Here is a 57,671-nt window from a genome sequence, read left to right as displayed (position 1 = left end):
CACCGAATGCAGCATTTGCCCGCCACTCTTATAACAGTTCAACCGTAAGACCAGTTACCGAATGGATGAACTTTACTACGGGTAATCCTTTCACAATGGATGGCAGCATTACCACACAACTATCAAAGCAAGAAGCGCCCAAAAACAAAGTTGAGTTTTTTAAAGTAACTACTGAAGATGGTGTGGAATTAGATGGTTGGATGAAAAAACCAGATAATTTTAATCCAGATAAAAAATATCCTGTTGTATTTTATGTATATGGCGAGCCGGCCTCTCCAACAGCTTCTGATACTTATGGAGCCGGCAGAAACTTTTTATACGCAGGCGATATGGCTAAAGATGGATACATCTATATTTCGATGGATAATCGTGGTGCTCCTGTTCCAAAAGGTGCTGCCTGGCGTAAAGGTATTTACAAAAACATTGGTGTAATTAATATCCGCGACCAGGCAATGGCGGCGAAAAAATTATTGGCAACAAACTCATTTATGGATAAAGATCGTGTTGCTGTTTGGGGCTGGAGTGGCGGTGGTTCATCAACTTTAAACTTGATGTTTCAATACCCGGAGATTTATAAAACAGGAATTTCAATTGCTGCAGTAGGCAATCAACTAACTTACGATAACATCTATCAGGAACGTTATATGGGCACTCCTTTTCCAAGTAAAGAAGCTTACGTTAAGGGTTCGCCAATTACTTATGTCAAAAACCTGAAAGGAAATTTACTTTACATTCATGGTACCGGAGATGATAATGTTCATTATCAAAATGCCGAAATGTTAATTAACGAATTGATTAAAAACAAAAAGGTTTTCCAGCTGATGAGCTATCCAAATCGCACCCACAGTATTTCTGAAGGTGAGGGAACCAGCGAGCATTTATCACTTACTTACACTAAATTCTTGAAAGATAATTGTCCTCCGGGAGCGAGATAAATTTTTAAAATATTTGAAAAGCAATTACAGCGGGGAATCGGTTTCGATAGCCCCGCTTTTCATTTTAATATTTTTATGTAAAGTTACTAACGCTCCACAAGCCTTTGCTAATTAGAGTTAGTAACTTTCAAAACATAAAAAGTATTATCATTTCAATCGGGTTTAAAATGCAGTTGCTGCGCTCCTATTAAAGTTTGCTTAGCATAAAGCCACAGATAAATTTACTTAACCAAACCTAAAATCATTAACGAAATTACAATCGCAATTCCGAAACTTAACAAAGTGCCAATCAATACATACTCTGTTAATTTCAAGTCGTGCGCCTCTTTTAAATCGCCAAAACGAAAAATTGATTTGGCTGCCAACAAAAACCCAACAGCTTCAAAATGATTGGTGAGTATAAAAACAAAAATTAATACACGTTCTAAAATTCCAATGTATTTTCCTGCATTTTGCAACGATTTCGGACTTTCATCATCACTTTCAGGCAACCACTTTGCAATAATTACTTTCATAATAATGGAGGTTGGCATTGTTAAAAACAAAGCACCTGATATTAAAATCCATGTTTTCGTTTCGTTTATAAAACTAATATCTAAATAACCTTTGTAGAAAATATGCCAAACCAATATAATCGAGCTGAAGTGAAAAGCTTGGTCTACAAAAAACAAAATTCTGGCATTTTTCTTAGTTTGAAATATCGATTTCAACGCATCGATTATTAAGTGCAATACACCAATTGATAAGGCTACTTTCCAAACATCAAAACTTAAGAAAATCACAAATATCAAAACCACATGAACCAAAACATGAAGGTATAATTTGCCTGATTTTAACTTCTTTCTTTCCTTATCCTTAACCCACGAAGTAGGTTGAAGAAAAAAATCTCCTATTAAATGAGCTATGATGATTTTGATTAAAAAGATTTCCATTATTTAGAAAGTATTTGGTTCAGTTTTTTACGGTATAGCTTATCCATTTCCATCAATTCAGAATAATGAGCCCGTTTTAAAGCTTCACTTACAGATGATTGCGTTCTACCGGAAATGGCCGCTAGTTCACTTTGCAATATATTTTCATTTTCTAATGCCAGTTTAACCATTTCTGCAGCCACTATTCCCCAGCTATCCATTGCAATTAAAGATAACTTTATTAAAACATTAATTTCTTCATCAAAATCAGGAAAATCAGTTTTGAGCGCTAAATTCACTTTAGCTTGTTTCAGGCTATCAAAAGCGGCTCCAGAGTTAATAAAGGCATCTCCACTCGATTCTGAAAGCTTTTTACGCTTACTTTTTACATCTCCGATTCCAATCCCCATCCGTACATCGGCAGGTTTATTTATTCTGATACAGGCTTTTAAGTAAGCAGCAGTTTTAATTGCATCTTCGGATTCTACCTCTACCTGAAAACTATCGCCGCGATAAATCTCCCATTTGCTGTTTTGCCCTGAAACTACTTTTAAAGCATTTTTTAAGCTTAGCAACCAACTATCTTTTATCTTTCTTGAGCCTACAATATCGCCTGTTATAATGCAAATCATAATACAATATCGTACTAATAAATTACATTTCAAAAATTATCGGGTAATTAGCCGATATTTCAATTTATCGGGTAATTAGCCGATATTTCAATTTATCGGGTAATTAGCCGATATTACTTTAAAACTTATGCCAAGATTTATTGTTTAGTAGTCATGGCATTAATCGAATTTACCAAAAGAGGCATCTATTGCAAGCAGGGCGATTTTTATGTAGACCCATGGTGGCCTGTAGATTATGCCGTAACCACCCATGGCCATAGCGACCATGTGCGTTTTGGCAACAAGCATTACCTCTGCCATACGCTCACAAAACCGATAATAAAAAGAAGGATAAGCGAAGATTTAGATGTAGAAACGCTTAATTATGGCGAAAGTATTGTTCGTAACGGCGTTAATATTTCCTTTTATCCAGCAGGCCATATCATTGGTTCGGCACAGGTTAGGTTAGAATATAAAGGAGAAATTTGCGTAATATCAGGCGATTATAAAACTGAAGATGATGGCATCAGCGATGTTTTTGAACCTGTAAAATGCCATTCATTTGTTTCGGAAAGCACTTTTGGTTTACCTGTTTACAAATGGCAAAAGCAAGATATCGTTTTTGATAAAATTAAAAATTGGGTAAATGATAATATTCCACAACAGAAAACAAGTGTATTGATTGCTTATAGTTTGGGTAAGGCACAACGCTTAATTAAAAATCTTGCAGGCAACGTTCCGATTTACGTTCACAATAGTATTGCAAACTTAAATGAAGTGATTATTAATGCAGGTGTCAACTTGCCTGAAACCATCCGAATTACACCCGAAACTACCAAAGATGAATTGCAAAAAGGAATTGTAATTGTGCCACCAGCCATGCGTGATAGCCGATGGATTAAAAATTTATCTCACCCTGTTACTGGGATTTGTTCTGGTTGGATGCAGGTTCGTGCACACCGCCGCTGGCAAAGTGCCGATGCTGGTTTTGCCTTGAGCGACCATGCCGATTGGACTGGTTTAATGGATGCCATTACCACAACTGGCGCAGAAAAAGTTTACGTTACACATGGCTTTACAGCAGCTTTTAGTCGGTTTTTAAATGATGAAGGCATTGAATCAGAAGAAGTAATGACCAAGTTCGGCCAAGAAGATGATGAGGAAAATAAAGTTGATTTGGCTGATGCTGAAAATACCAATACTGAAACCGAAAATCAAAAATCAGTATGAAACGATTTGCCAAGCTAATTCAACAGCTCGAATTGAGCAATAAAACCAACGATAAAATCGCGGCATTGGTTGATTATTTTAACTATGCCGATGACAAAGATAAAATTTGGGTAATCGCTTTATTTACAGGCAAAAAACCAAGGCGACCAATTAAATCGGCATTATTAAAATATTGGGCGATAGAAATTACACAAACGCCAGAATGGTTGTTTTCTGAAAGTTACTCGAATGTTGGCGATTTAAGCGAAACCATAGCCTTACTCCTGCCGCCTGCCGAACAAACATCTGACTTTCAATTACATAAATGGATTGAAAACTTGCACGATTTAGAGGGAAAAGATGACGAAACAAAAAAGAATTTCATTTTAAATGCCTGGAATACACTTGAAACACAAGAACGTTTTATTTTCAATAAACTCATTTCTGGGAATTTTAGAATTGGGGTTTCAAATAAAATGTTGGTAAATGCCTTGGCCAAGCAAAGCAGTTTGGATAGCGCTCAAATTATGCACAGCATTATGGGTAAATGGAATCCTTATGAAATTACATTTACAGAACTGATTAATGGCCTCCATGTAAATACTGATAATTCTTGGCCATATCCTTTTTGCCTGGCTTATGCTTTAGAACAAGAAACTGAAAAACTGGGCGATATTTCTGAATGGCAGGCAGAATGGAAATGGGATGGCATTCGCGGACAAATTGTAAAGCGAAACGGCGAATTGTTTATTTGGAGCCGAGGCGAAGAATTGGTAACAGAACAGTTTCCCGAACTTCATTTTTTAATTGATATTTTGCCTGACGGTGTGGTTATAGATGGCGAAATACTAGCAGTGCAAGATAAACAGGTTTTGTCTTTCAGTACTTTGCAACAACGCTTAAACCGTAAAACCATCAGTAAAAAACAGCTGGAAGATGCGCCTATTGGTTTCTTTGTTTACGATATTTTAGAATTTGAGGAGAACGATTTCCGTGAGCAACCCCTAAACGAAAGAAGAAAAGTATTAGAACGATTAATTGGCGGCTTGGATGAAAGTGCAGTCATTCTTTCGCCAGTAATACATTGCAATACCTGGGAAGAACTGGCAGAGTTAAGGCAAACTTCACGCTCTATCAATAGTGAGGGCATTATGCTCAAAAAATTAAGTTCTCATTACCATAGTGGCCGTAAACGTGGCGATTGGTGGAAATGGAAAATCAATCCTTACACAGTAGATGCGGTTATGATTTATGCTCAAAAAGGTAGCGGCCGAAGGGCAAATTTTTTTACCGATTATACTTTTGCTGTTCGCGACGGCGAAAACCTGGTTACAATTGCAAAAGCATATTCTGGCTTAACCGACAAAGAAATTAAAGAGGTAAATTCTTTTGTAACTAAAAATGCCATCGAAAAATTCGGACCTGTAAGAACGGTTAAACCAGAACTTGTTTTCGAAATTGCGTTTGAAGGTATAGCAGAAAGCAAACGACATAAAGCAGGTTTAGCGCTCCGTTTTCCACGAATTTTACGTTGGAGAAAAGATAAAAAAGCAGCAGAAATTAATACATTGGAAGATTTGCGGCAGTTGCTTGCATCGACAATGTAAGGCACTAATTTGAAAAGTTTATTTTACTTAGGTTTACCTTACTATTTTAAACCCGACAGACGCGGAAATACTTTTTTGGTGCAATATTAGTCATCCGATTAATATCTATAATGGCGTGAGTATTCACCTGATGACCTAAATACTGCTTAAAAAGATTGCAGCAAATGGCGGGACTGATGCAGCCGAAGAATTACTGAAATTGCTTTTCAAATTTAAAATATAGAAATTACAATTATACATGGACCAAACAAAAACCAAAGGCTACAAAAAAATTAAGCAATGGCTTAAAGCCAATGGTCGCAAGCCGTTTAAATTTCAGGAAGACGCCTGGCAAAATTACCTGAATGGATACAGTGGTTTGGTAAATGCACCAACTGGTTTCGGAAAAACGTTCTCTTTATTTTTGGCTGTTGCTATCGAAGCCTTAAACGCATCAGAGGCAAGCAACAAAAAAGCCAAAGACCGTTTGCAGTTAATTTGGATTACTCCACTCCGCTCATTGGCGAAAGATATTGCCCGAGCCATGCGGGAAACCTTACTGGAACTCGAATTGGATTGGCATGTTGGCGTAAGAAATGGTGATACTTCGCAAGCAGAGAAAGTACAGCAGAAAAAATCAATGCCAGAAATCTTGCTGATCACACCCGAAAGTTTGCATTTATTATTGGCACAAAAAGGGTCATCAACATTATTTAAAAACCTGAAATGTATTGTTGCAGATGAGTGGCACGAGCTTTTAGGAAGTAAACGGGGCGTACTGGTTGAACTTGCTGTTTCTCGGATAAAAGGGTTGCAGAAACTGGAGAAAAATCAGTTTTTAAGAGTTTGGGGTATTTCGGCAACCATTGGAAATATAGAAGAGGCTTTAGATGTTCTGGAACCCAATGAGGAGGCCAAAAGAATCATTATCAAAGCTGATTTAGAGAAGAAAATAATTATAAAATCCATCATTCCTGATGATATTGAAACCTTGCCTTGGGCAGGGCATTTGGGATTGAAACTGGCTTACAAATTACTTCCAATTATAGAGAAGAGTAAAACCACTTTGATTTTTATTAATACCCGAGGACAATCGGAAATGTGGTATCAGCATTTATTAAATATCGAACCTGAGTTGGCAGGAAGAATTGCGATACACCATGGTTCGATAGATTTCGAACTTAGAAATTGGATTGAAGATGCATTGCACACTGGTCAGTTAAAAGCCGTTATTGCCACTTCTTCGTTAGATTTAGGCGTTGATTTTAAACCTGTAGATACCGTTGTACAGGTTGGTTCGCCAAAGGGAGTGGCCAGATTTTTACAGCGTGCGGGTCGCTCGGGACATTCACCTCGCGAGGTTTCGAAAATATACTTTTTGCCAACACATGCCTTGGAATTAGTTGAAGCTGCTGCCATTAAAGAAGCCGCTAAAACCAATAATATAGAAAGCAGAGAACCTTTCATTATGGTTTTCGACACATTGGTTCAGTATCTGGTTACGCTTGCCATTGGCGATGGTTTTGATGATAAAGTTATTTATGAGGAGATCAAAAATACACATGCTTTTAAAATGATTTTACCCGAAGAATGGACTTGGGTAATGCAATTTATCACATCTGGTGGAGATAGTTTGGGCGCCTACAATGAATTTAAAAAGGTTACCAAAGATGAAGATGGATTGTGGAAAGTTAAAAGCCGGCAACTGGCTATGCGGCATCGCTTACACATTGGTACCATTGTGAGTGATGCCATGCTAAAAGTAAAATTCCTTTCTGGCGGTTATATCGGAATGGTTGAAGAATATTTCGTTACCCGCTTAAAAGCCGGTGATAATTTTAGGCTGGCTGGCAGGGTACTTGAATTTGTGCATGTTAAAGATATGACCGTAATTGTTCGGGTGAGCAAACAGAAAAATGCAATCTCGCCAAGTTGGAATGGTGGTCGGTTGCCATTATCTTCAAACTTGGGTTCCGTTCTGCGTAAAAAATACAATGAGGCACTAAATAAAACCCATCAGGATGAAGAACTGGATTCTGTTTATCCTCTATTTTTATTACAACAACACCGTTCTCACGTGCCAAGAAACGATGAATTATTAATTGAACTTATTAATAATAAAGAAGGTTTTCATCTTTTCGCTTATCCATTTGAAGGACGTTTGGTTCACGAAGTTTTGGCGGCTTTGGTAGCATACCGATTAAGTAAGCTTTTACCAATAAGTTTTTCGATAGCAATGAACGATTATGGTTTTGAACTATTGAGTGAAACTGAAATTCCAATGGATGAATCTATCGCTTACGAAGTTTTTTCTCCAAAAAACCTTACTGAAGATATTACGCTGAGTATTAATTCTACTGAAATGGCAAGAAGAAAATTCCGTGATATTGCCTGTATAGCAGGTTTGGTTTTTCAGGGTTATCCAGGGAAATATGTTGCCAATAAACATCTCCAGTCATCTGCAGGTTTATTTTTTAATGTTTTTAGTGATTACGATAAACATAATTTACTTTTGCGCCAAGCTTACGATGAAGTATTTTATCAGCAGCTCGAAGAACCAAGATTGGCCGCTGCATTGGAGCGTATTCAAAATAGTACCGTAATCATTACCAATCCGAAAAGTTTTACACCCTTATCGTTTCCGATAAAGGTTGATAGTTTGAGGGAAAATATGAGTTCGGAAGAGTTGGAACAGAGAATTGCAAGAATGAAAGCGGAATCGGAGAAGTTTAAATAGTAACTTTTTACTTTTTCGTCATTGCGAGGCACGAAGCAATCTCTTAATAAGATTGCTTCGTGCCTCGCAATGACGGACTATATTAGATAATAATTAATGACGATTACGAGCCACGGAGAAGAACTGATTTTAGATAAAGAGAGGGCTTTATATTTACCACAACACCAACTTTTAGCCATCAGCGATTTGCATTTAGGTAAATCTGCACACTTTCGTTCGGCAGGTGTTCAGGTGCCATCAAGCATTGCACAAAATGATTTGCAAAGATTGGGAGCATTAATTGAAAAATACAATCCTAAAACATTATTAATTAATGGCGATATGTTTCATCATGGTTTGAACACCGATATTGATGAATTTGCAGCATGGAAAAAGCAATTTAGTGCATTAACATTTTTGCTGGTAAAAGGAAATCATGATAGATTGGCAAATGCAGATTATTCATCCATGCAGATTGAAATACATGAGCCTAGTTTTTGTTTAGGTCCTTTTTGCTTTATTCATGATGCACCAAAATGTACGGAGGAAGAGTTGTATCCAATCAGTGGTCATATCCATCCAGGTATAACCATTAAAGGTAAAGCGAAACAACGGTTAAAATTTCCCTGCTTTTATTTTGGAAAAGAATATGCAGTTTTACCTGCCTTCAGTACATTTACGGGATTATACAATATCTACCCAAAAACCAATGAACAAATATTTGCGGTTACGCCAAATAAAGTAGTAGAAGTTTAATTAAGAATGAGAATCGATTATCTGCTTTAACTGTGAAGCCTGCAACACACCACTTTGACGCCAAACTTGTTTACCTTGTTTAAACAGCATCAATGTTGGAACACTTTGCACAGAATATGCTGACGCAGCTGCTTGATTCTTATCGATATCCACTTTTATGATTGAAACTGAATCTCCAACCTGTGATTTCAACTGTTCCAAAATCGGCTTCATCATTTTACAAGGACCGCACCATTCAGCAAAAAAATCTACCAATACAGGTTTATCGCCATTTATTAATTCTGAAAACTTTGCCATAATTTTAGTCGTTAGTCGTTAGTCGTTAGTCGTTAGTCGTTAGTCGTTAGTCGTTAGTCAAAAAACAGAATTGATGTGATTTGGTTTTAAATGAAAGAAGCCAAGTTTTAAAACTCGACTTCCTTATATTATTTAAATTTCTCTGTTAAAATCCCAGTTTTCGAGATAATCAGCCACTCTCCGAACAAACATCCCTCCTAACGAACCATCTACAACTCTGTGATCGTAAGATAAAGATAGGAACATCATGTGGCGAATAGCAATTACATCACCGTGTTCGGTCTCTAAAACTGCAGGCTTCTTTTTAATGGCTCCAACTGCTAAAATAGCAACTTGTGGTTGATTTATAATTGGTGTTCCCATCACGTTTCCAAACGAACCCACATTTGTTAAAGTGAAAGTTCCGCCTTGTGTTTCATCTGGCTTAAGTTTAGAAATCCTTGCTCTTGCTGCTAAATCATTAACTGCTTTCGTTAATCCCACTAAATTTAGCTGATCTGCATTTTTAATAACAGGAACAATGAGGTTTCCGCTTGGTAAAGCAGCGGCCATGCCAATATTTATATCGCGTTTTTTGATGATTTGAGTTCCATTAACTGAAACATTAATCAATGGGAAATCTTTAATAGCTTTTGCTACAGCTTCAACAAAAATCGGTGTAAAAGTGATTTTTTCATTTTCACGCTTTTCGAAGCTGTTTTTTACCTTATTGCGCCATAAAACCAAATTCGTTACATCGGCCTCAACAAAAGAAGTTACATGCGGAGAAGTCGTTTTACTCATCACCATGTGGTCGGCAATTAGTTTACGCATTCTATCCATTTCAATAATCTCATCACCACCAGAAACTGATGTTGTAGAGGTTTTATTTGCTGTTGGAGTTTGCGCAGGAACTGGCGCTGATTTAACGTCCGCTACAATTTCTGCTTTTTCTTGCGGCGTATTAATTGTTTGTCCGCTGTTTTTACTCGAAATGTAATTCAATAAATCATCTTTATTTAAGCGACCATCAGCACCTGAACCTTTAATAGCATCAAGTTCTTCAATTGAAATATTTTCCTGTGAAGCGATACTTTTTACCAATGGCGAATAAAAACGCTCTGACGTAGCAAAATCTGATTGAGCAGCAGTTGTTTTGTCTTCAGAAAGTTGTTCTATACCTGGAATGGTTTCTGGTTTTTCGTTAACAACTGGAGCAGATTGAACCACTTCTTCAGTTTTAACATCATTTCCACCTTCAGTTTCGATAATTGCAATTACATCACCAACCTGGGCAACTTCATCTGCGGCAAATAATTGCTTTACCAATTTACCGGCAACAGGAGATGGAACTTCAGAATCAACCTTATCAGTTGCGATTTCCAAAATTGTATCATCCAGATCGATAGAGTCGCCAATTTGCTTTACCCATTTAATTACGGTTGCTTCCGCAACACTCTCACCCATTTTTGGTAACAATAGTTCGTATTGAGCCATATTAAATTACAGTATTATATATTGGTATTGCGACAAAAATACAGTTTTTATTCGTTGTGTAGGTCTTCTCTAAGTAGATTTAATAACATCATTAAAGCTGATGCAGCCGAACGTTCGATGTTTTGAATACGTTTGTTACTGAAATTAAACACTTTAGCTACAGTTTTATTTTTCGATGAAATTGCAATCCAAACTGTTCCAACAGGTTTATCTTCTGTGCCCCCATCTGGTCCTGCAATTCCGCTAACGGCAATAGAATAATCTGTTTTAAATTGTTTTATCGCACCTTCGGCCATTTCAGTAACAGTTTCTTCACTTACTGCACCATACTTTTTTAACGTAGTTTCCTTTACTCCTAAGATAGATTCTTTTAACTCGTAAGCATAAGCAACTGCACCTCCATAATATACAGATGAACAGCCAGGGTGTTGGGTAATCAGGTGTGCAATATAGCCACCCGTGCAACTTTCTGCCGTAGATAAAGTTAAACCCTTTCCTTTCATGAGATTGAGAATAGCCTGTTCTAATGGAATATCTTCATCAATTACAACAAACTTTTTAACTTTCAAGATAATCCGTTGAGCATAAACTTCCACTTCTTCTCTTAATAAACTCTCATTTTCGCCTTTGGCGGATAAGCGCAACCGCACCTGACCTAATTTTGGTAAATACGCCAATTTAACATTTGAAGGCAAACTATCTTCGATCTCTTCAATCTCCTTGGCTAGAAATGATTCTCCGATGTTTGCAGTAAGAATGGTTTTATGAACGATTGATGGAAGTTTAAATCTCGATTTAATCCTTGGTAGAATTTCATCATCCATTAAATACATCATTTCGTAAGGAACTCCTGGCATTGATACAAAAATCTTATCATGCTGTTCAAACCACATGCAGGGAGCAGTTCCATTTCTATTTACAATAACTTCACAACCATCAGGAACATCGGCCTGCTGTATATTTACATCCAATAAAGGGCGTTTAAATTTTTCGAATATCTGACGAACCATTTCCAATGCACCTGCATCATTTCGAAAACCCATATTAAAGTATTTCGCTAATGTTTTTTTGGTAATATCATCTTTTGTCGGACCTAAACCTCCTGTAATCAAAATAATATCAGCACGGGTTTCGGCATCCGCTAAGGCCGATAAAATATGTTGTTCATCATCAGAAACCGAAGTAATTTGTTTCACTGAAATGCCAATTAAATTTAATTGTTTAGCCATCCAGGCGGAATTTGTATCAACAATTTGACCTATTAGAATTTCATCGCCAATGGTTATAATTTCAGCTAGCATAATTTACTGGTATGTATTGTAGAAACCTTGTCTTTTGCTCAATTTTAAATCCTGAAGAATTGATGCCTTAACTTTTAGTGTTACCGAATAACTTTTATACGCTCCATAAGGCACCCAATTTACACTCATATCCCAACAATGTAAATCTCGGTAGATACCGATATTCATAGGCGTTAATCCGTTATTTTGAAAATCGTAACCTGAATTAAATGTGAATTTCCATTTTGGGGTCAGGTTAAAATCTCCGTTAAAATTTAAGGTATTGCTTGTTGTACTTACGCCAAAATCATTGCTGTATTGAAAACTATAAGAGAATGAAAAATTCCATGGAATATTGAAATCGACAAATGCATTGGGATCTCTACTGATGGCTGCCAATTGCTCTGATTGCAGTGGAGATAAACCTTTTTCTTTAGCAGTTTCACTTAACTTATCATTAGCCTCATTTTTCTTTTTTAACGCCTCAGGATTTAAGCTATAATCAAATGAGAAACCAATATTTGTTAACCTTGCCAACCGCCCGCCTCTACGGAGCGTAAAATTGTTGCTTCTTGTAAATGTTTTTTGCCCTGTAACAGGATCGGTAGCTTCATCCAAATCATAAGGATCGAACGTACCATTGTAGTTTATTCCTAATTTATCGGTGAATTGAGATCGACCATTAAAACTCAAGGTTGATAGTTTATTTCTTGGAGCAAGAAAATTATAAGAACCTGAAATACTTAAGCCCTGAATAATCGGAATTTTTCTTTCGCCAGTTCCAGTAGTGTCTTTACTGGATTTCACTTTTAATTCGACTGTGTTATCTACACCAAAACCTATTGCAGCAGACTTTCCTGGAAATGATCCTTGGTAAGCCATCCCCTGAAAAATAGAATACGTTAATGGATTCCCAAACTGATCAATAATAGGTTTCTTAATTGTTCGTTGCGCATCAACAAACTCATTTTCAGATACTGCAGCCAAAAACGGCCCACTGCCTGCTTTAGTAAAATCTGGTGAATAGTTAAATGAAACGTTTGGCGTTATTACATGGCGCATGGCCATGATGTTCCCTAAATTTTTAAACTTCTTTTGTCCGTAAATTTTAGTCGACATACTGGTAGAAAGGCTATAACTCCCAGCCCTTTTAAAGCCGCTTAAAGTATCAATTCTTTCAGTGTAAGTTCCGTCATCGAAAGTGGTAAACTTTTTTTGTATGTGTTGAAAATTCCAAACTTCATTATAACTACCTCCTAATGAGAAGTTTAAATATTTCAATGCCGTAAACGACATGTTAATTGGAATGGTATGGCTAAATCCAGATCTTAACCTTTTTAAGCCATCATTTTGGAACAGTAAACTATCCTTGGTATCGATAGCGTTTGTACCTTGTAAAGCATATCCAACAGTAATTTTCTGATACCATTTTTGTTCGCCCAAACGTGTTTTAGAATCAAAAGGACTAAAAGTAGGCACATTAAAAGTTGCATCTGGCAATCTGATGGATACATCTCGTGTACGTAATGTTTGATTACTCGTCATTGATAACGAATAATTCATGTTGTTGGAAAAAGTTTTGGAATAACTAATACTACTGTTGGTGGTATTGTTTGCAATCGCATTCAAATCATAGTTAAGATTTGCAGGGCTATTGGTGTAATAACTGCTCGAGGTAATATTAACGCTGGCACTAAAAGTAGTTCCAGGATTGGCATTAGCGTTTTGAGAGTGCGACCACCTGATGCTAAAATCTTTATTCGGGTTTTCGAAAGCTTCAGTTCCTTCCAAACCATTTTTAACGCTATTATAGCTTATACCAATGTTACCACTAAATTTATATCGTTTAATATAATTACTGGTTACATTGGTTTCGTAAGAACCATTTGTATAAATACTTCCCAGTAATTTAGCATCCCAGTAATCATTTAATCCTAAGTAATAACCACCATTTTGTAGAAAGAAACCACGTGTGGCATCTTCGCCTGGGCTTGGTAAAATAATCCCCGAAGTTCGTTTATTTGGTTTAGGGAAAAATGCAAAAGGTAAACCGATTGGCGTGGGTACACCTTCAAAAACCATATACATTGGACCACTGATAATCTGCTTTTCTGTAGCAATACCTTTGGTTATTAAAATGCCAAAATGTGGGTGAGGCAAATTACAAGTACTGTACATCACATTTTTAATGTGTAGCTCGTCGTCAATTTGTTTTTTACTTTGTCCGCCAGAAAAATAACCACCCTCTTGTTCGGAGAACACACCGTATACTTTTGCTTTGGTCGTTTCAGAATTATAATAAAGTGAATCGGCTATTGCAGAACCGTCTGTACCCGACTTAAAAATAGGTTTCCCAATATATCTGTTTGTTTTAGGATCTGTTCGTCCGCTGGCAAAAATGAGCTTGTTTTGCGAATCGTAACGGATATAATCAGCATCAAGTTCAAAATCGCCGTAATTTACCCTGGCGTTTCCGAACATGTAAACAATACTTTTGTTTTTACTGAAGCGAACCGAATCTGCCCGGTACTCTACTTTTTGATCTAATCCACCATTATTTGGAGTCACTTTCCTTGTTGTATCTCTTTTTGAAGTGTCTTGCTGAATGATTTGTTGCAATGAAAAAGAAGAAAATGCGTTAGCTTTACCAACACCATGTGTTAATAAAATGACAGAAATTAGTAAAATAGAGCTAGTAAGAAGTTTCAAATTCGTATTTGAATGTTATTTTTGCACAAATGTTTAATCAAAAACGTTCAAAATTAGTGAAAAATATACCATTGATGTATCTTAAAACCATTTTAACATTTATTATTTGTTTTGTCTTAACCAATACAATTGATAATCAAGCCTTTGCGCAAGAATATAAAATTAAAACAATCGTAATTGATGCCGGTCACGGAGGAAAGGATGGCGCTACTCATGGCGTTTATTCAAAAGAAAAAGATGTAGCGTTAAAAACAGCGCTAAACTTAGGTAAAGCACTTCAAGATAGCATAAAAGATATCAAAGTTATTTACACCAGGCAAACAGATGTTTTTATTCCTTTATACGAGAGAATAAATATCGCAAACAATGCAAAAGCAGATCTTTTTATCTCCATTCACTTAAACGATATGCCGGTAAGGGTATCGAAAGTTGTAGATTATTATAAAAAGGTTAAAGGCAGAAAAGTTCCCATTTACCGTTCTGTTGTTTCTAAAAGTACTTCTACTCGTGGTACTGAAACTTTCGTATCCGGTACCGGACGTTTAGGGGAGCAAGATGAAGTTATTAAAAGGGAAAATGCTTCGATGTTTTTGGAAGATAACTATCAGAAAAACTACGAAGGTTTTATTGCTAATACTCCAGAGAATGATATCATGCTTTCTTTGATGAAACAAACCAATAGAGAAAGAAGTTTAAAATTTGCTTCCTTACTACAGCAAGAGTATATCAGTGCAGGCAGAATTAACCGTGGCGTACAGGAAAAAAGCTTAGCAGTTTTGGCAAGAGCTTCCATGCCTGCAGTTTTAACTGAAATTGGTTTTGTGAGTAATCCTGATGAGGAAGATTATATGAACTCAGTAGAAGGGCAAACAGAAATTGTTAATGGAATAATTAAAGCTATAAAAAACTATAAACGCATCGCAGAAACATCCTTCTAATTCAATCCATCCCAAAAATAATGAAGATTAAACTTCTTGCATTTCTTCTTTTAACAACTCTCTTTATCTCCAGCCAATCTTTTGCCCAGGGATATAAAATTAAAACTATTGTAATCGATCCCGGACATGGTGGTAAAAAACCGGGTGCTTCCGGAAGTTTTTCTACAGAAAAAGCCATCGCATTAAAAGTTGCCTTAAAATTGGGAGCAAGGATAAAAGCCGAGTTGCCAGATGTTAAAGTAATTTATACCCGCACAAAAGATGTTGATGTTGATTTGTATAAGAGGGCTGAAATCGCAAATGATGCCAACGCAGATCTTTTTATATCTATCCACTGTAATTCCATGCCTCCTGGAAACAAACATATTAAAGGGGCTGAAACACTTGTTGCCGGATCACATAGATTAAAAGAACAAGACGCTGCAATCAGGGAAAATGCCGATATTAAACTGGAGAAAAATTATAAAAGTAAATATGATGGTTACGATCCAAACGATCCAGGCACATTTATTCTTTTATCATTATTAAAAAACACGTTTCGGGATAAAAGCATTAAATTCGCAAAATTAATACAGACCAGTTACATCAGCAGAGATAAAAGAGCAAGCCGGGGAGTGAAAGAGCAAGGCGTTTTGGTACTTCAGCGGTGCGGAATGCCAGCTGTATTAACAGAAGTGGGTTTTATATCTAATAAGGAAGAGGAAAAATATATCAATTCTGAAACTGGTCAGATTGAGATTGCCGACTCGATATTAGCTGCTATTAAAAGTTATAAAAAATCGGTTGAAGTTAAATAATCTAGCATTTTAAATATTTATTCATCAAACAAAAACCACTGTGTAAGCATTATGTAATAACAAACATAATTTGCACTATAAATTAAAGAATTACGCCTCGGACAAGTAATAATTACTACTTTTGCCACTTGTATCCGTCAAAGAAAAAACACTCATGAAGATTAAAAACGAAACCAAAGTAGGGATTTTAGCAGCATTTGCCATCGCTTTACTCATTATAGGATACAATTTTTTAAAAGGTAATTCCATCTTTTCTAGCGAAACAACCTTATTTGCAAGATACACCAGAGTTGATGGATTAACGGTTTCGAAACCTGTTCTTATAAATGGTTACCAAATCGGCCGCGTGGCTAAACTTCAGTTAGAGCCAGGTGGAACTATCTTAGCCACACTAAGCATCAATAGCAAATATGATATTCCAGAGAATAGTGTAGCTAAATTAGAAGGTACCGATCTATTGGGTAGCAAAGCGATTGTAATGTCGTTAGGGAACTCTAAAAAAATGGCTGAAGATGGTTTCACACTTAATGCCAATGTGGAAAAAGGTTTAATGGAACAAGTTCAGCCGGTTCAAAAGAAAGCAGAGTTAATCATTGGCAAAATGGATTCTATTTTGAGCAGTGTAAATTCTATTCTTAATCCAAACTTCCAAAAAAATGTTGATAAAAGTTTTAATAGCATCGCTGGAACATTGGCTTCGTTAGAAACTACATCGAAAAAAGTAGATGGTTTAGTAGGTTCGGAAAGTGCTCGTATTGAGGCCATATTTAAAAATGTGGAAGGCATTACGGCTAACCTGAATAATAACAATCAAAAAATTAGCGATATTTTAACAAACATTAATACAGTAACCGATAAGTTTGCCGCTGCTAATTTTAAGCAGACCTTAGATAACGCCAATAATGCTATCGCCGATTTGCAAAGTGTAATTACAGGTATTAAAGATGGCAAAGGAAGTTTGGGTTTATTGTTAAATGATGATAAGATGTACCAAAACCTAAATAATGCATCAAAAAATCTTGATGAGTTGATGATAGATTTAAAAGCAAATCCTAAGCGTTACGTTCACTTCTCTGTATTTGGTGGTGGCAACAAAAAAGATAAGTAAAAAATTAATCATACAAATGGAAGCCTTGCGGTTTATAATTGCAAGGCTTTTTCCATTCTAAATATTTGGAAAAGCAATTGCAGTACGAATATTAAAATCTGTTCCTTCTTTACACTAAATCTTTTAACAGAAAAAGTTAAAAGGATATCGCTGCAAAAAGGTTTATAAGATTCGTTCGGTTTACAATTGAAAAGTTCTTCCTTCTACTGCTAGTTCTGTATTTTCAAAAACAGATTGAGTTTCCTCTAATAGCATTTGAAGGGTTTTATAACGGGATGAAAAGTGACCGATCAATAACTTTTCAACAGCGTTGATTTTAGCTACCTCTCCTGCTTGTAAAGCTGTTGTGTGATGTGTTTCATTCGCTCTATCTACAAGCTCATGCATAAAAGTAGCTTCGTGGTAAAGTGTATTGCAACCATTTATAATTGGAAAATATCGCTCATCATACATCGTATCAGAACAATAGGCATAGCTTCTGGGCAAATCAGCTGGTGAAGTATAATCTTCACTCTTTAAAACTTCTCCATCGGGCAATTCAACATCTAAACCTTTTTTCAATGCTGTGTAATAAGCCATAGGAATTTCATCCGTCTTTTCTTTAATCAGCTTACGTTGTCTTTGCTTCTGCTCAAATATGAATCCTGTTGTCGGAATGCGATGATTTAATATGATCGTTTTGACAGTTAAATCCTGATTTTCAAAAATCTGTCTCGATTCATCAGCTTCTGTAGGAAAGAATTCAATTGGATAACGAAGAACCGTATCAGAATATTTAAACTGAATTTCTAAAATCTCCAGTAATGGTTTTGGCCCGAAAATTTGCATTGGTTTAACACGCCCGTTAAGATGCAAACTGGAAAGTAAGCCAATTAAGCCAAAGTAGTGGTCGCCGTGTAAATGGCTGATAAAAATATAGTCAATTCTGGCAGCCTTTAGATTGTATTTAGTGAGCTGTTGCTGCGTTCCTTCTCCACAATCAATTAAGTAAAATTTTTCGTTACAATTTAAAAGCTGCGCCGATGGATTCCTGTTGTACACAGGTGTCGCCGAACTACTTCCTAAAATTGTAACTTCAAACTTCATGGTATATGATATATAAAAGCCTCGTAGATTTTATAAACTACGAGGCCTAAATTTTATTTAAATGAATTTATTTTGCGCCTCTGAATTCTTTCTCTAATTCATCCATAAATATGAAATCAGTAGCTTCCTCTAATGTATTTACAAACGTTACAGATTGAAATATGTTTGATAATTCTATGATTGGGGCAATTTCATCGTTAATTCCTGTTACAATAAATAACCCGCCTGCTGATTTACAAAGTCTATCTCCTACGAGTAAGCAACTTAAATCTTGTGCATCTGTACATTCTTTCACATGACTTAAATCAACTATTATATTCTTAAATCCTTCAGCGTTAAGTAAATATAATTCAGATTTTAAACCAGGGGAATTATCATTTGTAAACTTAGGTTCTTTTAACTTTAAGGTTACATATTTCTCATGTTTATCTACTGAAAATTTCATCTCTTCTAATCTTTATTTTACTAATGTATAAAAATTTAAAGGGTTTCCAAAGCCTTTACAACATTGCTTTCAATACGATTTGCAATGGCATCAGCATCGGCTTTAACAAATTTTTCGCCAACAATTTTTTCGTAAAGTTCTATGTAGCGTTCAGAAATAGAATTTACAATTTCTGGTGTCATCTCTGGAATTACCTGACCATCTTTACCCTGAAAACCATTTTCAATCAGCCATTTTCTAACAAATTCTTTCGAAAGTTGCTTTTGAGGCTCATCGGCATTTTGGCGTTCCTGGTATCCTTTAGCATAAAAATAACGTGAAGAATCTGGTGTGTGAATTTCATCAATTAAGTAAATTACGCCATCCGCTTTACCAAATTCGTATTTGGTATCAACTAAAATTAAATCACTTTTTGCAGCAATTTCAGTCCCACGCTGATATAAAGCGTATGTATATTTTTCTAATTGTTCGTAATCAGAAATGGAAACAATGCCCTTTGCTAAAATATCCTCTTTCGAAATATCTTCATCATGCCCAACAGATGCTTTTGTAGTTGGAGTGATAATTGGTTGAGGCAGTTTATCGTTTTCTTTTAAACCATCTGGCAAAGAAACGCCGCAAACAGAACGTTTACCTGCGCTATACTCACGCCAGGCATGACCAGCTAAGTAACCTCTGATAACCATTTCGACTTTAAATGGCTCGCAAATACGACCAATGGTGACCATCGGGTCTGGAACAGCCAATACCCAGTTAGGAACGATATCCTGAGTGGCGGCTAAAAACTTGGCAGCAATTTGGTTCAACACCTGGCCTTTAAAAGGAATAGCCTCTGGCAAAACTACATCGAATGCAGAAATACGGTCTGACACCACCATTACCATTACTTTATCAGCTATGGTGTACACATCGCGTACTTTACCTTTGTAAAAATTGCTTTGATTTGGAAAATTGAAATTGGTTTCTTTTTGTGCTTTCATGAGGGCATAAAAATAAATAAAAAAGTCGGTAAGTGCGAGTTTGGAAGACGAAGTTGGTAGATAAAATGTGTAAATAAAAAACCTCGCAGTTTGTATCTACGAGGTTTAAATTATTTTAATTTGCTTAAAGCTTCTTTAAATGCTTCATTGGAAATTGCTCCGATAAGTTCATCTTTAACTTGAATATTTATTTTACCATCACTTTTTAATAATTGAAGTCTGCCTTTAAAAAGATGTTCCTGATCAACTTCAGCAAAAGAATACAGGTTTTTAAGTTTTTCTTTCCGACAAATCCATTCTTCATTATTCTTTGAAACGATTAACCTGATGGTACGAGGTAATTTTTCAAAAGACAGTTTGAAATCGCTTTGAAGATTAATGGTTCCCATAAAATTAAATCTAATTGAAGTTTTATTAGAAAATAATAAATAACGTTTGGCCTTTCCACATCGTCATGCTGAATTTATTTCAGCATCTTTCCTGCTATCAAGACCTTGAAATGAATTCAGGGTGACGGCTGTCCTAGCCTATTCTCTAATCTCCAACTTATTGAATATCTCCGTAAGCTTTCAAAATATCTTTAACCAATTTATGGCGAACAACATCCTCACCGCTCAAATAAATAATATCAATGCCTTTAATATCTTCTAAAATTCTCAATCCGTTAAACAAGCCCGACATTTGTTTCTTTGGTAAATCGATTTGAGTAACATCACCTGTAACTATAAATTTTGCTGTCGGACCCATCCGCGTTAAAAACATTTTCAACTGCATGTCTGTGGCATTTTGCGCTTCATCTAAAATCACAAAACAATTATCTAGTGTACGGCCACGCATAAAAGCCAATGGTGCAATTTCAATGGTTCTGTTTTCGATGTAGAATTTTAGCTTTTCTGCAGGAATCATATCATCCAAAGCATCGTAAAGCGGGCGCAAATAGGGGTCGATTTTTTCTTTTAAATCACCTGGTAAGAAACCAAGATTCTCACCCGCTTCAACGGCAGGACGAGTTAAAATGATCCTCTTAATTTCTTTGTTCTTTAATGCTCTTACTGCTAAAGCCACCGCAGTATAGGTTTTTCCAGTTCCTGCCGGGCCGATGGCAAATAAAATATCATTTTTAGCAATGCTGCTTACCATTCTACGCTGGTTGGCTGTTCTTGCCTTAACTAATAATCCATTGGTACCAAAAACAATTACCTCGCCTCCTCCACCAGTTGGCTGTTCAACATCTTTTTTAGCAACGCCAGCGGCCTTTGCACCTAAAATAGATTCAACATCATTGTTAGTTAATGAGCTGTATTTTTCGAGGTGTGCAACAAGCTGGTTAAACCTGTCTTCGAATGCCTTAAGTTCCTGTTCATCACCGAGAACCTTAACATCACTACCTCTCGCTACCAGTTTCAACTTCGCAAAAGCACCTTTAATCATTTCGTAATTCTCGTTGTTAGCCCCCCAAAAGTGAGCAGGATTTACGGTATCCAGAGTTAATTTTAATTCGTTCAAACTGTAGTATTTTAAAAAGTTATCGGGGTATATTAATTAAAATTTGAATATTTGCAGACGCTTATGCCTCTACACAAGAATAAGCAATAATAATGAATTTTTAATGGGGATAATTACTTTAACAACAGATTTAGGTTCGAAAGATTTTTACCAGAGTGCCCTTAAAGGTAGCCTGCTAAGTCTTATGCCTAATGTTAATTTAGTAGACATTACCCACGAAGTTCCATCTTTCAATATTTCGTATGCTGCATTTGTTTTAAAGAACGCATATCCTTATTTCCCGAAAAATACAGTACACCTTATTGGTATCGATTCTGTGTACAGCGAAAACACTAAATACATCGCCATTAAACACCGAGATCATTATTTCGTAGGTGCAGATAATGGGATTTTCTCTTTGCTTTTTGATGATATTCCTGAGGATGTTGTAGAGCTGAATATTATGCAAGATTTAAAATATCTTCACTTCCCACTGGTTGATATTTTTGTAAAAGCAGCCACTCATTTAGCTAAAGGCGGCAGACTAAAAGACATTGGTTTACCTGTAGCAGAGATTGAGCAAAAGATGCTTTTACATCCTGTTATCGAGCGGGATATCATTCGAGGGAGTGTAGTTTATATCGACACTTTCTGCAACGTCATCACCAATATCACCAAAGACCTATTTACGCGAATCCAAAAAAATCGCGACTTCACTTTATATTTTAGAAAAAGTGAAACCATTACACAATTAAGCTGGCATTATAACGAAGTTCAAGAGGGTGAAAAACTTTGCCTGTTTGGAATTAGTAATCACCTGGAAATTGCAATTAACAAAGGTAAAGCAAGTGGTTTATTAGGTCTGCATCTCGGCGATATTGTTAGGGTTGAGTTTCATCCTTAATTTAGTTCAATAGTTCATTAGTTCAATTGTTCATTGGGTTGGGATTTGTAAAGTAATGGCTGTAATAATAAGGCACTATAAACTTTGCAAACTAATGAACAAATGAACCATTAAACCAAATTGACTTTGCAAACCAATGATCTAATGAACAAATAAACCACTGAACTATGTTGACTTTGCAAACCAATGATCTAATGAACAAATGAACCACTGAACAAATTCGACTTTGCAAACCAATGAACTAATGACAAGTGAATCACTGAACCAAGTCGACAAATGAACCATTAGACCAAGTTCCAAACAACTTCTACCCTTTTCACGTTTATATCGCATGAAGAAATATTTCTACTTGCTCTCCATACTATTTTTGAGTATTTGTGCATCGGCACAACAAGATACTACCACTTACGCGGCTCAACGGGTTAAGGTCAATTTATTACTTGCAGAACGAAGTTCAAAGTTTGGTCAATATGATGAAAGCTTAAATCAACGTACAGGAATATTTGGCTGGCAAACTAAAAAAGACATCAAAAACTCAAATGAAATTCTTCGTCAAGTTGTACTAACGGATAACAATATTTTTAAGGAATTAAAAGTATTGATGGACTATAAGGATCTGGAAAACCAAAAGAAAGTTGCTGTTGCAGATAATTCGCAAGAACGAATTGAAAATTACATGCAAACCATCAAGAAATTGCAAGATCAAAATGAACAACTCAAGAAAGAGTTAACAAAAGCTTCACAAGGTTTATCAATCTATATCATTATAGCATTGATTTTAATGATGATAGGAGGTTTTTATTTCTTCAATAAAAAACTGAAAAAATATGAAAAAGGCACTGTTTAAGGTTTTGGTTAAAGTTAACAATGTAATTTTACCTAGCTTGATTAAAAAAGACCCGAATAAACTCACAAACTTTCAAAAGGCAATATTGGGTTATCGCTATTGGGTGTTAACAAATGCTTTGGATTGATAGAGATGTCATGTTGAGCTTGTCGAAACACAATTGTTTTTCGACAGGCTCAGAATGACAATCACTATTACTTCTTAAAATGCTCAATAATTAAAGTCGCCAGTTCTGTACCGATACGTTCTTGCGCTTCGTTGGTTGATGCACCAATATGAGGTGTTAAAGAAATTTTTGGATGTGTTAAAATTTCAGCTAACGGTGTAGGTTCATTATTAAAAACATCTAAACCAGCAAAGGCAACCTTGCCCGAATTCAGTGCTTCAAGTAATGCTGGCTCGTCAATTGTACCACCACGAGAGCAGTTTACAATACCCACGCCATTTTTCATTTTGGCAAACTCCTCAGCTCCTAAAATAGGTTTATCGGCAAATGGAGTGTGCAAACTGAAGAAATCGCTTCCAGCAATAACTTCATCTAAAGAAACAGTTTTAATTGGAATACTTACCGATTGTCCACCTTGAAATTCTAGAGTGATTTCAGACTCCGAAGGATATAAATCGTAGGCTAAAACTTTCATACCTAAACCTAAAGCGACTTTCGCAGTTGCACGGCCAATACGACCGAAACCTATTATGCCAATGGTTTTACCGCTTAATTCTGTACCTTTTGCATAAGCTTTTTTAAGATTATTAAATTGGGTAGAGCCATCTACAGGCATTTTACGGTTAGCATCCTGTAAAAATCTAATACCTGTAAACATGTGAGAAAAAACCAATTCTGCTACAGATAATGATGATGCCGCTGGCGTGTTTACAACAGCAACACCTTGACTGCGAGCATATTCAACATCAATATTATCCATTCCAACTCCACCTCTACCAATTAATTTAATATTTGGTACAGCATCAATTAATTCTTTTCTAACCTTTGTTGCACTGCGAACGGTAATGGCATCGTAGTTTTTTAATGCCTCAGCCAATTGTTCTTGAGGAATAGTATCTGTATCAACCTGGAATCCTGCCTTTTCCAATAATTCTTTACCAATAGGGTCTATCCCATCGTTTGCTAATATTTTAATCATAATATGATTTCACTGATTAAATTGATTACACAGATATAAATGAGAATCAATTATCTTTTATAATTTGAATTAGTTTGCTTTTGCCTGTTTTTCTTCGAATGATTGCATGGCATCAATCAGCGCATGTACGCTTGTAATTGGCAATGCATTGTACATTGATGCTCGGAAACCACCAACACTTCTGTGCCCCTTAATACCAATGATACCTTGATCTTCTGCAAATTTTAAGAATGGTTTTTCCAATTCAGGATTTTCCATCACAAAACAAATATTCATTTTGGAACGGTCTTCAACAGCGCAAGTGCCTTTAAATAATGGATTACGATCAATTTCTCTGTAAAGTGCTTCGGCTTTTTGTTTATTTTCCTTTTCTATTTCTGCCACACCGCCTTTCGATTTTAACCAGCGAAGATTCAACAATGAAACGTAAACAGAAAAAACCGGCGGCGTATTGTACATAGAGCCATTATCTATGTGCGATTGATAGTTTAACATCGATGGAATTTTACGGTCAATTTTTCCTAAAATTTCATCTTTTATTATCACAATAGTTAATCCTGCAGGACCCACATTTTTTTGAGCACCAGCATAAATCAAATCAAATTTAGATACATCAATTACACGGCTCATAATATCTGACGACATATCGCATACAATAGGAACGCTCGTTTCTGGAACTTCAAAAAGTTCTGTACCGTAAATGGTATTGTTCGAAGTATAATGGAAATAAGCACTATCAGCCGGGATATCGAAATCTTTCGGGATAAAAGTATAGTTCGAGTCTTTCGATGAGGCAACAACATTAACGTTGCCTACAAATTTAGCTTCCTTTAAAGCTTTGGTTGCCCAAACGCCCGAATCTAAATAACTTGCGGTTTGTCCATCGCCCAATAAATTCATTGGAACCATTGCAAACTGCAAGCTCGCACCGCCCTGTAAAAATAAAACGGAATAACCCGATGGCACATTTAATAACTCTTTCACCAACTTATCAGCTTCAGCAACAACTGCCTCAAATTCGGTTGTTCTATGCGAAATTTCTAAAATTGATAATCCATCGTTAAAATCTAAAACTGCCTGTGCAGCTTGTTTAAACACTTCTTGAGGTAAAATACAAGGGCCTGCGCCAAAATTATGCTTCATCTTATTGTATAAATGATTATGGCGGTAAATGTAAAATTTTTAAAGCAGTTCTGCCTACAAAATCGTATCATAAAAAATTAAATTTTGTTAAAAATTTGGCTAAAATCTTCACTTTTGTTGCCGTTTTCATAATCAACAAACAATATAAAATTTATCATCGATCGAAGAGTGTAACTGATATTTCTTTAACATATTTTAGATTTTCTTGTGATACTGTTCTCTGCGGTTCTGACGTCTCCATAATCTGAAACAATAGCACACTTTAATGTTTTTTTGCTATTTTCGCTTATAACATGTTGAATATACAATCAAAACTTCCTGGTGTAAGTACTACCATTTTCTCGGTAATGTCTAAACTTGCAGCAGAGCATAATGCCATTAACTTATCGCAAGGTTTTCCAGATTATGCTTGCGATCCAGCACTTACCGAATTAGTGAGTAAAGCCATGAAAGATGGCTTTAACCAATATGCGCCAATGCCTGGCAATAACTTATTAAAGGAAACTATTGCTAAAAAAGTTGAAAATCTATATCATATAAAGTATAATCCTGACACCGAAATTACTGTTACTGCCGGTGGAACTCAAGCTATTTTTACAGCTTTAGCAGCAATAATTAATCCTGGCGATGAGGTAATTATTTTTGAACCTGCTTATGATAGCTATGCCCCTACAATTAAACTTTTAGGAGGTTTGGTAAAAACTTATGAGCTTGCACCTCCTGATTATGGAATTGATTGGGATATGGTAAAAAAGCTCTTCACATCGAGCACCAGAATGATTATCCTGAATTCTCCTCAAAACCCAACGGGCAGTATATTATCTGAGGATGATATGAGATCATTAATCAAATTAATAAACGGAACAGATATTTTAATTCTAAGCGATGAAGTTTATGAACATTTAATTTATGATGGACAGAAACATCAAAGTGTGATGCTTTTTCCTGAATTAAGGGAAAGAAGTTTCGTTGTAGCCTCATTTGGTAAGCTATTGCATGCTACAGGCTGGAAATTAGGATATTGTTTGGCTCCAGAATTACTGACGAAAGAATTTAGAAAAGTACACCAATTCAATGTTTTTAGCGTTAATAGCCCTATGCAGGAAGCTATTGCTAATTACCTTAAAGAATCAAAACATTATACCGGAATTACCCAATTTTTTCAAGATAAAAGAGATTATTTTAGAAGACTTATCGCTGATACTAGATTAGAATTGCTACCATGCAATGGTTCTTATTTTCAGTGCGTTAGCTATAGTAATATTAGTGATGAAAAGGATACAGATTTTAGCATGAGGCTAATTAAAGATTTTGGAGTTGCCACCATCCCTGTTTCGGCATTCTACCAAAAATCAACCGATCATAAAATAATAAGATTTTGTTTCGCTAAAGAAAATACAACCCTTGCTTTGGCTGCAGAAAAGCTAAAAAATGTTTAATCATCCCGTAAAACTAAACATATGGAAACACCTGTTTACACTCAAATAGAAAACCTGAAAGTCACCATTTTTCAGGCTTACTTATTTTGGGAGAACATAGAAAAAAATTTACAAAACCTTGCCCTTCGTTTATCTATGGGTGTTCGGGAGAAAACTGATCTAATTATTTTACCCGAAATGTTTAACAGCGGGTTTAGCATGAATTCGGAAACTCTAGCCGAAGAAATGGGTGGTTTTACCATGCAATGGATGCAGAAAATGGCCTATCAATATAATGCCGTGGTAACAGGTAGTTTAATTATAAAAGAAGATGGACATTATTATAACCGTTTAATTTGGATGGAGCAAAATGGCGATTATAAATTTTATGATAAGCGTCATTTATTTGGTTTAGGTGAGGAGGATAAAAATTTTACAGCCGGAAAAGATAAACTCATTGTTGAGCTCAAAGGATGGAAAATCAGGTTGGCTGTTTGTTATGATTTACGCTTTCCAGTGTGGTTGCGTAACGTGAATGAGGAATATGATATATTGCTGATTGTAGCCAGTTGGCCCGATAAACGGTCGGCACATTGGAGAGCATTAATTCCAGCCAGAGCAATTGAAAACCAAAGTTATGTTATCGGTGTAAATCGTGTTGGGCATGATGGTAACCAAATTTATCATGGTGGTCATTCTATGGTTATAGATCCTTATGGAAGTACGGTATATTACAAACCGGAAGATGAAGATATGTATACCGTAACCATCAATTATGAAGAGTTGGCAAAAATTAGAAGACAATTTCCGTTTTTAAAAGACGCCGATCAATTTTCTATCAGTTAAATTGTCATTACATTTAATTTAAATAAGCAGATAACATCTATTAAAAAATTTTACAGCTAACCCAAACATGTTCAACCGTCGTAAATTTATAAAAGCCTCTGCCCTTTCTGCAGGTTTATTAGCCATTGATAAAACAAGTATGGCTGATGCTATTCCAAACCATTCAAATAATAAAGCAAACTTTCCAATCGTAATTTCCACCTGGGACTTTGGTATCGCTGCAAATGCCGATGCATGGAAAGTTTTATCAAAAGGTGGAAGAGCTTTGGATGCTGTTGAACAAGGTGTATGGGTTCCGGAAGCGGATGAAAAAAATCAAACTGTAGGCTATGGTGGTTTGCCAGATAGAGATGGTAAAGTAACGCTTGATGCCTGCATAATGGATGAAAATGGTAACTGTGGAGCTGTTTTAGCATTAGAACACATTAAGCATCCAATTTCTGTAGCTCGCAAAATAATGGAAAAGACGCCCCATGTTATGCTAGCGGGTGATGGTGCATTACAATTTGCACTGGAGCAAGGTTTCAAAAAAGAAAATCTGCTTACTCCCTCGAGTGAAAAAGCCTGGAAAGAATGGCTTAAAACAGCGAAATATGAGCCAGTAATGAATGTTGAGAACAAGCTATACGAAAAAGCTGCTCCACAAAAATTGCCTGGCAACCAATACAATCACGATACAATTGGCATGTTAGCAATTGATAGTAAAGGTGATATATCTGGAGCATGCACAACTAGCGGTATGGCCTATAAGTTACATGGAAGAATTGGCGATAGTCCGATTATTGGTGCTGGTTTATTTATTGATAATGAAGTTGGTGGTGCAACATCAACAGGTGTTGGTGAAGAAGTAGTTCGTAATGTGGGTTCTTTTTTAGTTGTGGAATTGATGAGACAAGGCTATACACCAGAAGCAGCCTGCAAAGAAGCGGTAATGCGTATCATTAAAAAGAAACCAGAAACTGCAAAAAATATCCAGGTTGGCTTTTTAGCCATTAACAAGAAAGGTGAATATGGTGCATATGCCATTCAAAAAGGCTTTAGTTTTGCCGTTTGCAATGCCGAAAAACAAGATTTGTTAATCAAAGGAAATAGCTATTATTAATTTTAAAGATCATCCCAAATAAAATCGTTTAACATATAAATTACGCAATGGGATTATTATCAAAAATTTTTGGCAAAAAAAATGTTGAGGAGCGCAAAGGTGAACCAGATATGGTTTATGTTTCCAATGAAGACGAACGAATGAATTGGGCAATTGAAAAGGCCAATTTAACACTATGGTATTTTGAAGATAGTTTAGAAAATCCACAACCATATCAGGTGTATTTTTCAATTAAAGTAAAAATTATTGATGGTGAAAATGGAGAACATATTTGGTTAACAGAACCTCATTTTGATGATGAAGGACATTTATATGGTACTGTTGGTAATGAGCCTGTTGATGTAACAACCGTAAAATTAAATCAAAAAATTGGTATCGATCGCCAATTAATTTCCGACTGGATGATTATTGAAGATGGGAAATTAATTGGTGGTTACACGATCCGTGCTATCAGAGATGGCATCCCTGACAAAGAGAAGCCTGCTTTCGATCAAAATATTGGACTTTACATTGATGAGGGAGTAGACCATTTCAAAACCAATCTTGAAACACCAGAGGGCGCCATTCTTTCATTAGAAAAGGCCTACAATCATAAAGATATCCATGCAGCTATGGATTGTAAGGATTTTCATGAAGAAGCAAAATCTATGCTTGCAGAAATGAAAGTGGCGCTAGATAATGAATTAATTAACGAAACCGCAGATGTATTAAAATTATCTTTTATCAATAATATTGAGGAACATGGCTTTCCTGATTTCTCAAAGATTACAAATGCTTTTCCTGAAAGAAATAAAATTAATGATACCCACTGGATCATTACTGAGGTTTGCTGGTTTCCTGATAGTGGAAAATCTATCCAACAATTAAATGTATATAAATCGCCAGAAGGTTGGAAAGTTTTAGGTCTAGTGAATGATTCACCTGATAAATAAATTTAACAAAACTACTTAAGATACAGTAATATATGAGCAGTGAAGATTCAAAACCTATTCAGAAAACTATGAGTTTAGAAGTTTGTGCAAATGGCTATGAATCTGCTTTAAATGCCCAGATTGGAGGTGCAGTTAGGGTAGAATTATGTGATAACTTGGCAGAGGGAGGAACTACGCCCAGTTATGCACAAATTGCATTAGCCAAGAAAAATTTATCCATTCAAGTTTGGCCGATTATCCGCCCTCGTGGTGGCGACTTTTTATACACTGATCTAGAGTTTCAGTTAATGATCGAGGATGTAAAAATTTGTAAATCATTAAATTGTGATGGAATTGTGATTGGAATACTTAACGCAGATGGAAGCATTGACAAGGCAAGATGTGCTGAATTAATTGAAAATGCCAAACCGCTTCCTGTCGCTTTCCACCGGGCTTTTGACATGAGTAATGATATGGAAAGGGCTTTGGAAGATTTAATTGAATTGGGTATTATTCGTGTTCTTTCCTCGGGAGGCGCAAATTTTGCTATCGAAGGTGCGCCTAGATTGTCAAGTCTCATTCAACAAGCAAATGGTAGAATCGAAATTATGCCGGGAGCAGGAATCAATCACAGTAATATTCGAGCACTCATTAATACTACTGGTGCCAATCAATTTCATGCCTCTTGTAAAAGTTTTATTCCTAGTAGAATGGAATTTCGTAACGCAGAAACGAAAATGGGAAGTATTGAAGATGAATATCAATATGAACTAACATCAGTTAATAATGTTAAAGCTTTGGTTAATGAGATTACCCTTAAATAAATGGCAATCATTTTTAAACCATACAATGTTTTAGCATTTGCAGCAATTTCATATTTAATATCCACTGTTTTTGTAAATCACACCATAGATATTAATATAGCGGATACTTATTTCTTTGTTAACTATGCTTTCATTGTGGCATTCATTTGTGGATTTCTTATAACGTTTGCCGCATTATATAAGTTTCTAAACAAATACTTTTCAATTAAGCTACTAACATGGTTACATATCAGTTTGCTAATTATATTACCTTCTATTGCAGTATGGATTAGTGATGCATTCCACAAATCGTTAGCATTAATCGAAACGACTGATGCAGAAACAATGGATTATATTTTGAGCCATCATAAAAAGCTCAATATAATTTTCATAATATTCATTTTCATTCAAATCTTGCCCGTTATTAATTTTCTGATTAGCTCAATCAAAAAGAAATATCCTTCTGCTAAAGTGTAAAGTTGTTCATAAAATTCAATTTCAAGTATTTAGTTTACAGATATTTAGTATATTTAAGCATACTAAACTAAATTAATTTGTTATGAAAAAAATCTCATTTCTATTGCTAATGGCATTATGTTTTGGTGCTTGCCAAAACAAGGATACAAAAACTACCGATGCTGAAACAGCAGACACCACAAAGTATCCTTATACATTTAAAAAAGTACAAGGCTGGAAAATAAACAACGATCATAAAAACGGACTAACTGCCCTCAGTATCATCAAGTCTTTTGAAAATATGGACACAGCTACAATGGGAAAGTTACTTGCTGATAGTGTTTGGTTCAACTTAGATGGTTATAAATTTAAAGGCACCAGAATACAATTCTTAAATCAAATTCAGGGTGAATTTGCTAAAATGAGCAGTTTTAAAATTGATATGGAAGATATGGCATCGGTAATAAATAAGGATAAAAGTGAAGAATGGGTTAGTTTGTGGTACAAACAGGTTACCTCTACAAAAGATGGAAAAATTGATACCATCCAATTGTACAATGATTTTAAAATAAAGGATGGAAAAGTGCAGGGACTTTCAGAATATATACAGCACCCTATGAAATAATTGAAGAAAAGCCCCAACTAAATTGGGGCTTTTCTTTATTTATTTCCACTTCCTGGTACGTAATGCAAACCTGGAGTTAAGTAATGAAGTAGTATTACTCTAGAATATCTATAATTAATTGGAGAGCACAAAAATACGCCTAATAAAATTACTCCAACATAATACCATAGGTTTTCATAAACCAATGCAAGTCCTAAAACATAAGCTGCCACTCCAATTGTAATGATCTCGGCGACATTCATGGCATAACTTACAAACATTGCTACATAAAAGAAACCTGGCTCTCGTTCAAATTTAAGATTACAAACCGGACAATTAATATTGGTTTTCTGCAATTTAAAAGAATATGCACTTCCTGTAAAAATGTCGCCCTGACGGCAACGTGGACATTTACAATTTATAAAAGCTTGAAATTTTGATAACTCTGCCATATTGGAATTCATTATACCACAAATGTAAACCTAAATAAATCGTTAAATTATGATCTATATCATATTTATAAATTAATCCATGAAATATTAAAAATGTCGAATTATCTTTCCTTTTTCTGTGTGAATTAATCCCTTATCAGATAATATTTTAACTTCTCTAATCACCGTTTCTACCCGCAAACCAGTCATATCAGCTAGTTCCTGTCGGCTTACTTTTAAGCTTTCACCGGTTTCGATATCGTTTAGCAGATAATTAATAATCGTTAACAATCGATGTTCTGCTTTTTCATTGGCCAGTTCTTCTAACATCATCGATTTATAGAACAGTCTATTGCATAACGTTTGAATAAGGTTGATGCTGAACCCTGGCGTATTTTCAACTAAATTGAAGAATTGATTTTTTGCTACTGGAATTATTTCAGAATCTTTGCTGGCAATGGTATAAGCCAGGTATTTTCTATTTACAATTAGCGCAGGTTCTCCAAAATACTGGCCTGTTTTGAAAACCCCTTGAATAAATTCTTTCCCATCTTTGCTTACAGTAACCATCCTTACCTCTCCCGATTTAATAAAGTAAACATATCGTGGCGACATTCCAGGTTCGTATATAATCGCATCCTTTGGATATTTTTTTATCGCAAAGCCATCGCTAATTAGCTGTTGAATATCCATTAAAGTTACCCCAAGGTTTCTTTCATTAAATTGGTATAAAATTGCTTTAATGAGATGCCCATTGCAGCAACTTGTTGTGGAATAAAACTGGTAGCCGTTTGCCCCGGAATGGTATTAATTTCAATAAAATAAAATTTACCTGTTTCGTGCTCAAGGAAATAATCAACGCGTACTACACCCCTACAATTAAGTTTTTTATAAACGCTTTTGATAATTTGATGAACCCTTGAATATTCCTCCTCATTCATGTTACCTGGCGTTATTTCTTGTGTTGCGCCCGGAGTATATTTTGCTTCAAAATCAAAGAATTCATTCGCAGGAATCACTTCGGTGGTTGGTAAAACAATAATTTCGCTTTTAGCGCTGTATACGCCTATAGAAAATTCTCTTCCGCTTACAAATTCTTCAATAAGCACTTGAGTATCCTCATTAAAAGCTTTTTCCACAGCACTTTCCAAATCATCAGCATGTTTAACTTTGCTCATCCCGATACTGCTTCCACCACTGTTTGGTTTTACAAAATAAGGTAATTTTAAGTCTTGCTTAATTTGATTCAAGTTGTAATCACCATCCTTAAAAATCTGAATAGATTTTGCCGTAAATAAATTGTCAATACCTTCTACAATAGCTTTAGTGTAACCTTTATTCATCGTTATGGATGATGTTAGTGCATCGCAAGTAGTGTAAGGAATACCAAGCATGTCGAAATATCCTTGCAGTTTTCCGTCTTCTCCTGGCGAGCCATGAATGGCAATAAATACTCCATCAAATTTAATCTTACGACCTTCAAGCGTTAATGAAAAATCATTTTTATCAATATCTATTTTAACGGAATCGGCAGGTTCATAAAACCATCCCTTATCATTAAGCATAATTTTATAAACATCGTAAAATTCAGTGTCGATATTTTGAGCAATAGTTGCCGCACTTTTTACCGAAACAACCCATTCGCCTGTGGTACCGCCTGTTAACAATGCAATCGTTTTTTTCATCTTTAAAAACCCTTATTTGTAAATAGAATTTGATCGTAATTATATCATCAAAAATATAAATATCTTTGTGCTTTGTTTAATTTTGAGGGAGAGAATTAATAATTGATGGTATTATATTTGCTCAAAGCAATAAATTCGATTATTCAAAAAATGCTATCGATATTAAATTAACTACATTTGAATTTGTACGCCTAACACCAGAATTAAAGATTCATGTCTAAATTTATAGATTATTTAAAAACCAAAAGCTTTAGGAACAATATTTTAGCTGCCGTTATCACTGTTGTATTGCTTCTGCTTATCGCATTTTTTAGTTTAAGATATTATACCAAACATGGTCAAGGGTTAAATGTACCAATGGTTAAAGGCTTGGCATTTGAACAAGCAGTTAAAAAATTAGAAGATGCTGGTTTAAAATATGAAGTAGATTCTGTTTTTATTATGGATCAGCCTGCAGGAATTGTTATTGATCAAGATCCTGATCCCAACACCTTTGTTAAGGATAACCGAACCATTTATTTAACTATTAATGCGGGCAAAACCCCTAATACTAAATTCCCTGATATTGCTTTTAAAACCTTAAGAGAAGCCCAAGCAATTATTGAAAGTTCGAGATTAAAACTTGGCGACACTACTTATAAACCAGATGTGAGCCGAGATGTAGTTTTAGAAGCATCGTTCGGAGGCTCTGCAATTGCAGCTGGCGATATTATTCCAGTAGGATCGAGAATTAATTTAGTTTTAGGCGATGGCAGAGGCAGCCAGGAAGTTGATGTACCACAATTGGTTGGTTTAACTGTTGATGAAGCTAAGTTTAGCCTAAAAGGATCGAATTTAAGCTTAGGGAATATTATTTATGAAGGCAGCATTACAGACAGTGCAAATGCCGTTATTACTAAACAAGATCCAATGCCAGCCGATTCGGTTACTAAAGTAGCCATTGGAACAAGAATTAACATTACACTTTCGAATAAAGAACAATAATATAAAATGACCGAAGTAGAAAAAAAGAATATGAGTACTGGTAAAAAAGCAGTAATTGCTATTGCTGTAATTATTATTTTGATTGCTGGCTATTTTGCCCTAAACTTTTACAGGCTTTACTTTTCGCCTAACGTTACCGAAAATCAAAAATATTTATATATCAAAACTAACCAAAGTTATGATGAGTTGATATTTGAACTTGAGAAAAGGGATATGTTAAACAGTACATCCTCGTTTGCTAAAGCTGCAGGTAAGATGAATTTACCAACCAGTTTCAAGCCTGGTCGTTACCGTTTAAAAAAAGGCATGACCAACAGAACGTTGATCAATTTAATTAAAGCGGGAAATCAAGAGCCAGTAAAATTAAAATTCCAAAATATCCGTAAAAAAGAAAACTTTGCTGCTTACTTAGCGAGTAATTTAGAAGCAGATTCTTTAAGCTTTATTAATGCGCTAGATTCATCTGCCTTAATTTCTAAGTATGGCTTTAATGAGGATAACATCTATACCATGTTTATTCCAAATACATACGAAATGTATTGGAATACTTCGCCTGCAGACTTTTTGGAACGGATGCATAAAGAGTATGATAGATTTTGGACTACAGAACGTAAGCAAAAGGCTGCAAGTTTAAATCTTAAACCTGCTCAAGTTTACACTTTAGCATCAATTGTAGATGCTGAAGCCCTCTACGATAAAGAGATGCCGATTATTGCTGGTTTGTATTTAAATAGATTAAACAAAGGAATTTTGTTGCAAGCAGACCCTACCGTTATTTTTGCAAATAACGATTTTACGGTTAAACGCGTTACTGGTAAACTATTGCAGGTTCAATCTCCTTACAATACCTACAAATATGCTGGACTGCCTCCTGGGCCAATTATGATGCCTAGTATTAATGCAATAGATGCAGTTTTAAACCGTAACGAAAACAATTACATCTACATGTGTGCAAAAGAAGATTTTTCGGGCTATCACAACTTTGCCGAAACGAAGGCAGAACATGAAATTAATGCAAAAAAATACCGTGATGCCTTAAACAAGAAAAATATTTTCAGGTAATGTTTGTACACGAAACGAAGGTTAAAGTGCGGTATGCAGAAACCGATCAAATGGGAGTTGTTCACCACGCGAACTACGCACTATATTATGAAATAGCAAGAACAGAATGTTTTGAAGCTTGTTCGGGCATAACCTACGAATCGATGGAGGCTGAAGGTGTAATGCTTCCATTGTTAGAGCTTCAATCCAAGTTTTTAAAACCAGCATTATACAATCAGATACTTACTGTTAAATGCATTGTAAAAGATTTACCTACAGTTCGTTTAAATGTGGAATACGAAATTTACAATGAAAAGGAAGAACTAATTAATATTGGAAAAACCGTTCTTGTTTTTGTAGATAAAGCAACCAGAAGACCTTGCCACCCACCCCAAAATTTTATGGAAGGTGTAAAACAATATTTCTAATTAAAAAAAATGGAATGGTTACACAAGCAATTATTACATCTTAGAATCTATTCGAAATTTATCGAATGGACTAAGGGATGTGTATTGCCTGGATTTAGCCCCTTACCCCTTTACACAGTTGCAACCTTCTTTTTTAGGGAAATTGGTAAAGATACACTAGTAAACAAATCATCATCATTGGCTTATAGCTTTATGCTGGCCATATTCCCAGGAATAATTTTCCTCTTTACCTTGATACCTTTTATTCCAATTAAAGGTTTCCAGGATCAATTATTAAATTTAATTGAATTGGTTTTGCCGCACAATGCTTATGATGCCTTTGAATCTACATTAAAAGATATTGTTAAAAATCAGAATACAGGTTTATTATCTTTTGGTTTTCTATCTGCAATATTCTTCGCCACAAATGGTGTTAAAAATTTGATGAAGGCTTTTAACAAATCATCTTTAATTATAGAAACCCGAGGCTGGTTAAAGCAAAGATTAATAGCATTTGTACTAACTTCAGTGATTTGTCTTTCCATAATTGTTTGCATAAGCGCAATGGCAATTGGGGAGGTTGCATTAAACTACATTAAAGGAGAATTACACATTAAAGATAGTTTGGCTGTTTACGCCATCAACATTACCAGATGGGCGTTATTGGCTATCCTGTATTTCATTACCATCTCTATACTTTACCGTTATGGCCCGTCGCATACCAAGAAATGGAAGCTATTTAGCGCAGGCTCTTGGTTGGCCACCATTTTGGCTTTTTTAACCATCTGGGGATTCTCATATTACATCAACCATTTCGCTTCGTATAATAAGGTTTACGGATCTATCGGAACATTAATCGTAGTAATGATCTGGCTATACCTGAACTCCTTGATTTTACTTATTGGTTTTGAACTTAATGCGAGTGTTGATGTAAGTAAACGCAGCGTCAAAATTATCAGGCCAACATTCAACTTGTTCAAAAAATCTGATCCGATTGAGGGAAACATCCAGAAAAAATAATTTTTTCTACCTCTGTGTTAAGCAATTATCAATTTAATATAAAAAAAACGCATCTATAGTTTGCAGATTTGACCGGAGTTTGTACTTTTGCCTCCGGAAAGCTGGCAGAGTGGTCGAATGCGGCAGTCTTGAAAACTGTTGACTGTAACAGGTCCGGGGGTTCGAATCCCTCGCTTTCCGCTGAAAAAGCTACCTCAATAGGGTAGCTTTTTTGCGTTTATCATCGCTTTGAATTTCTTTTGATAACCGTAACGTTATGATTTACTCATTTTATATTACCAACGTACGTCATTAAGTCTTTAGTTAATAAGCAGATTAATATTCCAAAAAAAAAGAGGAGCAAATGCTCCTCTTTTTTTTTGGATATAACTTAAAAGCTATGCTCTAGTTGCGCTCTTTTCAGCGCTTATTTTTAATTGCTTATTAATACGCTCCAGTACGTCATCAATATCAAATGGTTTACTGATGTAATCATTAGCAAATGCAGCGATAGCTTTTTGTTCGCTATTGTTCTGTGCTGACATTACAATAATAGGGATGTGTTTAGTAAAAATATCTGTTTTCAAATCTTCGCAAATTTCGGCTCCATTACCATCAGGTAACATTACATCAAGTAAGAAAAGATCAGGCATTGCATCCTGAATATTTTTTTTCAATTCTGCAAAAGTAGAAGACAGTTGCAATTCGAAACCTTCTTCTTTTAGTAGGATTTCAATTACATTCCTGATTTCTTGGTCGTCCTCTAGAATGTGTATTCGTTTAGTATTCATATTCAAATTATATCGTTTTGGTTTAAGGGTGAGCGATGTAAACTACACAATAGTAACAGTAACACCTAAACTTTCTAAATGTTTTACAATTTGTTCAGAAATTCCTTTATCTGTAATAATATGATCAATCTCTTCCAAACCGCAAATTTTTCCAAAACCTCGTTTTCCAAATTTTGTAGAATCGGCCAGCACAATTGTTTTTTGCGAGGCACCGATCATTTTTCTATTCAGGTGCGCCTCCATCGCATTTGTAGTGGTTAAACCATAATCAAGATCAATACCATCCACACCTAAAAATAATTTATTAAAGAAAAAATCACCTAACACTTGTTCGGCATATGAACCCATAACTGATGAAGAACTTTTTCTTAACAATCCACCGAGTTGAATCACTTCGATACTTGGTTCACGCATTAATTCCAATGCAACATTTAACGCGGAAGTTACAACAGTTAAAGTTGTGCCCGATGGAATATTTTTTGCAAAATAAAATACTGTAGTTCCTGAAGCAATTACAATTGAATCATTTTCATTTAATAATGAAACAGCCGCTAAACCTATTTTATTTTTTTCGGTTGACTGTATTTTTTCCTTTTCGTTTACGGGTCTATCAACTGTATATGGATTATTAATGGTTGCACCACCGTGTGTTCGAAACAGTAAAGTTTTCTCTTCAAGAAGTTTTAAATCCTTTCTTATTGTTACAGATGAAACTTTCAACTCCTTACACAAATCTATCACATTAATATATTGATCTCTTTGCAGGCGATTTAGTATAAACTGATGCCTTTCAGCTAAATTCATCATAAAGTTCTCTTGATTATTATGCTGCAAATTAGGAAATAATATCCTCAAAATTGAGACGCCTTAATATTTAATATTTTTTTAACATATACATTATATTATTTCGATAATGATTACTTATAATTGCGTATTGTTTCGTTTTATTATTTTTGTAGATAAATGGAAAGACTACATCATCCTCAATTAATTAACAATAGTTATTGGGATATCATTATTATAGGTGGTGGCGCAACCGGTTTGGGCACAGCGCTCGACGCAACTACCCGAGGTTTGAAAACGCTGCTTGTAGAACAATCAGATTTTGCTAAAGGCACATCCAGCCGTAGTACCAAACTTGTTCACGGCGGTGTGAGATATTTGGCCCAAGGTGATATTGGCTTAGTAAAACATGCCTTAAGAGAACGCGGGTTACTTCAAAAAAATGCACAACATTTAGTGAATAGAGAAGAATTTATAATTCCTTGCTACGATTGGTTTTCAGTTGCCAAATACTTAACCGGACTTACACTATACGATTGGTTGGCTGGAAAATTTAGTTTTGGCAAATCAAAATACTTTAGTAAAAGCCAGACTTTAGCAATCATGCCTGGCATCAAAGAGAAAGGTTTAAAAGGAAGCATCAGATATTATGATGGCAAATTTGATGATGCCAGATTAGCTATAAATATCGCTCAAACTGCCATTGAAAATGGAGCAACATTATGTAACTATACGAAAGTAATCGGATTATTAAAGAATTCGGGCAACGATGTGATTGGAGTTGAAATTGAGGATACAATTACAGGCGAAATATCGAAACACAACGCGAAAGTGGTTATCAATGCAACTGGAGTGTTTGTTGATGACATCCTACAAATGAATAATCCACAATCTAAAAAACTTGTTCGTCCTAGCCAAGGCGTACATGTGGTGTTGGATAAAAGCTTTTTGAATAGCGAGTCTGCATTAATGATTCCAAAAACTTCTGACGGACGAGTGCTATTTGCTGTCCCTTGGCACGAGCATTTATTAGTGGGCACTACCGATACACCCTTGAAAGAACATAGTTTAGAACCAAGGGCACTAAAAGAAGAAGTAGATTTTATTATGGCTACGGCAGCATCATATTTTAATAGAAAACCTCTAGAGAAAGATATTTTAAGTGTTTTTTCGGGCTTGAGGCCTCTGGCAGCACCAACCAATGGCGATGGAAATAGCACGAAAGAAATTAGCCGCGATCACAAATTAATGATATCAGCTAAAGGTCTTATCACCATAACAGGAGGAAAATGGACTACTTATCGCCGAATGGCAGAAGAAACAATCGATCTAGCAATATCTCATGCTGGTTTAAATGCAAAACCATGTGTCACCAAAGAACTAAAAATTCATGGTTGCACTGAATTCCAAGGCAATCATCATCTTGATATTTATGGAACTGATAGAAAACTTATAGAAAAATTGGCGCAGAATGAACCAGAACTCAATCAAAAGATTCATCCAAATTTTCCATACTTAATGGCAGAAGTAGTTTGGTCGGCAAGAAATGAAATGGCAGAAACTGTTGAAGATATTTTGAGCAGAAGACTGCGAATACTTTTTATTGATGCGCATGCGGCAAAAGAAATGGCGCCAAAAGTAGCCTCACTCCTAGCCAAAGAACTTAAGCAACAAATTGGTTGGGAAAACGATCAAATTGATATTTTTAATAAATTAGCCAACGGCTATATCTATCAAGCTGCATCTATCGATTCAGTTGAGGAAATTGTGAAATAAACTAACCAAAATAAATTATGAGCAAGTATATCATGTCTCTCGATCAGGGAACCACAAGTTCGAGAGCGATCATTTTTAATCATAATGGCGAAATCGTTGCCATAGCCCAAAGAGAATTTACACAGATTTATCCTCAAGCCGGCTGGGTAGAACACGATCCATTAGAAATCTGGTCAACACAATTATCTGTTGCCGCAGAAGTAATCGTAAAAGCTGGACTATCGGCTACCGATATCGACTCTATTGGCATCACCAATCAACGGGAAACTACTGTAGTTTGGGATCGTGAAACAGGTTTACCCATTTACAATGCCATTGTATGGCAAGACAGGAGAACATCCACATACTGCGATGAAATAAAAGCGCAGGGCTTATCAAGTAAAATACAGGAAAAAACAGGATTAATTATCGATTCCTATTTTTCAGCAACCAAGGCAAAATGGATTCTAGAAAATGTAAAAGGTGCTAGAGAAAAAGCAGATGCTGGTCAATTAGCTTTTGGAACGATAGATTCGTGGTTAATCTGGAAGTTAACAGGTGGAGAAAAACATGTAACTGATGTTACGAATGCATCAAGAACAATGATTTATAACATCCACACCTTGGCTTGGGATGATGAATTACTTAATCTATTTGGCATACCAAAAAGCATGTTGCCTGAAGTAAAATCATCAAGTGAAGTATATGGAGAAACTGCTGGAAGAATTTTAGCTGCAAAAATTCCCATTGCGGGTATTGCTGGCGATCAACAATCAGCATTATTTGGCCAAATGTGTACTGATGTTGGAATGGTAAAAAACACCTATGGCACAGGTTGTTTTATGTTAATGAACATCGGCACCGAAGCAAAAATTTCATCAAATAATCTACTCACCACAATTGCCTGGAAAATTAAAGATCAGGTTCATTATGCTTTAGAGGGAAGTATTTTTATTGGCGGCGCCGTTGTACAATGGTTAAGAGATGAAATGGGATTAATTTCAAAATCTGCAGATGTAGAAACCCTGGCGCAAAAAGTAAAAGAAACCGATGGTGTTTATGTTGTACCTGCATTCGCTGGTTTAGGTGCACCACATTGGAACCAACATGCCAGAGGAACAATAACGGGTTTAACAAGAGGAACAAATAAATCGCACATTGCAAGGGCTGCTTTAGAAAGTATAGCTTTCCAGACAATGGATGTTTTAAAAGCCATGGAGGCAGATGCAGGCGTAAATATTGCAGAACTTCGTGTTGATGGTGGCGCAACTGCCAATAATTTGTTGATGCAGTTTCAAGCTGATTTATTAAATTGTAAAGTTATTCGTCCGGAAATAACAGAAGTTACAGCCCTGGGAGCTGCATATCTAGCTGGTTTGGCAACTGGATTTTGGGATAGTGTAGATCAAATAAGATCGCAATGGAAGGTAGATAAAACTTTTATAGCCGAAACTGGAATTGATAATTCAGCACGAATTAAAGGCTGGAATAAGGCCATAAAGGCTGCAAAGGCAAGTGCTGAAGATTAGTTTATGTTTACAAATTTTAACCAAATATTATCATGACAGAATTCGTTGCTGAATTTATCGGCACAGCACTTCTAATTTTACTTGGAAATGGTGTTGTTGCCAACGTTGTACTTACAGGCACAAAAGGAAATAATAGTGGCTGGATAGTAATCACAACTGCTTGGGCACTCGCTGTATTCGTTGGTGTAGTTGTTGCTGCACCTTTTAGCGGTGCGCATTTAAATCCCGCGGTAACCATTGCATTAGCCATAGCACAGAAATTTAATTGGATTAAAGTGCCTTATTATATTTTAGCTCAACTTTGCGGCGCCATGGTTGGATCATTTTTAGTGTGGGTAATGTATAAAGACCATTTTGATGCAACAGAAGATAAAGGACTGAAAGCTGCGCCATTTGCAACAGCGCCAGCAATCAGAAATTTAAAATCAAATTTATTCTCCGAAATTATCGGAACATTTGTACTTATTTTCGTGATCTTTTACTTTACAAATGCCGAAATGGGTAGCGATAAAACACCTATTGGTTTAGGTTCATTAGGCGCCATTCCAGTAGCATTTTTAGTTTGGGTAATTGGTTTAGCGCTAGGTGGAACCACTGGTTACGCCATTAATCCGGTTAGAGATCTTGGACCTAGAATCATTCATTCCATTATTCCAATGAAAGGTAAAGGCTCCAGCGATTGGGGATATTCTTGGGTGCCAATAGTTGGGCCAATTATCGGAGCTACACTTGCCGCCTTGTTTTATCTCACTTTAAATTTATAATTTAAAAAAATCTCCATTGACTAAAATCTTTGGAGATTTTTTTTTTGGAAAGCAATTTTAGTGTTCCAATTATCGGTACACCCGTTTTCCATTTCGCCATTGAAAAAATGGCTTCCATTTCAACCGGGTTTATTTAACTCAAAATTCCGCAAGAAATAGCCGCATCTATCCTATTCAAACAATAAGTGCTTTAAATTATTATATTTGAGTATTAAGGATCATTTCTACACTAATACTTTTAGCTTTTGCAAGATTACCTTTTATTTCTAGATACAGAAACTTCTGGTTTGCCAAAAAACTGGAAAGCACCTTATTTACAAAAAAATAATTGGCCTTATATTATTCAAATCGCCTGGATTATATTTGATAAAACAGGTAATGAAATTATTAGAAAGAATTTTTACATTAGGTATGATGCTATTACCATAGATAAGTCATCACAAAAAATCCATCAAATTACTGCAGAATTTCTTCAAGAAAATGGAAAATCGAGTGAAGTGGTAATGATGGAATTCTATCAGGATATCCAAAAATTTAAGCCCCTGATAATTGGGCACTTTATAGAATTTGACTACCACATGGTAAACGTAACATTTCAGCGCTTAGGCATAGAGAATGTGTTATCAAACTTAAATTTCTATTGTACTATGAAAGCCAGCAAACCTTATGTAAGGAACCCAAGCGTAGAGTTGCTTAGGCTAAATCAATTTTATGAAATATTGTTTAATGAAAAACCCAAAGACTTTCATAACGCTTTATCAGATGCATCGAATACCGCTAAAATATTTTATCATCTGCTTAATTCCGGAAAGATAAACATAGATGCAATAGAAGCACAGAACAATAATTTTGCGCCAGAGATACAAAAACAAAATAATGCTTACGGTAAATCTTTCAAACGACTATTTTCATTGTGATTTATGGAAGATAAATTAAAGTTTTTAAAAGCCACTGCACCTTACAGTATTTTACCTGATGAAATTCAATCAAGTCTTGCGGATGCTTTAGAGGAACAAATTTATCAGGAATATACTCAAGTCTTTGTTCAAGGCACTCAAAAAGTAAAAGGAATTCAAATCATTGTTGAGGGCAACTTCGAAACCTTTTTCGTTGATAAAAATAATACTCGCCACCTGTATGAAATTTATGATGTTGGTTCTACCTGTGGTGGAATTTCGATTCTGTTTAATAAAAGAAAATCGTTAAAAACTGTTTTCGCTAAAGCTGAAACCAAAGTTTATTTTCTCCCAAGAAAAACCTTTAAAAGTATTTGCGGAGATTATGAGGACTTTTTCGATTATTTCGCCAATGATTTCGGGAAGCGTATGCTTAACGATGAATATGCTCACTTCTACAAAAATAATAGTTCAATTGAAGACAACTATTTAGTTGTAGACCAACTTTATTCATCTAAACTAAAAAGTGTTGGTTATCGAAATATTGTAGACTGCTACGACCACGCTCCTATTTTCGAGGCAGCAAAGAAAATGGCAGAACATAAAACCAGCTGTTTATTTATTAAAAATTCTGTTGATCAGTATATAGGCTTTGTAACAGACATTACATTACGAGATCGAGTAGTTGCTGCACAGATTAATCCACTAATTCCGATAAGTGAAGTAATAGATGAAAACATCATCAGTATCTCCGCAGACGCATATGTGTATGAAGCAATTTTATTAATGTTTAGCAGTAAATCCAGATATTTATTGGTAGAAGATGATGGCAAATTTGTGGGTTTTTTAAGTCGCAATAGATTATTGAGCGAGCAAACCAAATCCCCATTAGTTTTTATCCAATCAGTAAAATCGGCAACCAGTTCTGAAGAGTTAAAAGCCAAATGGCAAAAAGTTCCGGCTATTGTTTCGCAGCTTTTAGAACGCGGTGTACATGCAGAAATTGTGAATGAAGTAATTACAACGATTGCGGATACCATATCGAATAAAATTATTGAAGATGTAATCCGAAAACTTGGTCAGCCACCTGCCAAATTTGTTTTTATGGTATTGGGTAGCGAAGGTAGAAAAGAATTATCATTAAAAACCGATCAGGATAACGCAATTATTTATGAAGATACCTCAGAAGATAAGAGAGCCATGGTTAGAAGTTATTTCCTTGATTTTGCCACACAGGTTTCGGATAAATTGAATTATGTTGGTTTTGTATATTGTGATGGTGATTATATGGCAACCAACCCAAACTGGACACATTCTCTATCGCATTGGAAATACAATTATAAAAACTGGATCGAAGAAGCTTTACCAGAAGCTGCTGTGAAGTTTGCAGCCTTCTTTGATTGTAGGGCCATATACGGCGATCAGGAAATTATGCAGAATTTAAGGGAGTTTGTTGATGAAGAGCTTAAAAAGCCAATAGAAAAATTTTATGTTTATTTGGCTAAAAATGCGCTTTTGTATGAACCGCCATTAACCTATTTTAAAAATATAAAAACACAAAAAATAGAAAGCAAAGAGGTTTTTGATATCAAAACAGCCATGACACCAATTGTTGATTTAGTTCGGGTTTATGCGTTACAAAATAGAATCTTTCAAAAGGAAAATACAGGAGAACGCTTAAGGGCATTGAAAGATTTAAATGCATTTACACAAAATCAATTTAACGAATTAACACAATCTTACTATTATTTAATGGGCTTAAGATTACGAAACCAAGCGAATCAAATCATTAAGGAGCATGTTTCACCAAATAACTTAATTGAAATTAATAACCTAACTAAAATAGAAAAGGTAACATTAATTGAAATCTTTAAAACCATTTTGAATTTTCAAAGTGGGATCAAAATGAAGTTTACCAATAGCCTGATTTAACAAAAAAGGGAACCAAAATTGGTTCCCTTTTTAAATATCATTAACGCCGAAGCGAGAATTTCTATTTTACTGCATCAATTACAGCTTTGAAAGCTTCTGGGTGATTCATTGCTAAATCAGCCAATACTTTACGGTTTAAACCGATTTCTTTTGAAGCAAGTTTGCCAATTAATTGAGAGTAAGAAATACCGTGCTGACGAGCACCTGCATTAATACGTTGGATCCATAATCCGCGGAATTCTCTTTTCTTAACTTTACGGTCACGGTATGCATATTGCAAACCTTTTTCAACTGTGTTTTTAGCAACCGTAAAAACTTTACTTCTTGCGCCCCAATAGCCTTTGGCCATATTAAGGACTTTTTTCCGTCTTCTTCTCGAAGCTACTGCGTTTACCGAACGTGGCATGTTGTTGTTGTTTTTTGGTAAGCGGCGTTCATTTAAGAATCTTTAATGCCTGATACCTGGTGAATTAATAAATTACTTTCCGATACAAAGCATACGTTTAACGTTACCTGAATCTGCAGCTGTTACAATTCCTGCGTTTCCAAGAGCACGTTTACGTTTAGTACTCATCTTAGTTAAGATGTGACTTTTGTATGCTTTGTTTCTTTTGATTTTACCTGTTCCAGTAAGCGAAAAACGCTTTTTAGCACTGGAATTGGTTTTCATTTTTGGCATAACCTGTTTTTTAATTTATAAACCTATTTTTATTTTTTTACTACTTTAGGCGCAACTGTTAAGAACATACGTTTACCTTCTAACTTTGGTAACAACTCTACTTTTCCTACATCTTCCAAAGCCTGTGCAAATTTTAACAATAAAATTTCGCCTTGCTCTTTGTAAACAATTGCTCTACCTTTAAAATGCACATAAGCCCTAACCTTTTCACCGTTCTCTAAAAAGCTTACTGCATGTTTCAGTTTAAACTGGAAATCGTGATCGTTCGTGTTAGGACCAAAACGAATCTCCTTAATTACAGTTTGTTTAGCATTGGCTTTAATTTCCTTTTGCTTTTTCTTTTGCTCGTAAACAAACTTACTGTAATCAATAATTCTACAAACTGGCGGTACTGCATTTGGAGAAATTTCTACCAAATCCAACTCCAGTTCATCAGCAAGTGCCAAAGCTTTTGCCAAAGGATAAATCCCCGGTTCAACATTATCGCCAGCCAAACGCACTTCAGGCGATTTAATGTACTGATTAATGTTATGTTCTGCTTCTTTTTTCTTAAAAGGCGGACGTGGTCCCCTGTTAAATCCTGGTCTTCCTAATGCCAAATTTGTATTATTTAATTTAAACTGTTATTTCTTTTCTTAATAAATTGTTGAATTCCTCCAACGTCATTTCGCCTAAATCTCCCTCACCATGTTTTCTAACCGAAACTTTTCCTTCGGCCATCTCTTTATCACCGATAATGAGCATATAAGGGATCTTTTTAACTTCGGCATCACGGATTTTACGTCCGATTTTCTCATCTCGAAAGTCAATCAGCCCGCGAATATCGGAATTATTTAGTTCATCTAAAACTTTTTTTGCATATTCTTCATATTTTTCTGAAATAGGAAGAATTGTAAACTGCTCCGGACTTAACCATAATGGGAAATTACCGGCGCAATGTTCTATCAAAACTGCAATAAATCTTTCTAATGATCCAAAAGGCGCACGGTGAATCATTACTGGTCTGTGCTTTTGGTTATCACTCCCTGTGTATTCCAATTCAAAGCGTTCTGGCAGGTTATAATCAACTTGAATGGTCCCTAACTGCCATTTTCTACCTAAAGCATCTTTAACCATAAAATCTAGCTTAGGGCCATAAAATGCAGCCTCGCCATATTCTACAACAGTATTTAAACCCTTTTCTGCAGCAGCTTCTATAATTGCAGTTTCAGATAATCTCCAGTTTTCATCAGATCCGATATATTTTGCCTTATTCTCTGGATCTCTTAACGAAACTTGCGCAGTATAGTTTTCGAAACCCAATGATTTAAAAACATAAAGTACTAAGTCGATTACTTTTTTAAACTCGTCTTTCACTTGCTCTGGCATACAGAATAAGTGTGCATCATCTTGAGTAAAGCCACGTACACGAGTTAAGCCATGTAATTCACCACTTTGCTCGTAACGATAAACGGTACCAAACTCAGCAAAACGAACCGGAAGATCTTTGTAAGAACGTGGCTTGGTTTTGTAAATTTCACAATGGTGAGGGCAGTTCATCGGTTTTAGGAAAAACTCCTCTCCTTCTTGCGGGGTTTTTATTGGCTGAAATGAATCTTTACCATATTTCTCCCAGTGACCAGAAGTTACATATAAATTCTTATGACCAATATGCGGCGTAACCACTTGCTCGTAACCTGCTTTAGCTTGTGCTTTAGTTAAAAAGTTAACCAAACGTTCACGCAAGGCAGTTCCTTTAGGTAACCATAAAGGTAAACCCATACCCACTTTTTCAGAAAATGCGAATAATTCAAGCTCTTTTCCCAATTTACGGTGATCGCGTTTTTTCGCTTCTTCGATCATTGCTAAATATTCAGTAAGCTCACTCGCCTTTGGAAAAGTTACACCATATATACGGGTTAACTGTTTTTTAGTTTCATCGCCACGCCAGTAAGCACCAGCAACATTCATCAGTTTTACTGCTTTAACAAAACCGGTATTTGGAATGTGTGGTCCACGACACAAATCGGTAAATTGACCTTGAGTGTAGAAAGTGATCTTTCCATCTTCCAAACCATCAATTAAATCCAATTTATATTCGTCGCCTTTTTCGGTGAAGTATTTAATTGCATCAGCTTTGCTTACACTTTCGCGAACAAAAGTTTCTTTTTGCTTAGCCAATTCAATCATTTTGGTTTCGATGGCTTTGAAATCATCAGAAGAAAATTCTTTATCGCCAAAATCTACATCATAATAAAAACCTGTTTCAATTGCCGGCCCGATACCAAATTTAGTACCTGGATAAAGTGCTTCTAGCGCTTCGGCCATTAAGTGGGCTGATGAATGCCAGAAAGTTGATTTTCCAGCGGTATCATTCCAGGTTAAAAGTTTAACAGAAGAATCTGCTTCGATTGGGCGTGTTGAATCCCAAACTTCGCCATTTACTTCGGCTGCTAAAACATTACGGGCTAAACCCTCAGAAATTGATAATGCAATTTGATGGGCTGAAGTGCCCTTTTCATACTGACGAACTGACCCGTCAGGTAAAGTAATATTAATCATCTACAACTATGATTTGTTCCTAATCTTATTGTGATTAAAATTTCGGAACGGTTTAAAAAAATGTTAGTTCTAAATCACATACAAAGTGATTTTTAATTGTTGCGAAGATAAGGAAATTAACTATAGCATGAAAATGTGGTAAGCTTAAATTTGAATAAGTATTTGCCCTCTCTTAATTTAAATTCAAACAATAAGTTATGCATCATTACCTTTTCATTTTTTAGGCTTTAGTAATTAAAACTTCCAAAAGAGAGATGAAAAATGTGATATAGCCCTGATGGACGTGAAAAGCCCACAGCGCAGCGAGGACTTGAAACAACAGCAGGACTGATTTCTGCAAAGAACTACTTGCTTGGTGCTTCAAATAAAAAAGCCTGTTTAAATGAATAAACAGGCTTACATGATAATATTTTGCTTTAAATTATTGACCGATTACAACAGTTCTTGCTCCACCAAAATTACCTCCACCAGGGCGGTTGTTTCTGAAACGTTTACTAAAGTTTTCCATTTTCACTTTGTATTCTTCTTCGGTAATTAGTTTAGCTTTTTTAGGTGCAGTAACATCTTTAGAACTAACTCCTCTGTATTCTATACTTTTAGCAATTGTGCTGTTACCCCTACCTTCGATAGCTAAAACAGTTCCTTCTGTCCACATTTTAGGATTTGGAGAAAAATTAAAACCTAAATCATTAGTGTACCAAATATGGGTTTCCTCGGTTACATCTCTATCTGCGTCTAAAATTTTTACCGTTCTGGTAGACTTTACAATCACTTCCTTGCAATCGAAACCAATGATTTTCTTTGTTGCATCAGTTTTAACAATTTCGATTTTGGGTGGCACAACTGGTTTTGGTTTAGCGGTATCAGCTGGATTTCCTCCACCCATTCTAAATGAACCGATTGGGCCAGAAGTTGATAAGGTAAGTTTGCTAGGCATATAATAAGTGGTATCGTTTAGATCGAAAACTTCGTTTAATTTTTGATCAGCAAAAGAATAATAGTATTCTCTGTTACCTCCGGCACCACCAAAACGCATCATCATACGGCCCATTCCACCACCGCCGCCACCACCATTGCTATCTTCGGTTTCTTCAACCGGCATATAACTTGCGTTAGTGGCATTGAATAGTAACTCAAAATTTGTTTTACTTGTAGAAGGCATGCGGGCAGCCGCTTGCTCTGGTAATTTAACCCCACTTGCCGCCATCATGGCTGCAGGATCTATTGTGGTTTCAAATTGTATTGCTCCTGAAATTTTCTTTTGTGCATTTGCTGCTGATGCAATGGATAAAACTCCTAATAAAGCGAAAATTATTTTTTTCATCTTGTTTATATGTTTTGTTATTTAGATATGAAAGGTTAAAAAAGGTTTAACAAAGGTATTAGAGATAAAACGCTAAACGTGTTAAAAAGTGTTAAAGAGTTGTAAATCAGCAGTAATAATCTTGTTAGTATTCGGTACTTTCTAACCAGCCATTGCATAAAACATCGGCAATATGCATGGTTTTTATTGGAAGACTATTTTTATCGATATAACCCTGAAGATGTAAAAGGCAAGATAGATCCGTTGAGATAATATAATCTGCCTGTTGAGCCAGGGCATGATTCACCTTTTGTTCGGCCATGGCCGATGAAATGGCATCGAATTTAACGGCAAATGTACCGCCGAAACCACAACACATATCAGTATCTTCCATTTCGAGCATTTCTAAACCATGAACCTTTGATAATAACTGGCGAGGTTCATCTTTGATTTTGCATTCGCGAAGTGCACTACAAGAATCATGGTAAACAGCTTTACCCTCAAGTTCTGCTCCGAAATAATCTTTTTTAGCTACATTAATCAGAAAATCGGATAATTCCCAGATGTTTGATTGTAAACTGCGGCATTTATTATGGACGATAGTATTCGTGAATAGATCGTTAAAACCACCTTTAACCATACCCACACAAGAAGCAGATGGTGCAACCACATAAGTATTTTCAGTAAAATCGTTTAAGAATTTGGTGCCAACTTCTTTGGCTTCATCCCAATAACCAGCATTATAAGCTGGCTGACCGCAACAAGTTTGTTTTGAGTTGTATTCTACTTTGCATCCTGATTTTTCTAATAATCTTAAAGTATTAAAAGCGGTTTCTGGATATAATTGGTCTACAAAACAAGGAACAAACAATTCTACTTTCATCAACAAATATTCTTTAGCCTACAAACTTACAATTTTACTGTTTCTTTGCGCTCGATTTTTTTCAGGATAGCTAAAAACACCAATCCAACAATAAAAAATGATGCCAAGGCGATAATTGAAAAGCGAATATTCCCCGTTAAATCTTCGATATACGCGAAGGTGAATAAACCGATTACGATGGCAAGTTTTTCCGTAACATCATAAAAACTAAAGAATGATGTGCTATCTGGTGTATTTTCAGGTAAATATTTTGAATAAGTAGAACGAGATAAAGATTGGATTCCGCCCATGATTAATCCTACGATTGCTGCCAATGAGTAAAATTGATATTCGTTTGTGATATTATAACCGTAAATACAACAGCCAATCCATATTAAAACTACCATCATCAATACATTAACGTTTCCCCATTTTTTTGCTAAAAACGACATCAGCAATGCTCCCGGAATGGCAACCAATTGAATAATGAGGATAACGGCAATGAGTTTAGCCGTTCCTAATTTTAATGTTTTTTCAGCAAAACCTGCAGCGGCCAACATAATTGTTTGAACGCCCATCGAATAAAAAAAGAATGATAATAGAAACCCTTTCAGTTTTTTAATTTGCTTTAACTGATTCCAAACTTTTGAAAGTTCGCCAAAGCCATCTTTAATGATATTGGTTTTAACCTTAGCAACCTGCGGTTTGCCGTTCGGCAGAACAGCGAATGGAATTTGCGAAAAAGCTATCCACCATATTCCGACTAAAAGAAACGATAATCTCGGTGGAAATGATGCATCAATGATACCAAACCATTCGGGTTTTAGTACGAATAAAAAGCAAATCAACTGAAGCACAACTGATCCGATGTATCCATAAGAAAATCCTTGTGCACTAACCCTATCCTGATGTTCTTCGGTCGCAATTTCCGGTAAATAGGAATTACTAAAAAGTACGCCTCCAATGTATCCCATTGCAGCAAGAACAAAGAACACGATACTGATTTGTAAGGTATCTAACTTAAAAAAATATAAAGCCATACAAGCCAAACCACCCATATATGTAAAAAATTTCATGAATGATTTCTTGTTTCCTCTCCTATCTGCAATTGACGATAAAATCGGTAAAGCCAGGGCCATGATTAAATATGCAAATGATAGTGCATAATTGGATAACGATGTATTAACAAAGGTTCTTCCAAGAAAAGTTACTTTATCGCCATGCTCTTTTGTGGTAGTAATTATGGTGTAATAAGCTGGAAATATGGTTGAGGTAATAACTAAATTATAGGCTGAATTTGCCCAATCGAAGAAAGCCCATGAGCGGATGGTTTTCTTATTATTTTTTTCTATCATGGATAGGTTTTGAAAGTTGGAATTTTTAGTATTGATATTCTAAAATCGTAATTCGTAAATCTAAAATCAAAGATAATATTTCTTCCCGTCAGTTTTTATTTTGCCAGCATCTAATAATTCTCGAATACCATCTATTCTTTCATTTTCAGCACCGTTTTTTATATTGGAAACCAAATCATCTAAACTTAAGGGTTGTTGCTGAAGTAAAGAAATGATTTCAAACTCAATTTCATCGCTCATTTGCACTTCATTTTCAGCTCTTTTCTCAGCCAGGCAAACATCGCAAACCCCACATTTTGTAGCGGTATCTTCATCGAAATAGTTTAGCAACTGAATGCTGCGACATTTATGTGAAGTGGTATAGCCAACAACGGCATTAACTTGCTTTAACAAAATTTCTTTTCTGAATTCAAGATATTTAACGTCCAAATCAAAATGATCCATATCAACCCTCGAACGAACATATTGCAATTGCGGCTGGTCGGTTTGTTGAATATAAGTTAACATTTCTATTGATTGAAGTTTGTCTAGTATTGCGATGACATCTTTGAAAGAAACGCCAAGCTTCTTTGCTAAATCTGCCTCGTTTATTTTCACAAAGCCATCAAATGCACCTCCGTGAGAACGAAGAATGGTCTTAATTACACCATCGTAAGCCTTGTTTTCAATTTGAAAACGATAAACATCTTCATGACCAACAATAAACATTAACCTCGATGGCAGAAAAACACTTTCAGATAATGTGATGTAGCCATCATGCTCTAAAAATTTTAAAGCAGAAATAGTTTTTAAGACACTAATATTAAATCGCTTACAGAAATCAGCTATATCAAAGGTAAAATTCAAACCCTCTCCTGCTCCAAAAGCCAATTGGAAATAATTTCCTAAATAATGATATACTTTTCTGATTTCATCGGAAGATGGAAAACTATTGATATAACGGGATTCCAGACTCAAAACATCAGATTGATTTGCAAGCAAAACAGCATAACTGCGTTTTTCATCGCGACCAGCTCTGCCAGCTTCCTGATAATATGCTTCTAAACTTTCTGGCAAATCTAAATGCACCACAAAACGAACATCAGCTTTATCGATACCCATTCCAAAGGCATTTGTAGCCACCATGATTCTGGTTTTGTTTAGTTTCCAGTCTTCTTGTTTTTGAAAACGAACCTCTCGTTCTAAACCTGCGTGGTAAAAATCAGCTTTAATGTGATTGCGATTTATAAAGTTTGAAACCTCTGCGGTTTCCCTGCGATTGCGAACATAAACCAGGCCCGTTCCTTTTACATTTCTGCAAATCTCAATCAGTTTTTTATATTTATCTTCCTGTCCGAAAACAACATAACTTAAATTATCTCGAGCAAAACTTTTAACGAAAACCTGCGGATTTTTCATTTCCAGTTTCTCTACAATATCCTTTCTGACAAACTCAGTTGCTGTAGCAGTTAATGCTAAAACAGGCACATCTGGAAGGATTTCTCTAAGTTTAGAAATCTGTTGGTAAGGAGGGCGAAAATCATATCCCCATTGGGAAATACAATGTGCTTCATCCACGGCAATCAAATTTACATTCATGTAAGAGATTCTAACACGAACCAAATCCGATAATAACCGTTCTGGAGAAAGATAAAGGAATTTTATTTTGCCATAAATGCAATTATCCAATAAAAAATCAATTTCGCGTTTACCCATCCCTGCGTAAATGGCAATTGCCTCAATGCCTTTCGATTTAAGGTTTTCAACCTGGTCTTTCATTAAGGCAATTAGTGGCGAAACCACAATGCAGATTCCCTCTTTAACCAAAGCCGGCACCTGAAAACAAATCGATTTTCCTCCGCCTGTTGGCAATAGCGCTAAACTATCCTTCCCCTCTAAAACTGAAGTAATGATATCTTGCTGTAACGGTCTGAAAGCTTGGTGTCCCCAATATTTTTGTAAAATCTCTATTGCTGTCATAAATCGGCGGTATCAAAACTATAAAAAAGCTGTTGATATTGCTAAATTGCGGCTCAATTAATCAAAATTTAGATGAAACAACTCTATTTTCTATCAGCGCTTTCTTTTTTATTTTTCACCTCAAATGCCCAGGAAAAAAAGTGGGATGTCGAAAAATTTCAGGGTACGACTAAAAACTTTACTTTAAATACCGATGAAGGCACATGGATGAACCTTGACGTGAGTGCTGATGGCCAGGAAATAGTTTTCGATTTATTGGGTGATATTTACACTATGCCGATTTCGGGTGGCCAGGCAAAGCTAATTAGTGGCGGCATTGCTTATGATGTACAGCCAAGATTTAGCCCAAACGGAAGATATATTTCTTACACCAGTGATAAAAGCGGTGGAGATAACATTTGGATTATGGGCCGAGACGGTTCTAATAAAAAGCAAATAACTAAAGAGACGTTCAGATTGTTGAATAATGCGACTTGGATGCCAAACAGCGAATATATAGTGGCTCGAAAACACTTTACCGCAGGACGCTCTTTGGGTGCTGGCGAAATGTGGATGTACAGCATAAATGGCGGTGATGGTGTTCAGCTCACTAAACGTAAGAATGACCAGCAAGATGCAGGAGAACCTAACGTTTCGCCTGATGGAAAATATGTATATTTCAGTGAAGATGTTACTCCCGGACCGAATTTCGAATATAGCAAAGACCCAAACGGAACAATTTATGCCATTCGCCAGCTGGATTTAACCACTGGAAAACTAAACACATTAATTAATGAGCAAGGTGGTGCTTGTCGCCCGCAGGTTTCGCCTGATGGAAATTTAATTGCTTTTGTAAAACGTGTTCGTTTAAAATCAACACTCTATGTCCAAAATATTAAAACTGGCGAAGAATGGCCGGTTAATGAAGATTTATCTCACGACCAACAAGAAACCTGGGCAATTTTCGGCGTTTATCCAAACTTCGCATGGATGCCCGACAGCAAAAGCTTAGTGTTTTATGCTAAAGGAAAAATTCGGAAAACTGAAATCGGAAATTTAATTACAACAACTATTCCATTTCAGGCCAACACAGTCCAAACCGTTCAACAGGCATTACATTTTGAAAATCAGGTTTTTAGTAATGATTTTTCAGCAAAAATGTTAAGGCAATTAACAACATCACCTGATGAGAAGACAATTATTTTCAATGCAGCAGGTTTTCTTTACAAGCAGGAACTGCCAAATGGTAAGCCTGAAAGATTAACCAATGGTTTGGATTTTGAATTTGAGCCAAATTTTAGTCCGGATGGAAAATTTGTGATTTATACTACCTGGAGCGATGAACTCCGCGGAGCGATAAAAAGAACTGATTTAAAATCGGGCAAAACGATTACGCTAAGCGATGAAAAAGGATTTTACTATTCTCCACAATACTCTACTAAAGGTGAAAAAATTGTATTTAGAAAAGGTAGCGGAAATGATGTTTTAGGTTATAATTATGGTCGCGGAACAGGAATTTTTATTATGCCCGCTGCCGGTGGTTCGAAAATTATGGTATCAGATAATGGAATAAAACCATCATTTAATAATACGGATACCCGAATTTATTTCCAAAGTTATGCTGATGGTAAAAAAGCCTTAAAAAGTATTGATTTAAATGGTGCAAATGAAAGAACCCATTTTACTTCACAGTACGCAAACCAATTTGTAGTTAGTCCTGACAATAAATGGTTAGCTTTCAATGAGCTTTTTAATGTTTACATTACACCAATGATTAATGTTGGAACTGCCCAGGATGCATCGGCTGGAAATAAGGCAATTCCTGTTGCAAAAATTACAACAGACGGCGGAACGTACATGCAATGGAGCGCCGATAGCAAAAACTTACATTGGACATTGGGTCCGAAATATTTTACAATTGATGTAAAGAATGCTTTCAACTTTGATGGCGCTACACCTAAAACTCAAGCAAGTTCAATCGATATAAATCTCAATTTAAAAAGTGATGCGCCAACTGGAATTGTGGCTTTAAAAGGTGCAAGAATTATCTCGATGAAAGGTGATGAAGTAATTGAGAACGGTACAATTTTAACCGATGGAAACAAAATTACGGCAATTGGCAAAGCAGATGCGATAACTATTCCTGCAAATGCAAAAGTAATTGATGTGAATGGCAAAACAATTATGCCTGGTATAATTGATGTTCATGCGCATTTACGCACCAGTCCTGATGGGATTACGCCGCAAAACGATTGGAGCTATATGGCCAATTTGGCTTTCGGCGTTACCACATCTCATGATCCTTCGAGCAACACAGAAATGGTTTTTAGTCAAAGTGAAATGCTTAAGTCAGGCCGAATGGTTGGACCACGAGTTTATTCTACAGGCTCTATTTTGTATGGTGCTGACGGAGATTTTAAAGTGGTTATCAATAGTTTAGATGATGCACTTGCAAACCTGAAAAGATTGAAAGCAGTTGGTGCATTTTCTGTAAAATCGTACAATCAGCCACGCAGAGAGCAGCGCCAGCAAATTTTAGAAGCTGCCCGTCAATTAAAAATGGAAGTTGTACCCGAAGGTGGTTCAACGTTTTTCCATAACATGAATATGGTGGTTGATGGCCATACCGGAATTGAACACAGCATCCCGGTTTTACCTGTTTATAAAGATGTAACTACGCTTTGGAACAATACTTCAGTTGGTTATACACCTACCTTAATTGTTGCTTACGGTGGCCAATGGGGCGAAAATTATTGGTACGACAGGACAAATGTTTGGGAGAATGAAAAGTTAATGACTTACACGCCACGTTCAATTATAGATTCAAGAGCAAGACGAAGAACAACATCTGAATATAGTGACTACAACCACATTGATATTGCAAAAGCAACCAAACAAATTGCAGATGGCGGTACAAAAGTAAATCTTGGTGCTCATGGACAAATTCAGGGTTTGGGTGCGCATTGGGAACTTTGGATGTTTGTTCAAGGCGGTTTTTCTCCGTTACAAGCCATTAGAAATGCAACTTTAAATGGCGCATCCTACTTAGGAATGAATAAAGAAATCGGTTCGCTGGAGGTTGGGAAATTGGCTGATTTAATAATTATGGATGCCAATCCATTAGATGATATTCGTAATTCAGAAAAAATTAAATATGTTATGATTAATGGCCGTTTGTACGATAGCGCAACCATGAATGAAGTTGGAACAAGAGAAAAACTTCGTGGTAAATTATGGTTTGAAACAGCTAAAGGAAACGGCTTTATCATTCCAAACAGCGAATCAGAAACATGGACATTTACAGTTCCACATTGCGATTAAATTAGTTGTTTTACCATATAAGATTCTGTGTTGATTTCCAAATGAAATATTAATTTTCATACTTTTGTTATTCTAAGGCAGTCCAGAACTAGCCTGTATAGCGTACTTATGCAATTTGTGTCTGTACGCTATTCTCTTTTAGTAAATACTGGTTGTCATAGGCTGTTTTGT

At 35.8% G+C, this 57,671-nt stretch carries 54 protein-coding genes and 1 tRNA gene (1 of these 55 running past the window's edge); 29 read left to right on the top strand and 26 right to left on the bottom strand.

What is annotated here, in order from left to right; translation table 11 throughout:
* Positions 1-935 carry the 3' portion of a S9 family peptidase gene (locus LUA91_RS02090; RefSeq protein WP_231424296.1) on the top strand. The gene continues 1,237 nt to the left of window position 1, outside the view, so 935 of the gene's 2,172 nt are visible here — the last part of the coding sequence; the start codon falls outside the window, past its left edge; it ends in the stop codon at positions 933-935.
* 221 nt (positions 936-1,156) lie between these two features.
* On the opposite strand, the gene LUA91_RS02085 is transcribed toward LUA91_RS02090, so the two are convergent.
* Together LUA91_RS02085 and LUA91_RS02080 are read right to left on the bottom strand one after the other, a co-directional pair.
* Positions 1,157-1,867, bottom strand: a complete 711-nt coding sequence (locus LUA91_RS02085; protein WP_231424295.1) for a DUF3307 domain-containing protein — start codon at positions 1,865-1,867, stop codon at positions 1,157-1,159.
* Positions 1,867-2,478 (bottom strand): SatD family protein, encoded by a 612-nt coding sequence (locus LUA91_RS02080; protein ID WP_231424294.1) that lies wholly within the window; start codon positions 2,476-2,478, stop codon positions 1,867-1,869. The genes LUA91_RS02085 and LUA91_RS02080 overlap by 1 nt, the downstream gene beginning before the upstream one ends.
* 153 nt (positions 2,479-2,631) lie before the next feature.
* On the opposite strand from LUA91_RS02080, the gene LUA91_RS02075 reads away from it, so the two are divergent.
* The 4 genes from LUA91_RS02075 (at position 2,632) to pdeM (ending at position 8,724) form a co-directional block, all read left to right on the top strand.
* Entirely contained in the window at positions 2,632-3,687 is a 1,056-nt protein-coding gene (locus LUA91_RS02075) for a ligase-associated DNA damage response exonuclease (RefSeq protein ID WP_231424293.1), read from the top strand.
* A complete protein-coding gene (locus LUA91_RS02070) occupies positions 3,684-5,273 on the top strand; it encodes an ATP-dependent DNA ligase (protein ID WP_231424292.1) in 1,590 nt (529 codons plus the stop codon). Before LUA91_RS02075 ends, LUA91_RS02070 begins: the two co-directional genes overlap by 4 nt.
* A 238-nt stretch (positions 5,274-5,511) precedes the next feature.
* Positions 5,512-7,989: a ligase-associated DNA damage response DEXH box helicase gene (locus tag LUA91_RS02065; RefSeq protein ID WP_231424291.1), complete on the top strand. Its 2,478-nt coding sequence runs from the start codon at positions 5,512-5,514 to the stop codon at positions 7,987-7,989.
* A gap of 96 nt (positions 7,990-8,085) precedes the next feature.
* Positions 8,086-8,724: a ligase-associated DNA damage response endonuclease PdeM gene (pdeM, locus tag LUA91_RS02060; RefSeq protein ID WP_231424290.1), complete on the top strand. Its 639-nt coding sequence runs from the start codon at positions 8,086-8,088 to the stop codon at positions 8,722-8,724.
* On the opposite strand, the gene trxA is transcribed toward pdeM, so the two are convergent.
* The 4 genes from trxA to LUA91_RS02040 form a co-directional block, all read right to left on the bottom strand.
* Positions 8,725-9,021 carry a thioredoxin gene (gene trxA / locus LUA91_RS02055; RefSeq protein ID WP_231424289.1) on the bottom strand — a complete coding sequence of 99 codons (297 nt, stop codon included), beginning with the start codon at positions 9,019-9,021 and terminating at the stop codon, positions 8,725-8,727. It lies immediately after the preceding gene.
* Positions 9,022-9,153: 132 nt separating this feature from the next.
* Positions 9,154-10,497 (bottom strand): dihydrolipoamide acetyltransferase family protein, encoded by a 1,344-nt coding sequence (locus tag LUA91_RS02050; RefSeq protein ID WP_231424288.1) that lies wholly within the window; start codon positions 10,495-10,497, stop codon positions 9,154-9,156.
* A 47-nt stretch (positions 10,498-10,544) separates the two neighbouring features.
* Positions 10,545-11,798 carry a competence/damage-inducible protein A gene (locus tag LUA91_RS02045; protein ID WP_231424287.1) on the bottom strand — a complete coding sequence of 418 codons (1,254 nt, stop codon included), beginning with the start codon at positions 11,796-11,798 and terminating at the stop codon, positions 10,545-10,547.
* Between the two features lie 3 nt (positions 11,799-11,801).
* Positions 11,802-14,486 carry a putative LPS assembly protein LptD gene (locus tag LUA91_RS02040; RefSeq protein WP_231424286.1) on the bottom strand — a complete coding sequence of 895 codons (2,685 nt, stop codon included), beginning with the start codon at positions 14,484-14,486 and terminating at the stop codon, positions 11,802-11,804.
* Positions 14,487-14,560: 74 nt separating this feature from the next.
* On the opposite strand from LUA91_RS02040, the gene LUA91_RS02035 reads away from it, so the two are divergent.
* From LUA91_RS02035 to LUA91_RS02025, 3 genes are all read left to right on the top strand, one after another.
* Positions 14,561-15,424: an N-acetylmuramoyl-L-alanine amidase gene (locus LUA91_RS02035; RefSeq protein WP_231424558.1), complete on the top strand. Its 864-nt coding sequence runs from the start codon at positions 14,561-14,563 to the stop codon at positions 15,422-15,424.
* Between the two features lie 20 nt (positions 15,425-15,444).
* Positions 15,445-16,221 carry an N-acetylmuramoyl-L-alanine amidase gene (locus tag LUA91_RS02030; RefSeq protein WP_231424285.1) on the top strand — a complete coding sequence of 259 codons (777 nt, stop codon included), beginning with the start codon at positions 15,445-15,447 and terminating at the stop codon, positions 16,219-16,221.
* A 154-nt stretch (positions 16,222-16,375) separates the two neighbouring features.
* Positions 16,376-17,329: an MlaD family protein gene (locus LUA91_RS02025; RefSeq protein WP_231424284.1), complete on the top strand. Its 954-nt coding sequence runs from the start codon at positions 16,376-16,378 to the stop codon at positions 17,327-17,329.
* Between the two features lie 180 nt (positions 17,330-17,509).
* Here LUA91_RS02025 and LUA91_RS02020 read toward each other — a convergent pair whose 3' ends face one another.
* The 5 genes from LUA91_RS02020 to LUA91_RS02000 all read right to left on the bottom strand — a co-directional run bounded on the left by LUA91_RS02020 (position 17,510) and on the right by LUA91_RS02000 (position 21,346).
* Positions 17,510-18,415 (bottom strand): ribonuclease Z, encoded by a 906-nt coding sequence (locus tag LUA91_RS02020; RefSeq protein ID WP_231424283.1) that lies wholly within the window; start codon positions 18,413-18,415, stop codon positions 17,510-17,512.
* A gap of 67 nt (positions 18,416-18,482) precedes the next feature.
* Entirely contained in the window at positions 18,483-18,860 is a 378-nt protein-coding gene (locus tag LUA91_RS02015; RefSeq protein ID WP_231424282.1) for an STAS domain-containing protein, read from the bottom strand.
* Between the two features lie 35 nt (positions 18,861-18,895).
* Entirely contained in the window at positions 18,896-19,840 is a 945-nt protein-coding gene (locus LUA91_RS02010) for a phosphoribosylaminoimidazolesuccinocarboxamide synthase (RefSeq protein WP_231424281.1), read from the bottom strand.
* Between the two features lie 110 nt (positions 19,841-19,950).
* Positions 19,951-20,229, bottom strand: coding sequence for a hypothetical protein (locus tag LUA91_RS02005; RefSeq protein WP_231424280.1), 279 nt, complete (start codon positions 20,227-20,229; stop codon positions 19,951-19,953).
* Positions 20,230-20,386: 157 nt separating this feature from the next.
* Entirely contained in the window at positions 20,387-21,346 is a 960-nt protein-coding gene (locus LUA91_RS02000; RefSeq protein WP_231424279.1) for a PhoH family protein, read from the bottom strand.
* Between the two features lie 103 nt (positions 21,347-21,449).
* Here LUA91_RS02000 and LUA91_RS01995 point away from each other — a divergent pair, with 103 nt between their 5' ends.
* The 3 genes from LUA91_RS01995 (at position 21,450) to LUA91_RS01985 (ending at position 23,203) form a co-directional block, all read left to right on the top strand.
* A complete protein-coding gene (locus LUA91_RS01995) occupies positions 21,450-22,229 on the top strand; it encodes an S-adenosyl-l-methionine hydroxide adenosyltransferase family protein (RefSeq protein ID WP_231424278.1) in 780 nt (259 codons plus the stop codon).
* Between the two features lie 331 nt (positions 22,230-22,560).
* Positions 22,561-23,076, top strand: coding sequence for a hypothetical protein (locus LUA91_RS01990; RefSeq protein WP_231424277.1), 516 nt, complete (start codon positions 22,561-22,563; stop codon positions 23,074-23,076).
* Positions 23,057-23,203: a hypothetical protein gene (locus tag LUA91_RS01985; protein WP_231424276.1), complete on the top strand. Its 147-nt coding sequence runs from the start codon at positions 23,057-23,059 to the stop codon at positions 23,201-23,203. The genes LUA91_RS01990 and LUA91_RS01985 overlap by 20 nt, the downstream gene beginning before the upstream one ends.
* 67 nt (positions 23,204-23,270) lie before the next feature.
* On the opposite strand, the gene LUA91_RS01980 is transcribed toward LUA91_RS01985, so the two are convergent.
* Both LUA91_RS01980 and serC read right to left on the bottom strand, forming a co-directional pair.
* Positions 23,271-24,221: a D-2-hydroxyacid dehydrogenase gene (locus LUA91_RS01980; RefSeq protein ID WP_231424275.1), complete on the bottom strand. Its 951-nt coding sequence runs from the start codon at positions 24,219-24,221 to the stop codon at positions 23,271-23,273.
* A 69-nt stretch (positions 24,222-24,290) separates the two neighbouring features.
* Positions 24,291-25,364, bottom strand: a complete 1,074-nt coding sequence (gene serC, locus LUA91_RS01975) for a 3-phosphoserine/phosphohydroxythreonine transaminase (RefSeq protein ID WP_231424274.1) — start codon at positions 25,362-25,364, stop codon at positions 24,291-24,293.
* A gap of 293 nt (positions 25,365-25,657) precedes the next feature.
* Here serC and LUA91_RS01970 point away from each other — a divergent pair, with 293 nt between their 5' ends.
* From LUA91_RS01970 to LUA91_RS01940, 7 genes are all read left to right on the top strand, one after another.
* Entirely contained in the window at positions 25,658-26,803 is a 1,146-nt protein-coding gene (locus LUA91_RS01970) for a methionine aminotransferase (RefSeq protein WP_231424273.1), read from the top strand.
* Positions 26,804-26,824: 21 nt separating this feature from the next.
* A complete protein-coding gene (locus LUA91_RS01965) occupies positions 26,825-27,628 on the top strand; it encodes a nitrilase family protein (protein ID WP_231424272.1) in 804 nt (267 codons plus the stop codon).
* Between the two features lie 67 nt (positions 27,629-27,695).
* Positions 27,696-28,730, top strand: a complete 1,035-nt coding sequence (locus tag LUA91_RS01960) for a N(4)-(beta-N-acetylglucosaminyl)-L-asparaginase (RefSeq protein WP_231424271.1) — start codon at positions 27,696-27,698, stop codon at positions 28,728-28,730.
* A gap of 47 nt (positions 28,731-28,777) precedes the next feature.
* Positions 28,778-29,662 (top strand): YegJ family protein, encoded by an 885-nt coding sequence (locus LUA91_RS01955; RefSeq protein WP_231424270.1) that lies wholly within the window; start codon positions 28,778-28,780, stop codon positions 29,660-29,662.
* Between the two features lie 32 nt (positions 29,663-29,694).
* Complete coding sequence (locus LUA91_RS01950; protein WP_231424269.1) at positions 29,695-30,465, top strand: copper homeostasis protein CutC; 771 nt, start codon at positions 29,695-29,697, stop codon at positions 30,463-30,465.
* Positions 30,466-30,921: a hypothetical protein gene (locus LUA91_RS01945; protein ID WP_231424268.1), complete on the top strand. Its 456-nt coding sequence runs from the start codon at positions 30,466-30,468 to the stop codon at positions 30,919-30,921. It abuts the gene before it with no gap.
* A gap of 82 nt (positions 30,922-31,003) precedes the next feature.
* Positions 31,004-31,525, top strand: coding sequence for a hypothetical protein (locus LUA91_RS01940; RefSeq protein ID WP_231424267.1), 522 nt, complete (start codon positions 31,004-31,006; stop codon positions 31,523-31,525).
* A 35-nt stretch (positions 31,526-31,560) separates the two neighbouring features.
* On the opposite strand, the gene LUA91_RS01935 is transcribed toward LUA91_RS01940, so the two are convergent.
* The 3 genes from LUA91_RS01935 to LUA91_RS01925 all read right to left on the bottom strand — a co-directional run bounded on the left by LUA91_RS01935 (position 31,561) and on the right by LUA91_RS01925 (position 33,620).
* Positions 31,561-31,956: a DUF983 domain-containing protein gene (locus LUA91_RS01935; protein WP_231424266.1), complete on the bottom strand. Its 396-nt coding sequence runs from the start codon at positions 31,954-31,956 to the stop codon at positions 31,561-31,563.
* A gap of 87 nt (positions 31,957-32,043) precedes the next feature.
* Entirely contained in the window at positions 32,044-32,628 is a 585-nt protein-coding gene (locus LUA91_RS01930) for a Crp/Fnr family transcriptional regulator (protein WP_231424265.1), read from the bottom strand.
* 5 nt (positions 32,629-32,633) lie between these two features.
* Positions 32,634-33,620 carry a D-alanine--D-alanine ligase gene (locus tag LUA91_RS01925; protein ID WP_231424264.1) on the bottom strand — a complete coding sequence of 329 codons (987 nt, stop codon included), beginning with the start codon at positions 33,618-33,620 and terminating at the stop codon, positions 32,634-32,636.
* A 213-nt stretch (positions 33,621-33,833) separates the two neighbouring features.
* On the opposite strand from LUA91_RS01925, the gene LUA91_RS01920 reads away from it, so the two are divergent.
* The 5 genes from LUA91_RS01920 (at position 33,834) to LUA91_RS01900 (ending at position 37,252) form a co-directional block, all read left to right on the top strand.
* On the top strand, positions 33,834-34,604 hold the full coding sequence (locus LUA91_RS01920; protein WP_231424263.1) for a PASTA domain-containing protein: 771 nt from the start codon (positions 33,834-33,836) through the stop codon (positions 34,602-34,604).
* Positions 34,605-34,610: 6 nt separating this feature from the next.
* Positions 34,611-35,666, top strand: coding sequence for an endolytic transglycosylase MltG (gene mltG / locus LUA91_RS01915; RefSeq protein ID WP_231424262.1), 1,056 nt, complete (start codon positions 34,611-34,613; stop codon positions 35,664-35,666).
* On the top strand, positions 35,666-36,073 hold the full coding sequence (locus tag LUA91_RS01910) for a thioesterase family protein (protein ID WP_231424261.1): 408 nt from the start codon (positions 35,666-35,668) through the stop codon (positions 36,071-36,073). Before mltG ends, LUA91_RS01910 begins: the two co-directional genes overlap by 1 nt.
* 9 nt (positions 36,074-36,082) lie before the next feature.
* Positions 36,083-37,072 carry a YihY/virulence factor BrkB family protein gene (locus LUA91_RS01905; protein WP_231424260.1) on the top strand — a complete coding sequence of 330 codons (990 nt, stop codon included), beginning with the start codon at positions 36,083-36,085 and terminating at the stop codon, positions 37,070-37,072.
* Positions 37,073-37,167: 95 nt separating this feature from the next.
* A tRNA-Ser gene (locus tag LUA91_RS01900) sits at positions 37,168-37,252 on the top strand.
* 197 nt (positions 37,253-37,449) lie between these two features.
* Here LUA91_RS01900 and LUA91_RS01895 read toward each other — a convergent pair.
* The gene (locus LUA91_RS01895) at positions 37,450-37,842 is read right to left on the bottom strand and encodes a response regulator transcription factor (RefSeq protein WP_231424259.1); all 393 of its coding nucleotides are present in this window, start codon (positions 37,840-37,842) and stop codon (positions 37,450-37,452) included.
* A 42-nt stretch (positions 37,843-37,884) separates the two neighbouring features.
* Positions 37,885-38,649, bottom strand: coding sequence for a DeoR/GlpR family DNA-binding transcription regulator (locus LUA91_RS01890; protein ID WP_231424258.1), 765 nt, complete (start codon positions 38,647-38,649; stop codon positions 37,885-37,887).
* Positions 38,650-38,805: 156 nt separating this feature from the next.
* Between LUA91_RS01890 and LUA91_RS01885 the strand changes: the two genes are divergently transcribed.
* From LUA91_RS01885 to LUA91_RS01865, 5 genes are all read left to right on the top strand, one after another.
* Positions 38,806-40,401, top strand: coding sequence for a glycerol-3-phosphate dehydrogenase/oxidase (locus LUA91_RS01885; RefSeq protein WP_231424257.1), 1,596 nt, complete (start codon positions 38,806-38,808; stop codon positions 40,399-40,401).
* A gap of 17 nt (positions 40,402-40,418) precedes the next feature.
* Positions 40,419-41,909: a glycerol kinase GlpK gene (gene glpK, locus LUA91_RS01880; protein ID WP_231424256.1), complete on the top strand. Its 1,491-nt coding sequence runs from the start codon at positions 40,419-40,421 to the stop codon at positions 41,907-41,909.
* A gap of 32 nt (positions 41,910-41,941) precedes the next feature.
* Positions 41,942-42,673: an MIP/aquaporin family protein gene (locus LUA91_RS01875; protein WP_231424255.1), complete on the top strand. Its 732-nt coding sequence runs from the start codon at positions 41,942-41,944 to the stop codon at positions 42,671-42,673.
* Positions 42,674-42,918: 245 nt separating this feature from the next.
* A complete protein-coding gene (locus tag LUA91_RS01870) occupies positions 42,919-43,590 on the top strand; it encodes a 3'-5' exonuclease (RefSeq protein ID WP_231424254.1) in 672 nt (223 codons plus the stop codon).
* A gap of 3 nt (positions 43,591-43,593) precedes the next feature.
* Entirely contained in the window at positions 43,594-45,501 is a 1,908-nt protein-coding gene (locus tag LUA91_RS01865) for a DUF294 nucleotidyltransferase-like domain-containing protein (protein WP_231424253.1), read from the top strand.
* Positions 45,502-45,562: 61 nt separating this feature from the next.
* On the opposite strand, the gene rplT is transcribed toward LUA91_RS01865, so the two are convergent.
* The 8 genes from rplT to LUA91_RS01825 form a co-directional block, all read right to left on the bottom strand.
* A complete protein-coding gene (gene rplT, locus LUA91_RS01860; protein WP_029285460.1) occupies positions 45,563-45,907 on the bottom strand; it encodes a 50S ribosomal protein L20 in 345 nt (114 codons plus the stop codon).
* 72 nt (positions 45,908-45,979) lie between these two features.
* Positions 45,980-46,180, bottom strand: coding sequence for a 50S ribosomal protein L35 (rpmI, locus tag LUA91_RS01855; protein ID WP_133262711.1), 201 nt, complete (start codon positions 46,178-46,180; stop codon positions 45,980-45,982).
* A 29-nt stretch (positions 46,181-46,209) separates the two neighbouring features.
* Positions 46,210-46,779, bottom strand: a complete 570-nt coding sequence (gene infC, locus LUA91_RS01850) for a translation initiation factor IF-3 (RefSeq protein ID WP_056848841.1) — start codon at positions 46,777-46,779, stop codon at positions 46,210-46,212.
* 16 nt (positions 46,780-46,795) lie between these two features.
* Positions 46,796-48,721, bottom strand: coding sequence for a threonine--tRNA ligase (thrS, locus tag LUA91_RS01845; protein ID WP_231424252.1), 1,926 nt, complete (start codon positions 48,719-48,721; stop codon positions 46,796-46,798).
* A gap of 421 nt (positions 48,722-49,142) precedes the next feature.
* The gene (locus LUA91_RS01840) at positions 49,143-50,045 is read right to left on the bottom strand and encodes a hypothetical protein (protein ID WP_231424251.1); all 903 of its coding nucleotides are present in this window, start codon (positions 50,043-50,045) and stop codon (positions 49,143-49,145) included.
* A gap of 124 nt (positions 50,046-50,169) precedes the next feature.
* Entirely contained in the window at positions 50,170-50,907 is a 738-nt protein-coding gene (locus tag LUA91_RS01835) for a (Fe-S)-binding protein (RefSeq protein WP_231424250.1), read from the bottom strand.
* Positions 50,908-50,933: 26 nt separating this feature from the next.
* Positions 50,934-52,241, bottom strand: coding sequence for an MFS transporter (locus tag LUA91_RS01830; protein ID WP_231424249.1), 1,308 nt, complete (start codon positions 52,239-52,241; stop codon positions 50,934-50,936).
* Between the two features lie 66 nt (positions 52,242-52,307).
* Complete coding sequence (locus tag LUA91_RS01825; protein WP_231424248.1) at positions 52,308-54,200, bottom strand: ATP-dependent DNA helicase RecQ; 1,893 nt, start codon at positions 54,198-54,200, stop codon at positions 52,308-52,310.
* Positions 54,201-54,272: 72 nt separating this feature from the next.
* Here LUA91_RS01825 and LUA91_RS01820 point away from each other — a divergent pair, with 72 nt between their 5' ends.
* A complete protein-coding gene (locus tag LUA91_RS01820; RefSeq protein ID WP_231424247.1) occupies positions 54,273-57,500 on the top strand; it encodes an amidohydrolase family protein in 3,228 nt (1,075 codons plus the stop codon).
* Positions 57,501-57,671: the final 171 nt, after the last annotated feature.

It is taken from the genome of Pedobacter sp. Leaf250 (assembly GCF_920984735.1).
Lineage (GTDB): Bacteria > Bacteroidota > Bacteroidia > Sphingobacteriales > Sphingobacteriaceae > Pedobacter.
The sequence above is the reverse complement of the archived record's forward strand: the minus strand, read 5'-3'. Positions and strand labels throughout refer to the sequence as shown.

Coding starts and splice junctions, on each gene's coding strand:
- LUA91_RS01950 (WP_231424269.1), top strand. CDS start 29,695: ATGAGCAGTGAAGATTCAAAACCTATTCAGAAAACTATGAGTTTAGAA.
- LUA91_RS02025 (WP_231424284.1), top strand. CDS start 16,376: ATGAAGATTAAAAACGAAACCAAAGTAGGGATTTTAGCAGCATTTGCC.
- glpK (WP_231424256.1), top strand. CDS start 40,419: ATGAGCAAGTATATCATGTCTCTCGATCAGGGAACCACAAGTTCGAGA.
- LUA91_RS01960 (WP_231424271.1), top strand. CDS start 27,696: ATGTTCAACCGTCGTAAATTTATAAAAGCCTCTGCCCTTTCTGCAGGT.
- LUA91_RS01910 (WP_231424261.1), top strand. CDS start 35,666: ATGTTTGTACACGAAACGAAGGTTAAAGTGCGGTATGCAGAAACCGAT.
- LUA91_RS02085 (WP_231424295.1), bottom strand. CDS start 1,867: ATGGAAATCTTTTTAATCAAAATCATCATAGCTCATTTAATAGGAGAT.
- LUA91_RS02010 (WP_231424281.1), bottom strand. CDS start 19,840: ATGAAAGCACAAAAAGAAACCAATTTCAATTTTCCAAATCAAAGCAAT.
- LUA91_RS02015 (WP_231424282.1), bottom strand. CDS start 18,860: ATGAAATTTTCAGTAGATAAACATGAGAAATATGTAACCTTAAAGTTA.
- LUA91_RS02070 (WP_231424292.1), top strand. CDS start 3,684: ATGAAACGATTTGCCAAGCTAATTCAACAGCTCGAATTGAGCAATAAA.
- LUA91_RS01825 (WP_231424248.1), bottom strand. CDS start 54,200: ATGACAGCAATAGAGATTTTACAAAAATATTGGGGACACCAAGCTTTC.
- LUA91_RS01895 (WP_231424259.1), bottom strand. CDS start 37,842: ATGAATACTAAACGAATACACATTCTAGAGGACGACCAAGAAATCAGG.
- LUA91_RS01935 (WP_231424266.1), bottom strand. CDS start 31,956: ATGGCAGAGTTATCAAAATTTCAAGCTTTTATAAATTGTAAATGTCCA.
- LUA91_RS01980 (WP_231424275.1), bottom strand. CDS start 24,221: ATGATTAAAATATTAGCAAACGATGGGATAGACCCTATTGGTAAAGAA.
- LUA91_RS01905 (WP_231424260.1), top strand. CDS start 36,083: ATGGAATGGTTACACAAGCAATTATTACATCTTAGAATCTATTCGAAA.
- LUA91_RS01945 (WP_231424268.1), top strand. CDS start 30,466: ATGGCAATCATTTTTAAACCATACAATGTTTTAGCATTTGCAGCAATT.
- trxA (WP_231424289.1), bottom strand. CDS start 9,021: ATGGCAAAGTTTTCAGAATTAATAAATGGCGATAAACCTGTATTGGTA.
- LUA91_RS01955 (WP_231424270.1), top strand. CDS start 28,778: ATGGGATTATTATCAAAAATTTTTGGCAAAAAAAATGTTGAGGAGCGC.
- LUA91_RS02080 (WP_231424294.1), bottom strand. CDS start 2,478: ATGATTTGCATTATAACAGGCGATATTGTAGGCTCAAGAAAGATAAAA.
- LUA91_RS02005 (WP_231424280.1), bottom strand. CDS start 20,229: ATGGGAACCATTAATCTTCAAAGCGATTTCAAACTGTCTTTTGAAAAA.
- LUA91_RS01865 (WP_231424253.1), top strand. CDS start 43,594: ATGGAAGATAAATTAAAGTTTTTAAAAGCCACTGCACCTTACAGTATT.
- rpmI (WP_133262711.1), bottom strand. CDS start 46,180: ATGCCAAAAATGAAAACCAATTCCAGTGCTAAAAAGCGTTTTTCGCTT.
- rplT (WP_029285460.1), bottom strand. CDS start 45,907: ATGCCACGTTCGGTAAACGCAGTAGCTTCGAGAAGAAGACGGAAAAAA.
- mltG (WP_231424262.1), top strand. CDS start 34,611: ATGACCGAAGTAGAAAAAAAGAATATGAGTACTGGTAAAAAAGCAGTA.
- LUA91_RS01820 (WP_231424247.1), top strand. CDS start 54,273: ATGAAACAACTCTATTTTCTATCAGCGCTTTCTTTTTTATTTTTCACC.
- LUA91_RS01890 (WP_231424258.1), bottom strand. CDS start 38,649: ATGATGAATTTAGCTGAAAGGCATCAGTTTATACTAAATCGCCTGCAA.
- LUA91_RS01885 (WP_231424257.1), top strand. CDS start 38,806: ATGGAAAGACTACATCATCCTCAATTAATTAACAATAGTTATTGGGAT.
- LUA91_RS01940 (WP_231424267.1), top strand. CDS start 31,004: ATGAAAAAAATCTCATTTCTATTGCTAATGGCATTATGTTTTGGTGCT.
- LUA91_RS01925 (WP_231424264.1), bottom strand. CDS start 33,620: ATGAAAAAAACGATTGCATTGTTAACAGGCGGTACCACAGGCGAATGG.
- LUA91_RS02035 (WP_231424558.1), top strand. CDS start 14,561: ATGTATCTTAAAACCATTTTAACATTTATTATTTGTTTTGTCTTAACC.
- serC (WP_231424274.1), bottom strand. CDS start 25,364: ATGAAGCATAATTTTGGCGCAGGCCCTTGTATTTTACCTCAAGAAGTG.
- LUA91_RS01920 (WP_231424263.1), top strand. CDS start 33,834: ATGTCTAAATTTATAGATTATTTAAAAACCAAAAGCTTTAGGAACAAT.
- LUA91_RS02065 (WP_231424291.1), top strand. CDS start 5,512: ATGGACCAAACAAAAACCAAAGGCTACAAAAAAATTAAGCAATGGCTT.
- LUA91_RS01835 (WP_231424250.1), bottom strand. CDS start 50,907: ATGAAAGTAGAATTGTTTGTTCCTTGTTTTGTAGACCAATTATATCCA.
- LUA91_RS02050 (WP_231424288.1), bottom strand. CDS start 10,497: ATGGCTCAATACGAACTATTGTTACCAAAAATGGGTGAGAGTGTTGCG.
- LUA91_RS02075 (WP_231424293.1), top strand. CDS start 2,632: ATGGCATTAATCGAATTTACCAAAAGAGGCATCTATTGCAAGCAGGGC.
- LUA91_RS02030 (WP_231424285.1), top strand. CDS start 15,445: ATGAAGATTAAACTTCTTGCATTTCTTCTTTTAACAACTCTCTTTATC.
- pdeM (WP_231424290.1), top strand. CDS start 8,086: ATGACGATTACGAGCCACGGAGAAGAACTGATTTTAGATAAAGAGAGG.
- LUA91_RS01930 (WP_231424265.1), bottom strand. CDS start 32,628: ATGGATATTCAACAGCTAATTAGCGATGGCTTTGCGATAAAAAAATAT.
- LUA91_RS01830 (WP_231424249.1), bottom strand. CDS start 52,241: ATGATAGAAAAAAATAATAAGAAAACCATCCGCTCATGGGCTTTCTTC.
- LUA91_RS01875 (WP_231424255.1), top strand. CDS start 41,942: ATGACAGAATTCGTTGCTGAATTTATCGGCACAGCACTTCTAATTTTA.
- LUA91_RS01970 (WP_231424273.1), top strand. CDS start 25,658: ATGTTGAATATACAATCAAAACTTCCTGGTGTAAGTACTACCATTTTC.
- thrS (WP_231424252.1), bottom strand. CDS start 48,721: ATGATTAATATTACTTTACCTGACGGGTCAGTTCGTCAGTATGAAAAG.
- LUA91_RS01840 (WP_231424251.1), bottom strand. CDS start 50,045: ATGAAAAAAATAATTTTCGCTTTATTAGGAGTTTTATCCATTGCATCA.
- LUA91_RS01985 (WP_231424276.1), top strand. CDS start 23,057: ATGAAAAAGGCACTGTTTAAGGTTTTGGTTAAAGTTAACAATGTAATT.
- LUA91_RS02020 (WP_231424283.1), bottom strand. CDS start 18,415: ATGAAGTTTGAAGTTACAATTTTAGGAAGTAGTTCGGCGACACCTGTG.
- LUA91_RS01965 (WP_231424272.1), top strand. CDS start 26,825: ATGGAAACACCTGTTTACACTCAAATAGAAAACCTGAAAGTCACCATT.
- LUA91_RS01990 (WP_231424277.1), top strand. CDS start 22,561: ATGAAGAAATATTTCTACTTGCTCTCCATACTATTTTTGAGTATTTGT.
- LUA91_RS01995 (WP_231424278.1), top strand. CDS start 21,450: ATGGGGATAATTACTTTAACAACAGATTTAGGTTCGAAAGATTTTTAC.
- LUA91_RS02045 (WP_231424287.1), bottom strand. CDS start 11,798: ATGCTAGCTGAAATTATAACCATTGGCGATGAAATTCTAATAGGTCAA.